Genomic DNA, 54,520 nt, shown 5'->3' with positions numbered 1-54,520 from the left:
GGCGTAGAGCGGTTTGTCGAGGGCGATCGCGAGAGCCTTCGCGGCGCCGACCCCCACCATGAGCGCTCCCGCGAGCCCCGGTCCGCTCGTCACGGCCACGGCGTCGAGGTCTGCGAGGTCGACGCGCGCCTCGGCGAGCGCCGAGGAGATCGTCGGGGCGAGCGCCTCGAGGTGGGCTCGAGCGGCGATCTCAGGAACCACTCCCCCGTAGCGAGCGTGCTCCTCCATCGATGAGGCGATGACGTTCGCCAGAAGGGTCGAGCCCCGCACGATGCCGATCCCCGTCTCGTCGCAACTCGTCTCAATGCCGAGCACGAGGGGCGCGGGGGCGTCGGCACTCATGTCGCGGGTCCGTTCGTCGGGTCGGTCGTCGTAGGGGGCGACGCGTCGATCGTGCTGCCGGTCGCCGGCACGGTCTCGGGCTCGATGAACACGAGCCGCATGACGACGGCGTCGACGTCGTCGGGTTGGTAGTACCGCGGTCGCACGGCGATCTCGACGAACCCGAGGTCGCGGTAGAGCGCTTGGGCCGACGGGTTGTCAGCCCGCACCTCGAGGAGGACCTCGTGAGCACCGCGCTCCCTCGCCTCGGCGAGCATCGCAAGCATGAGGACCCTGCCGAGACCTCGACGTCGAGCCGCGGGGGCGACGGCGATCGTGTTGACGTCGGCTTGAGGGGCCCGACGCGGGGCGAAGAGACCCGAATACCCGTCGACACGATCGGGCGACTCCGGGCGGAACGCGACGAGGTAGTAGCCCTGCGCGTTGGCGACCTCCGCCCGCATCGTGGCCCTCGACCACGCGTCGGTGGAGAAGATCCTCTCCTCGAGCAGCATGATCGCGTCGAGGTCACCCTCCCCGGCGCGGCGCAACTGCCACGTCACGACGTCACGCGCTTCGGGCCGCTCGACACCGTGACGTCGGGCGAACGGAGGTAGAGCGGAGCAGCCGACGCGAACTGCCGTTCCGCCGACCTCATGCGCGCGGCGAGAACACCGAGGGCGACTGCCGACACCGCCACGTCGTCGACCCTCGCGAAGCGCGAGAAGTCGGGGACCGCCGACTCGAGGTCGGCGGGGCGGCAGAGGCCTGCGGCATCCGCTCGCTCGGGGACCCCGTCGCTCGCGAGACCCGAGTATGTGGACCAGTAGACCTCGCGCCGACGCGCGTCGGTGACGACGAGAAGGGGGCGGTTCTCCGACGCGAGCTCGGAACTCGCGATGGCGTCGTGGCTCACGACCCGCAGAACGGGTACGGCTCGTCCGAGCCCGAAGGCCTCCGCCGCGGCGATGCCGACCCTGAGGCCCGTGAACGGTCCCGGCCCCATTCCGACCGCGACCGCGGTGACGTCCGATGCCCGAGCACGCGCATCGGCGAGGCACTCGACGATGAGACTGCCGACGACCTCGGCGTGCCGTCGGGAGTCGGATGACGATCGCTCCGCGACGGCGTTCGCCCCGTCGTCGACGAGACCGACGGTCGTGCCGCCCGACGTGTCGATCGCGAGAATCACCCGCCAAGCCTAGATGACCGGGGCGCGAGCGAACCCGTCTGTCACACCGGAGCGACGAAGGGTCGCCGGGCCCAGCGGTCACCGAGCGGTTCGATGCGCACGACTCTCGCCTCGATCGGCTCGTCGTCGGCGGTGTCGCCGTCGCTGTCGCTGTCGTTGTCGTTGCCGTTGTCGACAGGCTCGCCTCGCCCGGCCCCCGTCGGGCGCTCGATCGTGATGCGCAGCACCGAGTCGTCGAGGCCCGCGAGCATCCCGGCCGCCCACTCGACGACGACGATGGACTCGGCGAAGTCGATGTCGAGGTCGTCGAGCTCGGCGGCCGACCCGAGACGGTAGGCGTCGACGTGCACGAGCGGTGCGCCCCCCGCGGTTCGAGGATGCGTGCGCGCGAGCACGAAGGTGGGGCTCGAGACCGTGCCCCGCACGCCGAGCTCGCCCCCGAGCCCGCGGGTGAAGGTGGTCTTGCCCGCACCGAGCGGGCCGTCGAGCGCGACGATGTCGCCCGCTCGCAGCTGCCTCGCGACGTGGGCTCCGAGCGCGGCCATGCTCTCGGGCGTCGAGACCTCGATGTCGATGGGCACCGGCTCGCTCACGGAAGGTACGACCGCTCGATGCGCACGCCGAGGCGCGTGACGATCTCGTAATTGATGGTGCCGCACGCGGCAGCCCAGTCGTCGGCGCTCGGGAGGCCCTCCACGGGATCGCCGAAGAGCACCGCGCGATCGCCGACCGCGACGCGCGAGTCGCCGACGTCGACGACGAACTGGTCCATCGCCACGGTTCCGGCGATGGGGAAGACCGTTCCCCCGATCGAGACGACACCGCGACCCGACGCGGCACGCGGAACGCCGTCGGCGTATCCGAGCGGAACGAGCGCGAGCGTCGTCTCCGCGGTCGTGCGGTAGCGATAGCCGTACGACACCCCGTGACCGGCGGGAACGCGCTTGACGGAGACGATCGACGCACTGAGCTCGAGCGCCGGCGAGAGCCCGAGGTCGGCCGAGGCGACCTGCTCGAACGGCGAAAGGCCGTAGATGCCGATACCGAGTCGCACCATGTCGAATCGCGCGTCGGGAATCCGCAGTGCTCCCGCCGTCGACGCGAGATGACGGATCTCCGGCTCGAGCCCGGCCGCCGCGGCCGCCCCGATAGCGTCGTTGAACACCGCGACCTGGTCGGCGTCGGCGTCGGCCCCCGCGTTCGCGAGGTGGCTGAAGAGCCCGCGCACGACGATCTCGCCGCGTCGCTCGAGAGTCTCCGCGACATCCATGAGGCGCTCGACCTCGCTCACGGGCACTCCGCCGCGGCCGAGCCCCGTGTCGACCTTGAGGTGCACTCGCGCGGTTCCGTGCGCGCGCGCGGCGCTCTCGAGAGCGGCGATCGAGCCGATTCCGACATCGATCCCCGCGGCGACGGCGGGGGCGAAGTCGACGGCCGGGTCGTGCAGCCACGCGAGGATCGGCGTCTCGCTGATTCCGGATGCCCGCAACCGGAGCGCCTCGTCGATGTCGACGACGCCGAGCCAGTCCGCTCCGCCCTCCACGGCGGCTCGCGCGACCGGCGCTGCACCGTGACCGTATCCGTCGGCCTTGACGACGGCCATCGTGTGCGTCGTCGACGTCGCCCGCCGGAGCGCGTCGACATTGCGGCGGATGCGGTCGAGGCTCACGCGTGCCTCGCGCAGGGAACGCGGTGTCATGAGCGACTCCCCTCGGCGACGACGTAGGCGATCGCGACGCCCGCGTCGTGGCTCATCGACACGTGCACGCTCTCGACGCCTCGTGATTCGGCCACGGCGGCCGCGGCACCCGAGAGTTCGAATCCCGGGTTGCCGTGGCCGTCGGGGACGATACGCATGTCGTGCCAGCGCACTCCCGTCGAGTCACCGAGCGCCTTGATGAGCGCCTCCTTCGCCGCAAACCTCCCCGCGAGCGAACGCAGAGGCAGAACGCGCTCCCCGACCCGCCGTTCGCTCTCGGCGAACAACCGCGGGAGCAGGCCGGCAGTGCGCGACGCGGCCCGCTCGAACCGCGCGAGATCGACGATGTCGACCCCCACCCCGACGATCACCGCACTACTCGACCGTGACCGACTTCGCGAGGTTGCGCGGCTGGTCGACGTCGAGTCCCTTCGCCGAGGCGAGCTCCATCGCGAAGATCTGCAGTGGCGCGACCGCGAGGAGCGGCTCGAAGAGAGTGGAGGCGAGGGGGATCGGGATGACGACATCCGCGTAGGGCAGCACCGCGGCATCCCCCTGCTCGGCGATCGCGAGGATGCGGGCACCTCGCGCCCGGATCTCCTGGATGTTCGAGATGACCTTGGGGTGCAGGGAGTCGTGCGCGCGCGGGCTCGGAACGATCACGAAGACCGGTTGGCCCGGTTCGATGAGGGCGATGGGCCCGTGCTTGAGTTCCCCCGCGGCGAACCCCTCGGCGTGGATGTAGGCGAGCTCCTTGAGCTTGAGCGCTCCCTCGAGGGCCACGGGGAATCCCGCGTGCCTGCCGAGGAAGAGGACGGCGCGCGTGTCTGTCATCCACCCGGCGAGCTGGGCGATCGCATCGTGCTGCTCGAGCACGACCGAGAGCTGCTCGGGCAACGATTGAAGCTCGCCGAGCAGCTCGGCGATCTCGACCTTCGGAAGCGAGCCGCGCACGGTCGCGAGGTGCAGTCCGAAGAGGTAGAACGCCGCCACCTGGGCGACGAACGCCTTGGTCGACGCGACGGCGACCTCGGGGCCCGCGTGCGTGTAGATCACCGCGTCGGACTCGCGGGGAATGGTCGCACCCTGGGTGTTGCAGATCGAGAGGGTGCGGGCGCCCGCCGCGCTCGCGTACTTGACGGCCATGAGCGTGTCCATGGTCTCGCCGGACTGGCTCACCGAGATCACGAGGGTGCGCGCGTCGAGGATCGGGTCGCGGTAGCGGAACTCGTGCGAGAGCTCGACGTCGACGGGGATGCGGGCCCACTTCTCGATCGCGTACTTCGCGAGCATGCCGGAGTATGCCGCCGTGCCGCACCCGAGGATGACGATGCGGTCGACCTCGTCGAGGGGGAGCCCGTCGATCTCCTCGAGCCGCACCGCGCCGTCGACGACGCGACCGAGGAGGGTGTTCGCGATCGCGAGAGGCTCCTCGCTGATCTCCTTGGCCATGAAACTCGACCAGCCGCCCTTGTCTGCCGCCGTCGCGTCCCACGCGATCTCCTTCTCGACCGTCGGGCGGGGAGTGCCGTCGAAGTCGGTGACGGTCACACCGTCGGCGGTGATCGTGACGATCTGGTCTTGACCGATCTCGACGTAGCGCCTCGTGTGGTCGACGAACGCGGCGACATCCGACCCGAGGAAGTTCTCACCCTCGCCGAGCCCGATCACGAGGGGGGAGTTACGCCGCGCCCCGACGACGATGCCGGGCTGGTCGCGGTGCACGACGAGCAGGGTGAACGCGCCGTGCAGGCGCGGGACCACACCGCTCAGGGCCGAGACGAGGTCGCCCGTCTTCTGGTATTCGAGCCCCACGAGCAGAGCCGCGACCTCGGAGTCGGTCTCGCTCGTGAACACGGTCTCCGGGTGCGCTGCGAGCAGCTCGGCCTTGAGCTCCGCGAAATTCTCGATGATGCCGTTGTGGATGAGGGCGAGCTTGCCGTCGTCGCCGAGGTGGGGGTGGGCGTTCTCGTCGTTGGGCCCACCGTGGGTCGCCCACCGGGTGTGCCCGATGCCGGTCGCCCCGTTCTCGAGGGCGAGTTCCTCGAGGTCGTCGATGAGGATCTTGAGCTTGCCCGCGCGCTTGCGCGTGTGCATCTGGCCCTGGTCGTCGATGACCGCGATCCCGGCGGAGTCGTAGCCGCGGTACTCGAGCCTCCGGAGTCCCCCGACGAGAACCTCGATGCTCTTGTTGCTCCCGACATAACCCACGATTCCGCACATGAGGATGCATTTTACGCGGTGCCGGCTCCGTATCTGCGCAGGCTGTCGCGGGACTACGCTCGATCCCTATGGGTGAAGCCGCGCACGCGCACACGAACGGGCACGGAACACCCTTCGTCGAAATCGATCGGGCGACGTGGGCCGATCTGTCGCCGTCGACAGCGCTCCCCCTGAGCCCCACCGAGATCGTGGGGCTCCGCGGGCTCGGCGACGTGCTCGACATCCGCGAGGTCTCCGAGGTCTACCTCCCCCTCAGCAGACTCATCAACCTCTATGCCGCCGGCGCCAAGAATCTGCACAGGTCGACGAGCGAGTTCCTCGGACGCCGCACGCAGAGCACGCCGTTCGTCATCGGCGTCGCCGGCTCGGTCGCCGTCGGCAAATCGACGATCGCGCGTCTCCTCCGCGAACTCCTGGCCCGGTGGGACGACACGCCCCGAGTCGAACTCGTGACGACCGACGGCTTCCTCTACCCCAACCACGAGCTCGAGAGGCGCGGGCTCATGACCCGCAAAGGCTTTCCGGAGTCCTACGATCGGCGGGCGCTCCTCAGGTTCGTCAGCCAGATCAAGAGCGGCGCGACGGAGGTGCGCACGCCCTTCTACTCCCACCTGAGCTACGACATCGTCCCCGACGCGGAGATCGTCGTGCGGCAGCCCGACATCCTCATCGTCGAGGGGCTCAACGTTCTGCAGCCTCCCGTGTCGGGCCGCCTCGCGGTGAGCGACCTCTTCGATTTCTCGGTCTATGTCGACGCCCGCAGCGCCGACATCGCGTCGTGGTACGAAGATCGCTTCCTGCGACTGCAGGAGGGGGCGTTCGCGAACCCGAAGTCGTACTTCCACCGCTACTCGACGCTCTCCCCCGAGGAGGCGCGAGCGACGGCGCGGGACATCTGGAACCGGATCAACGGCCCCAACCTCGCGGAGAACATCCTCCCGACGCGGTCACGCGCGACGCTCGTCTTGCGCAAGAACGCCGACCACGCCGTCGATCACGTGCTGGTGCGCAAGATCTGACGCGCTACGTCGTCGAGACGTCGGCACCGGCCGAACACGCGGCTAACGGCGACGGGTCAGACGGCGATCTCGCGACGCACGAGGTCGGCGAGCTCGTGCGCGATGCGATCGGCCGTCGACTGGTCGGTCGCCTCGACCATCACGCGCACGAGCGGTTCCGTTCCCGAGGGGCGCAAGAGCACGCGCCCCGACTCGCCGAGCTCCGCCGTGTGCTGCGCGACCGCCGAGGCGATCGCGTCGTTTGCCGCGAGGCGTTCGCGGTCGACTCCCGTGACATTGACCATGATCTGCGGGTACACGGTCATGACGGATGCGAGCTCCGCGAGCGACCGCCCGGTGCGGGCCATCTCGCACATGAGCTGCAGTCCCGTGAGGATGCCGTCGCCCGTCGTCGCGAACTCGCTCATGATGACGTGGCCCGACTGCTCGCCGCCGAGACTCAGCCCGCGCTCGTTGAGAGCCTCGAGCACGTAGCGGTCGCCGACCTTCGTCTCGACGACCGAGATGTCATGCTCGGCCATCGCGACCTTGAGGCCGAGGTTGCTCATGACCGTCGCGACGAGTGTGTCGTCGGTCAGGGTGCCGTTCGCTTTCATCGCGAGGGCGATGATCGCCATGATCTGGTCGCCGTCGACGACGGTGCCGTCGGCGTCGACGGCGAGACACCGGTCGGCGTCACCGTCGTGGGCGATGCCGAGGTCGGCGCCGTGCTCACGGACCGCCGCGGCGACGGCCTCGAGGTGGGTCGAGCCGAACCCGTCGTTGATGTTCGTGCCGTCGGGGTCCGCACCGATGACCGTGACGCGGGCGCCCGCATCCGTGAAGACCTCGGGCGACACCGCCGCGGCGGCACCGTGCGCACAGTCGAGAACGACGTGGAGCCCGTCGAGGCGGGTTTTCACCGTTCCGAGCAAATGCACGACGTAGCGGTCTTCCGCATCCGCGAAACGTGTGATCCTCCCGGCTTCGATGCCGGTCGGGGCGAGTTTCGTGTCGGCGAGCGCTTGCTCGATGCGATCCTCGACGATGTCGGGCAGTTTCGCTCCGCCCTGCGCGAAGAACTTGATTCCGTTGTCTGCGGCCGGGTTGTGCGAGGCCGAGATCATGACGCCGAAATCGGCCCCCACATCGCCGATCAGGAACGCGGCAGCGGGGGTCGGGATGACCCCCGCGTCGAGCACGTCGACACCGGAACTCGCGAGTCCCGCAGACACCGCGGCGGCGATGAACTCACCGGAGACGCGCGGGTCGCGCGCGACCACCGCGACCGGTCGGCGCCCCGAAGCGCGCCGACCGTCGGCGATGCGTCCCTTGCCGAGCACCACCGCTGCTGCCTGAGCGAGACCGAGCGCGAGCTCGACAGTGATGTCGCGATTCGCGAGTCCCCGAACACCGTCGGTACCGAAAAGCCGTGGCATGTGATGCCAGTCAGCGGAGCGCGATTAGCGCTTCGAGAACTGGGGTGCCTTACGCGCCTTCTTGAGTCCGGCCTTCTTGCGCTCCTTGACGCGAGCGTCGCGGCTGAGGAAGCCCGCCTTCTTGAGCGTGGCGCGGTTGTTCTCTTCGTCGATGAGGTTGAGCGACCGAGCGATGCCGAGACGCAGGGCGCCGGCCTGGCCGGAGGGGCCACCGCCGGTGATGCGGGCGATCACGTCGTAGCTGCCCATGAGGTCGAGCACCTTGAAGGGGTCGTTGATGAGCTGCTGGTGGAGCTTGTTCGGGAAGTACTCGGCGAGCGTGCGGCCGTTGACGACGAACTCGCCGGAACCGGGGACGATGCGCACGCGAGCGATGGCCTGCTTGCGACGACCGACCGCGGCACCGGGAACGTTGAGAACCGCGCGCGGGGCGCGGGGAGCGTCGTCGGCCGGGGTCTCGGTCGAGTAGCTGTCGGGGGCAACCTCACCGAGGGTGCTGGAGTCGAGAGAGTCTGAGATCTTCGCCATGAGTGGGAATCCTTTGATTGCTTCTGGCGGCGCTACTGCGCGACCTGGGTGAGGGTGAAGGTCGTGGGCTGCTGCGCAGCGTGAGGGTGCTCGGCTCCGGCGTAGACCTTGAGCTTCGTGAGCTGAGCGCGACCGATCGAGTTCTTCGGGAGCATTCCGCGGACGGCCTTCTCGACGGCACGCGTCGGGTGCTTCTCGAGCATCTCCGCGTAGGTCGTCGCCGTCAGTCCGCCCGGGTAACCCGAGTGGCGGTAGGCCTTCTTCTGCGCGAGCTTCGACCCCGTGAGGGCCACCTTCTCGGCGTTGATGATGATGACGAAGTCTCCGGTGTCCATGTGGTTGGAGAAGATCGCCTTGTGCTTGCCGCGCAGGAGCGAGGCGGCGTGGGTCGCGAGACGACCCAAGACGATGTCGGTCGCGTCGATGATGAGCCAGTCGCGCTGGATGTCATCGGGCTTCGGGGAATAAGTGCGCGTCACGGTAGGACTGCTTTCTGTCGAAATGAGGTGTTCGTGAATCCCACTCCGTGGAACGTTCCCGACGGGAACCTTGCCGGTGGAGGGCTCAACTTCGGGTGTCGCACTGAGATAAGCGCAGGCACCAAGGGTCAACACTAGACCACGGTCGCGGCACGGTCAACCGACGGGCGATGCCTCCGGGGCATCGAGAGGGGGCCGGATGGCCCGGGTCTGCTCCGCCCGAGCAGCGAGCTCATGATCGGCCGGATACCCGACCTCCATGAGGGTGAGCCCCTTCGCTGGCACGACCTTGAACTCGCTCGTGCGTTCGAGCTGCTCCCTGATCTCGATCATGCGCTCGGGGGTCATCTGCCCCGCCCCCACCGCGAGCGACGCCCCCACGAGTGCGCGCACCATGCTGTGGCAGAACGCGTCGGCCTGCAGGCGCGCGACCACGACACCGTCGACCGCGCGGTGCCACGAGAAATCCTGCAGAGTGCGGATGCTCGTGCCGAAGTCTTTGGGCTTGCAGAAGGCCGCCCAATCGTGGAGACCCAGAAACCGCCCCGCGACGGTGTTCATGCTCTCCACGTCGAGCGCGCGCGGAATCCAGAGGGTGCGATTGCGCTCAAGGGGGTTCCTCGGCCCGCCCTCGTCGGAGACCCGGTATTCGTATCGCCTCCAGACGGCGCTGAAGCGAGCGTCGAAACCCGCCGGGGCGCGGCTCACGCGAGAGACGTAGACGTCGCTCGAGAGTCCGGCGATGCCGTTGAGTCGTCGGGCGAGCGCCGTCACGGGGTCGAGCTTCGCGCGGCCGGACGGCCCGCGATGGGGTCTCTCGAGGCTCGCGAGCTGCTCGCTCGTCAGATCGAGGTGGGCCACTTGCCCGAGCGCGTGCACGCCGGCATCCGTGCGCCCGGCGACCGTAAGTGTCGGCGCGTCACCGTGCCGCGAGAACACGGTCGCGAGGGAGGCTTCGAGCTCCCCCTGCACCGTCCGCAGGGAGGGCTGGCGGCTCCACCCGGTAAACTCTGTGCCGTCGTAAGCGATGTCGAGCCGCAGTCGCGTGAGCTCCGTTCCCGGCTCGCGAGCGGTCGCTTCAGTCGTCATTCCGACGATTCTAGGCGCGCCGAATCGAAGGGAGACCCGCCGTGTCCGTGGGCACTCCCCTCCCTCCCGATCCGACCGTCGTCCCTGCGCCGGGTGGGACTGCGTCGGCCGCCGCCCGGCCGCGCATCCCCGCGCTCGATGGCCTCCGCGCGATCGCGGTGATGGCCGTGGTCGTCTACCACGTGTCGCCGGGCGCTCTCGCGGGCGGATACATCGGGGTCGACGTGTTCTTCGTCGTGAGCGGTTTTCTCATCACGGTTCTGCTCGTGCGCGAGCACGCAGCGACCGGGCGGATCGCTCTGCGCCAGTTCTGGATGCGTCGCGCGCGTCGCCTCCTCCCCGCCCTCGCCGTCCTGGTCCTCGTGACGAGCTCGGCCGCCCTCGCCGTCGGCGGTGACGCTCTCGTCGGGCTCGGCAGGCAAGTGCTCGGCGCCGCGACGTTCAGCAGCAACTGGCTCGAACTCGCCTACGGCAACGACTATTTCGACAACACCTCGGCCGACCTCTTCCGCAACCTCTGGTCGCTCGCGGTCGAGGAGCAGTTCTACCTCGTGTGGCCCCTCGCGGTCCTCGCGCTCGCCTCCATGAGCAAGCGCTCGTGGCGCGTGGGCATCGTCGTCGCCATCGCCGCCGCGTCGGCACTCGCGATGGCGATGATCCACACCCCGGGCAGCGACGCCACTCGCGTCTACTTCGGCACGGATACCCACAGCTTCGGGCTCGCGATCGGGGCCGCCCTCGCCTTCGCCCTCGTCGGCCGCTCCCCCGCCCTCGACCCCGGCGCGGGGGCATCGACGGCCGCCGGTTCGCGCGTGCGGGCACGGTTCGCCGACGTGGCGGCCGGAGCACTCCTCGCCTCGGTGCTCTCGGCATTCGTCGCCCTCCCCGCCGACGACGACCTCGTCTACCGCGGTGGCCTCGTCGGAGTGGCCCTCGCCGTCGCCGGGATCATCGCCTGCGCCCTCGTGCGGGGCTCCGTCATCGCGCGCGCCCTCGATAATCGTCTGTTCCGATGGATCGGCGAGCGCTCGTACGGCATCTACCTCTGGCACTGGCCCGTCTTCTTCCTCGTCGTCGGCCTGCTCGACTCAGTCGACCGTTCCGGTGCGAGCGGGTGGGGTCTCGGCGGCATCGCGGCGGGTGTCTCGGTCGCGGCGGCCGCGCTCTCGTTCCGCTTCGTCGAGCGACCGATCCGGCGCCACGGTTTTCGCGGTGTCGTGCGCCTCGTGCGGCGTGCCGCCCCGACGACGCGGCCACGACTCGTGGCCGGGAGCATCGCGGTCATCGTGCTCGCATCCCTCATCGGCACCGCGACGGCCATCGCGGTGAGCCCCTCGACGAGCGACGCGCAAAGCGAGATCCAAGAGGGACTCGACGCTATCGCGACCGCACCTTCGGACGTGTCGCCCCCGGGAGAACAAGCGCGAGACGCTGCGGCGGATGCGGGACCGCCCCTCTCGAGCGACCCGATCACCGGCGACCAGATCACGGCGATCGGGGACTCCGTCATGCTCGCGTCGGCCCCCGAACTGCAAGCGGCGTTCCCCGGAATCGCGATCGACGCCGCGGTGTCACGCCAGCTGTCGGCGGCGCCCGCGATCATCGACGAGATGGTCGACGCCGACACGCTGCGCCCGATCGTCGTGCTCGGACTCGGGACGAACGGACCGATCGACGACGCCACGCTCGACGAACTCCGCGACCGGGTGGGGCCCTCACATCGGATCGTCGTCGTCTCCGTCTACGCCCCGCGCGGCTGGACCGACGGGGTCAATGCCACCCTCGACTCATTCGCTCGCGAATACCGCGACGTCGAACTGTCGGACTGGCGCACAGCGATCGCCTCGCAGACCTCGCTTCTCTCGAGCGACCAGGTGCACCCCGGAGCCGCCGGGGGCGAGGTCTACGCCGACGAGCTCCGCGCCGCGCTGCAGCGGCTCTCCGAAGTGCCCCCGCTCCTGCGCCCCAACGACTACGGCCTCGCACCGCGCCCCGAATAGCGACGGGCGGGTCAGCACAACGAAGAACGGCCCCGCTCGTGGAGCAGGGCCGTTCCGGTGAAGCGCGAGACTACTTGGCGTCAGCTGCCGCGGAATCGTCGGTGCTGTCGGTCGTGACGGTCTCGTCGGTGCTGTCGGCGCCATCGGTCGCGACGGTCTCGTCGGCGACGGTCTCATCAGCGACGGTCTCGTCAGCGACGGTCTCGTCCGTGCTGGCGTCGTCGACGGGCGCGGCGACCGGAGCGGCCTTCGTCGAGGCTTTCGCCTTCGGCTTGGCGTTGACGGGCTCGAGAACGAGCTCGAGCTGCACCATCGACGCGTTGTCGCCCTTGCGGAAGCCGAGCTTCGTGATGCGGGTGTATCCGCCCTCACGGTTCTCGACGAGTGGCGCGATCTGCGTGAACAGCTCGTGCACGACGGTCTTGTCGCCGATGACGCCGAGAACGCGACGGCGCGCATGCAGGTCGCCGCGCTTCGCGAACGTGATGAGACGCTCGGCGAGCGGACGCACGCGCTTGGCACGCATCTCGGTGGTCTTGATGCTCTTGTGGGTGAACAGCGCAGCGGCGAGGTTCGCGAGCATCAGGCGCTCGTGAGCAGGACCTCCGCCGAGGCGGGGACCCTTGGTTGGCTTAGGCATTGTGTGTTGTCTCCGGAATCTTCAGGTAGTGAGGGGCGTCGATGACGACGGCTCTAGTTGGTCTCTTCGACGTCGTCGTAGCCGCTGTAGAAGTGGGCTCCGTCGAAACCGGGAACCGTGTCCTTGAGCGAGAGGCCCATCTCGACGAGCTTGTCTTTGACCTCGTCCACCGACTTCTGTCCGAAGTTGCGGATGTTCATGAGCTGCGTCTCCGACAGCGCCACGAGCTCGCTGACGGTGTTGATGCCCTCGCGCTTGAGGCAGTTGTAGCTGCGCACCGAGAGGTCGAGGTCTTCGATCGGCATGCTGAGTTCCGACGACAGAACGGCGTCGACGGGAGCCGGGCCGATCTCGATGCCCTCGGCCGCGGTGTTGAGCTCGCGAGCGAGACCGAACAGCTCGGTGAGGGTGCGGCCGGCAGAGGCGATCGCGTCGCGCGGGGTGATCGCCGACTTGGTCTCGACGTCGACGACGAGGCGGTCGAAGTCGGTGCGCTCACCGGCACGAGTCGCCTCGACGCGGTAGGTCACCTTGAGCACGGGCGAGTAGAGCGAGTCGATCGGAATCTGACCCGCTTCGCTGAACTCGCTGCGGTTCTGCGTGGCCGAGACGTATCCACGACCGCGCTCGATCGTGAGTTCGAGCTCGAACTTGGCCTTGTCGTTGAGCGTCGCGATGACGAGCTCGGGGTTGTGGATCTCGACACCGGCGGGAGCGGAGATGTCGGCGGCCGTGACCTGGCCGGCACCCTGCTTGCGCAGGTACGCCGTGATCGGCTCGTCGTTCTCGCTCGAGACGACGAGTCCCTTGATGTTCAGGATGATCTCGGTGACGTCTTCCTTCACCCCGGCGATCGTGCTGAACTCATGCAGAACGCCGTCGAGACGGATGCTCGTGACTGCCGCGCCGGGAATCGACGAGAGCAGGGTGCGGCGGAGCGAGTTGCCGAGGGTGTAACCGAAGCCGGGTTCGAGGGGCTCGATGACGAACCGCGAACGGAACTCGGAGATGTTCTCTTCGGTAAGAGTTGGACGCTGTGCAATCAGCACTATTGATTCCTTTCGGCGAAGTGTCCGCTATTTGACACTTGGGAAATGTATTGAGTTGTCCTATGCGCCGATGTCACACCGGCCGCGAGGCGGCCGGTGTGACGAGGCGATCATGATCCGCGTGAGCGAGCTCCCGCGACGGGGTGCGTTAGACGCGGCGACGCTTGGGCGGGCGGCAACCGTTGTGCGCCTGCGGGGTGACGTCGTTGATCGAACCGACCTCGAGGCCGGCGGCCTGGAGCGAACGGATCGCGGTCTCGCGGCCCGAGCCCGGTCCCTTGACGAAGACGTCGACCTTCTTGACGCCGTGCTCCTGAGCCTGGCGCGCGGCCGACTCGGCGGAGAGCTGCGCGGCGAAGGGGGTCGACTTACGCGATCCCTTGAAGCCGACGGTTCCCGACGACGCCCAGCTCAGCACGGCCCCGGTGGGGTCGGTGATGGTGACGATCGTGTTGTTGAAGGTCGACTTGATGTGGGCCTGGCCCACGGCGACGTTCTTCTTCTCTTTGCGACGCGGCTTACGAGCGGCCGATTTTGGTGCTGCCATGATGTTCTCCTAAAACTGTTATGGCGATACGAGCAGTGCTCGCTATCGGGCCTTCTTCTTGCCGGCAACGGTGCGCTTCGGGCCCTTGCGGGTGCGAGCGTTGGTCTTGGTGCGCTGTCCGCGCACGGGCAGGCCGCGACGGTGACGGACACCCTCGTAGCTTCCGATCTCGACCTTGCGTCGGATGTCGGCAGCCACCTCACGGCGGAGGTCACCTTCGACCTTGTAGTTGCCTTCGATGTTGTCGCGCAGAGCGATGAGCTGGTCATCGGTCAGATCTTTGACGCGGATCTCTCCGCTGATCTCGGTCTCGGCGAGGACTTTGAGTGCCCTCGTGCGGCCGACACCGTAGATGTATGTCAGTGCGACTTCAACGCGCTTGTCGCGCGGGATGTCGACGCCGGCTAGACGTGCCATGGTGGCTTCTCCTGGTGTTTCGTGGAGGTCTGTAGCGATCCCTGTGCAGCGGCCTCCGCCCACTGGTGTCCCCGCGTAGCCCGGAGGGCATCGGCGGTTCTGGTATCGCTAGTTCTGTATTCAGTTGTGGTGCTGGTGCAGCTGGATCAGCCCTGGCGCTGTTTGTGGCGCGGGTTCTCGCAGATGACCATGACGTTGCCGTTGCGACGGATGACCTTGCACTTCTCGCAGATCGGCTTGACGCTGGGGTTGACCTTCATCGTGTTTTCCTTGTGTTCGCTGTCGTCGTGCCCTCGAAGAGTCGAGGGCCGTTACTTTCCAGCACGCGCTACTTGTAGCGGTAGACGATCCGGCCGCGGGTGAGGTCGTAGGGGCTCAGCTCGACGATCACGCGGTCCTCGGGGAGGATGCGGATGTAGTGCTGACGCATTTTGCCCGAAATGTGGGCGAGTACTTTGTGGCCGTTGGTCAGCTCGACGCGAAACATCGCGTTGGGCAGCGCTTCGACTACAGCACCTTCGATCTCGATGACACCGTCTTTTTTCGCCATATCCTCTTCGTCGCTAAAAGTTATTGTTTGCTGGTCGTGCGGTGGATGTGGCGTCTCTCGCGCTTGTGACAAGCGAGAACCGGGCACGACAGAATCGGGCCAAGACACCAACGATCGAGCTTAGGTGATTTCCGGGCGTTTCGCCACCTGCGCCGTATACTCCGCGCCGGTCGCCGATCAGAGGTCGGCTTGAACGGCCGAGACTCTCGTCGACACCGCCGCGAACAGTGGCGACCCGGAGTCGATTCCGGTGACTCTCTCCGTGACGGTGTCGGCATCCTCGGAACGCAGCAGCGCCTGCAGTTCGACACTCTCCCGGTCCTCCGGAACGTCGAACTGCACGGCTGCCCCCATCGCACGCACGAGCGCGTCGAACGATCCGCCGCGCTCCGCGATCTGGCGGGCGGGCGAGACGAAGCGCTCGTTGCGACCGAGTTTGCGCAGCGGCTCCCGGCCGACGCGCTCGGGGGTGTCGGGAAGGTCGGCGTTGGCGAAACGCACGAGAGTGCGCTCGACGTAGGCGTCGTGGTCGGCCTGATCGAGCAGGTGCTTTCGCACGAGGAGATCCGCCGTCTCGGCGAGGACGGCCTCGACTTCGGCTCGGACCGCGGGGATGGCGATGGCCTCGGCGAGCGTTGCGGCGCCCGCGAGGAAGCCGTGATAGGCCGTCGTCGCGTGCCCGGTGTTGACCGTGAAGAGCTTGCGCTCGATGTACGGCTCGAGGTCGGGAACGAAGTGGGCATCGGGGATGACGGGGACGTCGCCGTCGAACGACGATGTCTCGATGGCCCACTCGAAGAAGTCCTCGACGGTCACGTCGAGCGACTCGGGGTCTGCTTGCCCCGGGACGATGCGGTCGACGGCCGTGTTGGCGAACACCGCGCGCCCGTGCAACCATGCGGCGTCCCGATCGCCGAGAGCCTTCGCCACCTCCGCCGCGAGCAGATCGGTCGCGTTGATCGCGTTCTCGCAGGCCATGACCGTGAGCCGGCCGGCGTCGTCTGCTCGCTGCTCGAGGGCCTTCGCGATCACCGGCGCGATGAACCTCAGCACGTTCGGACCCACCGCGGTCGTGACGACCTCGGCAGTGGCGATCTCGGCGATCACTCCCGCCTCGTCGTCACGACTGTTGATGGCGCGATAGCCGTCGACGGTCCACGTGCGAGGCTCCGCGCCGACCTCGTGCACCTCGTAGCTCGAGCTCGCCGCGAGCTTCGCGATGAGCTCCGTCGCGACATCGGCGAAGACGATCTCGTACCCCGCGCGATGGAGGATGAGGCCGACGAAACCGCGACCGATGTTTCCGGCCCCGAAGTGAACGGCCTTCACGCGGCGTTGACGTCGCCGAGCGCGGAGAAGAGCTCGTCGGCCGAGCCCGCGTCGAGGAGCTTCTGCACCTCGTCCTCGTCGGAGAAGATGATCGCGATCTTCGACAGGATCTCGAGGTGCCCGTTCTCTTTGCCCGCGATACCGACGACGAACCGTACGTCGTTGCCGTCCCAGTCGATCGGGGAGTCGTACCGCACGAACGAGAGCGCAGACTTCAGGATCGTGTCCTTGCCCTCGTTCGTGCCGTGCGGGATGGCCAGGAGATTGCCCATGTACGTCGACGTGACCGCTTCGCGCGCGTGCATGAAGCCGAGGTAGTCCTCGGTCACCGCACCCGCCTTGACGAGGATGGCGTTCGCCTCCTCGATCGCGGCGTCCTTCGTCGTCGCTGATCCCGACGCGACGATCTGGTCTCGTTCGAGCACGTTCTCGCTCATGGTTCCTCTTCCTGTTCTGGCCGGTGTTACTGCTGCTGGTCCGCGACCCGCTCGACGACCTCGTCGTAGCGCGGGCTGTTCATGAAGTTGTCCACCGAGACATGCTCGGCGTTACCGTTCTTCTCGCGGGCCCGATCGGTCAACTCACGCTGCGTGATGATGAGGTCTTCGGAACCGTCGAGGTTCGCGATCGACTTGTTCGTCACCGTGATCCCGTCGATTCCGGCCTTCTTCATCTTGTTGCGCAAGACGCTCGCGCCCATGGCGCTCGAGCCCATACCAGCGTCGCACGCGAACACGATGTTCTGCACGCGCGCGGCCGTTCCGACAGAACCGGCGACACCGGCGGCAGCCGTCGTCGACGCTGCTTCGCCCTTGAGTCCGGTCGTGTAGTCGCTCTTCTTTCCCTTGAGCTCATCCATCTTCGCGGCGGCGGCGGCGAGGTCGTTCTCTCCCGCGGCTTCGGCCGCGAGGTCACGCTTACGCGTCGCCCGCAGGATGATCGACGCGATCACGAAGGTGACGGTCGCCGAGATGATGACCGAGAGCACGACACCGAGGTGGCTGCCGCGAGCCGTCTGCGCGAGGATCGCGAAGATGCTGCCGGGCGATGCGGGGCTCACGAGGCCCGACCGGAAGACCACGTTCGTTGCGATCCCACTTGCGCCACCTGCGATGAGTGCGAGGAGGAGGATCGGCTTGGCGAGCACGTAGGGGAAATAGATCTCGTGGATTCCACCGAAGAACTGGATGATGATCGCGCCGGGTGCGGTCGAGCGGGCGATGCCCACGCCGAACACCGAGATCGCAAGCAGGAGTCCGAGGCCGGGGCCGGCGTTCGCCTCGAGGAGGTAGAGGATCGACTGCCCGGTCTCGTCCGACTCGATAGTACCGAGCGGCGTCAGAACACCCTGGTTGATGGCGTTGTTGAGGAACAGCACCTTCGCGGGCTCGATGATGATCGAGGCGAGGGGCAGGAGCCCGGCTTCGGTGAGTCCGCGAACGCCGGCGCCCAGCACGTCGCTGACGGCCTTGAGCACGGGGGCGACGAAGAAGAACCCGGCGAGCGCCACGACGAACGCAACGAAACCGCCCACGTAGTTGTTGACGAGCATCTCGAACCCGGCGCGGATCTTGCCGTCCCAGATCGAGTCGACCTTCTTGAGGATGTACGCCGTGAGCGGTCCGAGGATGAGCGCGCCGAGGAACATCGGGGTTCCCGCGGCGCCGATGATGACACCCATGGTCGCTGCGGCACCGACGACTCCACCGCGCATGCCGTAGACCATGTGTCCACCGGTGTAGGCGATGAGGAGCGGCAGGAGGTACGTGATCATCGGCCCGACGAGGCCGATGTTCGGGTCACCGGCGGCGTTGGTTCCGAAACCGCCGAGTTCCGCAACGGGAACCCAACCGGTCTCGATGAAGAGGGCGGTGATGAGGCCCCACGCGATGAAGGCGGGGATGTTCGGCATGACCATGCCGGAGAGGAAGGCACCGAACTGCTGAATGCGAACGCGGACCCCCTTCTTCGTCGTGGTCTGAGGTGACGTCGTCGTCATGACTGTGCTCCGTTTTCGTGAGTGGTGGGTGGTGGCGTGGTGCGAGGTGCGGTGATGCGGGTGCTGCGGTGCTGTGGTGCGAGGGGTGGGTTCGAGGGGCGACCGATCATTCGGCGTCCATGTCTGTGGCGAGGAGCGCGACGAGCTCGGCGACGACGTCGTCGGCCGACTCGCCTTCGGCTCCCACGGTCACTTCGTCATCGTGGTCGATTCCGAGGGAGATCACTCCGAGGATGCTCGCGGCGTTCACGGACTTGCCGTTCTTCGCGATCGTCACGGGGATGCCCGCTCTGGCTGCCGCCTGGGTGAAGAGCGAGGCGGGCCGCGCGTGCAATCCGTGAGCGGATGCGACGACGACGTTCTGTTCAGGCATGGGTTTCTCCAGAGGGGGATGCGGGCGATGAGGCGCCGCGGACGAGACCGCGGTCGACAAGGGGGCCGAGGGCCGCGTAGGCCGCGCGAGCACCGGCGGAGTCGAAGCCGACGGGCTCGAGCAGAGCCGATGCGACACCCGCACGCACCGCGGAGTCTTCGAGAGCGGGATACACCGCGGCGAGGTGATGCCCGACGAGGAGCACGTCGACATCCTCGAGAGCCGTGTCGATGTCGTCGATCGACCCGGCATCGAACCGGATGTCGTCGGCGCGGGCGGTCGCTTCACGCCGGAGCCAGTGGACGAGGAATGAGCTGGATGCGCCCGCACCGCAGACGACGAGAACTCGCTGCATCGCACGCCTCCTTGCGCTCACAAACCTTGTTCGACCATCCTCCCTCCCGTGCCAAGCGGTGCGCCAGCAGGCTTGCTTCCGCACCCCCGGAAACGAAGGCCTAGGGTGGAGACGATGAGCGACAGACACGAACGGCTGCTCGCCTACCTCCGATCCGACGCCGGGTGGGTGACCGCGAGCGAGCTCGCCGACCACCTCGGGGTCACGACACGCAGCGTGCGCAGCTACGTCACCGCGGTGAAGGGCCTGGCCGCTCCGCTCGAGGTCATCGAGTCGTCGACGAACGGGTATCGGCTCGATCGTGAGGCCTACGCCTCCTTCCTCTCCGCGAAGCCGACCTCGCCGGGCGACACGGGGTCGCCGAGCGACCGGATCTACCACCTCGTGCGTCGACTCGGCGATGCGCCCGAGGGTCTCGACCTCTACGACCTCGCCGACGGGATGTTCGTGAGCGAGTCGACGATCGAGTCGGACCTGCGCAAACTCCGCCCCGAAGTGGAGTCGGCCGGACTGCGCCTTCTGCGTCGCGACAACCGTGTCGTCCTCGACGGCCCCGAGCACCGACTCCGTCGACTCATCAGCCGCATGTTCCGTGACGAGGGGGCGCAGGGTTTTCTCGAGATCGACAGCATCGAGAGGGAGTTCGCGTCGTCGGATCTGCGCGGGTTCAAGACCGATCTCATCGCCATGCTCGACGGCCACGGGTATTTCGTCAACGAGTACGGCATCAACAACGTGCTCCTGCACGTCGCCATAGCGGTCGATCGCGCCGCCAAACGGCAGTTGCCGTCGTCGGCGGAGATCGATGCGCGTCACGAATCCGTCGCGGGAGTCTCGACCGAGCTCGACGCGCTCATCGTCGCCCGATTCGGGGTCGCACTATCGCCGACGGACCTCTCCTACCTCGCATCTCTGCTGACGACGCGCGTCATCACGCGCGGATATACCGCGACGCAGACGGATGTCGCCTCGCTCGCGGTCGACCGTGAGCTCGCGCTCGTGCGCTCCATCGTCGAGCGCGTCGCCGAGGAGTATCTCGTCGATCTGCACAACGAGGAGTTCATCGTGCGGCTCTCGCTGCACGTCAGCAACCTCATCGCCCGCGCGCACGATCAGTCGTACTCGCGCAATCCGATGACGAGATCGATCAAGACGGCCTACCCCCTCATCTACGAGATCGCCGTCTTCATCGCGAGCGAGATCCAGCGCAGCGAGCACATCGCCATCAACGACGACGAGATCTCCTACATCGCTCTGCACGTCGGCTCGTATCTCGAGAGGCAATCCAAGCGCGAGGAACGCGTGACGTGCGCGATCGTGTGCCCGAACTACTACGACATGCACACGATCCTGCGCGAGCGACTCGAAGCGGCGCTCGGAGATCAGCTGCACGTCGAGATCGTCATCACCCGCACCGACATCGACTGGCACGCCCTCGCGACGGACATCGTCGTGACGACGCTGCCCGACGTGCGCACGACCGACGACACCGTCGTCATCCAGCCCTTCCTCACCGACGACGACGTCGACGCGGTCCGACGCGCCGTGCGGCGAGTGAGGCGGCAACGCCGCCGGTTGCGACTCAAAGACGACCTCCTGCTGTTCTTCGACGAGTCACTCTTCGTGCGCAACCTCGAGGTCGACGGCCGCGAGAACATCATCCGGGCGCTCGGTGAGCGCATGGTCGCCCTCGACATCATCGACACCGACTATGTCGCTCACGCGATCGACCGCGAACGCATGTCGTCGACCGCGTTCACCGACAGCCTCGCGGTGCCTCACGCGATCGGGATGACGGCCCAGCGCACCGCGATCTGCATCGCTGTCAACGAGTCGCCGATCGAGTGGGGCGACAACAGGGTCAACGTCGTCGCGCTCATCGCGTTCAGCGCGTCGGATCGAACGACCTTCCAGTCCCTCTTCGACCAGTTCGTGTCGGTCTTCGCCGAGCGCGACGATGTGCACCGCATCATCCGCGGATCCGCCGACTTCCCCTCGTTCATCGAAGAGCTCGTTCGGAGCATCGACAAGTAGGCACTCTCTCGCGGTGTGTCAGGCGAGCGGGGTCGGCACGATCCCGAAGGGCGCGAGTCCGGCACGACCGCCGTCGGGAGCCGTGAGCACCCAGACGCCGTGCGCGTGGACCGCGACCGAGTGCTCCCAGTGCGCGGCGTCGGAACCGTCGCTCGTCGCGACCGTCCACTCGTCGTCCCTCACAACGGTGTCCGACGACCCCGCGGTGACCATGGGCTCGATCGCGACGACGAGGCCGGGTTTGATCGCGGCGCCCCTCCCCCGCACGGCGTAGTTGAACACCGACGGCTCTTCGTGCATCGCGCGGCCGATCCCGTGACCGGCGTAGCCCTCGACGATCCCGTACTGTCCTCGAGCATCGACAGCCGCCTCGATCGCCTCGCCCACCGCGCCGAGGTGCTTGGCCGACGCGAGAGCGGCGATCCCCGCCCACAACGATCCCTCGGTGACCGCCGACAAGCGCGACCGCGACCGCACGCGGGACTCCTGACCGTCATCCGGAAGCACGACAGTGAACGCCGCGTCGCCGTTCCACCCTTCGAAGAGCGCCCCGCAGTCGATCGAGAGGATGTCGCCCGCCTCGAGAGGGCGATCAGTCGGGATCCCATGCACCACATCGTCGTTGACCGAAGCGCAGATCGTATGGCGGTATCCGGGCTCGAGGGCGAAATTCGGCTCGGCCCCGGCATCGCGGATGACCCGTTCCGCGATCGCGTCGAGTTCGAGGGTCGTGACACCGGGGCGGATCGCGTCCCGGACGGCAGACAGCGCGGCCGCCGTGATGCGTCCGGGTTCGAGCATCGCCCGCATCTCGGCCGGCGACTTGTAGATCGACCGGGAACGCACGGTTCTCAGCCCGCGGTGGGTGCCGACTCTTCGACCGGCACGGTGACACCGCGCTCGAGCAGAGCCGTGCTGATGCGCTGACCGACCTCGTCGATCGCGCCGAGCCCGTCGACCTCGACGAGGAGGCCACGCTCCGAGTAGCCGGCGACGATCGGCGCGGTCTCGCGAGCGAACACTTCTTGACGGTGACGGATGGCGTCTTCCGAATCGTCGAGCCTGCCCTGGTCGACGGCGCGGCGGCGCAGACGGGAGACGACCTCATCGGTGTCGGCGACGAGCTGCACGACGGCGTCGAGCGCCTGGTCCTTCGACGCGAGGAGCTCGTCGAGGAACGTCACCTGGTCGAGCGTGCGCGGGTAGCCGTCGAGGAGGAAACCGTCGAGGGCATCGGGTTCCGTGAGTCGCGCCGCGACGAGCTCGTTCGTGAGCTCGTCGGGAACGTAGTCCCCCGCGTCGACGATCGCCTGGACCTTCTGGCCGAGCTCCGTCCGGTTCTTGATGTTGTGACGGAAGATGTCGCCCGTCGCGATCGCCGGGATCCCGTAGGTCCGTGCGATCTGCGCGGCCTGCGTGCCCTTGCCCGCACCGGGCGGGCCGACGATGAGGAGCCGGGTCACCGGAGAAGTCCCTCGTAGTGCCGCTGCTGCAGTTGCGAGTCGATCTGTTTGACCGTCTCGAGACCGACGCCGACGATGATGAGGATGCTCGCGCCGCCGAACGGGAAGTTCGCGTTGGCACCCACGGTCGCGAGAGCGATGAGCGGGATGAGCGCGATGAATCCGAGGTAGAGCGAACCGGGCAGGGTGACCCTCGTGAGCACGTAGTCGAGGTACTCGGCCGTCGGACGTCCCGCGCGGATGCCGGGGATGAATCCGCCGTACTTCTTCATGTTGTCGGCGACCTCTTCGGGGTTGAAGGTGATCGCGACGTAGAAGTAGGTGAACCCGACGATGAGCAGGAAGTACATGAGCATGTACAGCGGGTTGTCGCCCGTGCGCAGGTTGTCGGTGATCCACGTCACCCACGGTGCGGGCGGGCTTCCGTCTGCAGGCTGGTTGAACTGCGCGATGAGCGACGGCAGATAGAGCAGCGACGATGCGAAGATCACGGGCACGACGCCGGCCATGTTGACCTTGATCGGGATGTAGGTGTTGTTTCCGCCGTAGGTGCGTCGCCCGACCATGCGCTTGGCGTACTGCACGGGGATGCGCCGCTGAGACTGCTCGACGAAGACGACCGCGCACATGATGACGAGGCCGACGGCGAGCACGAGGAGGAAGACCTCGAAGCTTTGCGCGAGGGCGATGCCCCAGAGGGCGCTCGGGAACGTCGCGGCGATCGAGGTGAAGATGAGGAGCGACATGCCGTTACCGACGCCGCGCTCGGTGATGAGCTCGCCGAGCCACATGATGAGGCCGGTGCCCGCGGTCATCGTGATGACCATGAGGAGCGTGGCGTACCACGACGGGTCGGTGATGAGGTTGCTGCAGGCGGGGACGCCGGTCGTCGACGGGAACAGCGCGCCACTCCGGGCCACGGTGATGAGAGTCGTCGACTGGAGGATCGCGAGCGCGATCGTCAGGTAGCGCGTGTACTGGGTGAGCTTCGCCTGCCCGGTCTGGCCCTCCTTGTGGAGGGTGTCGAAGTGCGGGATGACCACACGCAGGAGCTGCGTGATGATCGACGCCGTGATGTACGGCATGATCCCGAGCGCGAAGACCGAGAGTTGGAGCAGAGCGCCACCGCTGAAGAGGTTGACGAGCTCGTAGAGCCCCGTCGTTCCGTCATTCGAGGCGATGCACTCTTGGATGTTGCCGTAGTCGACGTACGGCGCCGGGATGAACGACCCCAGCCGGAAGATCGCCACGATGCCGAGCGTGAACCCGATCTTCCTGCGAAGGTCGGGCGTGCGGAAAATCCGCGCGACAGCTCTGAACACGAGGTCCTCCTGGTTGCTCTGAAACAGCCGAGCGGTGGCCCTTTCGGGCCACCGCGGCTGGATGGTGCTGGTTCGACCTGTTACTTGATCGAGCCGCCCGCGGCGACGATCTTCTGCTCTGCTGAGCCGGAGACCTTGTCGACCGCAACAGTCAGCTTAACCGCAATGTCACCATTGCCGAGAACCTTGACCTTCTCGTTCTTGCGAACGGCGCCCTTGAGCACGAGATCCTGCACCGTGACGTCTCCGCCCGACGGGTAGAGCTCGGCGAGCTTCTCGAGGTTGACGACCTGGTACTCGACGCGGAACGGGTTCTTGAACCCGCGCAGCTTCGGAGCACGCATGACGAAGTTGATGTTTCCACCCTCGAAACCGGGGCGCATCGAGTAACGGGCCTTGGTTCCCTTGGTTCCGCGACCCGCGGTCTTACCCTTCGAGCCCTCACCACGACCCACGCGCATGCGGTCCTTCTTGGCACCGGGCGCGGGGCGGAGGTGGTGCATCTTGAGCACCTGCGGACGCACGACGACGTCGGCCTGAGCGGCCTTCTTCGCCGGAGCGGACGTCGTCGACGATGCGGCGTCAGCCGAGGCATCCGCCGAACCGGGCTTCTTGGCTGCAGGCTTCTTCGCGGCGGGCTTCTTCGCGGTGGCGGGCTTGGTGTCCGCCTTCGCGTCGTCGGCCTTGGGCGCGTCTGCCTTCGCTGCGGGCTTCTTGGTCGCGGGCTTCTTCGCGGCCGACGTGGTGTCGGCAGCAGCCTTGGCCGGAGCCTTCTTGGTCTTCGCGGCGGTCTCGGCCTTGGGGGCCTTCTCCGCCGGAGTGGTGTCTTCAGCCATTAGTCAATCTCCTCGACCTTGACCAGGTGAGCGACGGTACGGACGTAGCCGCGGTTCTGCGAATTGTCTTCGCGAACCACGATGTCGCCGATGCGCTTGAGCCCGAGGCTCCGCAACGTGTCGCGCTGGTTCTGCTTCTCACTGATTTTCGATTTGATCTGGGTCACCTTCAGGCGCGCGGCCATCAGACACCTGCCTTCGCGTCAGCCTGGGCACGCAGGAGGCGAGCAGGCGCGACGTCCTCGACCGACAGACCCCGGCGTGCGGCGACCGCAGCGGGCTCCTCGAGCTGCTTGAGGGCAGCGACGGTGGCCTGGACGATGTTGATCGTGTTCGACGACCCGAGCGACTTGCTCAGGACGTCGTGGATGCCGGCGCACTCGAGCACGGCACGGACGGGACCACCGGCGATAACACCGGTACCCGCGGATGCGGGGCGCAGAAGCACGACGCCGGCGGCAGCTTCACCCTGCACGGGGTGCGGGATCGTCTGGGCGACGCGGGGAACGCGGAAGAAGTTCTTCTTCGCCTCTTCGACGCCCTTCGAGATCGCGGTCGGAACTTCGCGAGCCTTGCCGTATCCGACGCCCACGAGACCGTTACCGTCACCGACGACGACGAGAGCGGTGAAGCTGAAGCGACGACCACCCTTGACGACCTTCGACACGCGGTTGATCGTGACGACGCGCTCGAGGAACTGGCTCTTCTCGCTGTCGCGCGAGCCACGCTGCTGGTTCGGGTTGCGCTCACGGCCACCGCGACGCGCTTCGCGCGGCTCGGTCGTCGCGCTGTTGTCCGTACCGGCTGCCGTCTCGACGACAGCGGTCTGAACGACTGCCGTCTCCGTCGAGTCGGGCTCCACGGCCTTGGTCGGCTCCACGGTCTGCTCCTTGTTGGTTGTTGCGTCGCTCACAGGTCCAACCCGCCTTCCCTGGCTCCATCGGCGATCGCGGCGACGCGACCGGCGTAGCGGTTACCACCGCGGTCGAAGACGACGGCGTCGATACCGGCGGTCTTCGCGCGCTCGGCGATGAGTTCGCCGACGCGCTTGGCCTTCGCCGTCTTGTCACCGTCGAAGGTGCGCATGTCCGACTCGAGAGTCGACGCCGACGCGAGGGTGAAACCCTTGCTGTCGTCGACGACCTGCACGAAGACGTGACGCGCCGACCGGGTGACGACGAGGCGCGGACGCACCTCGGTTCCCACGACCTTCTTGCGAAGGCGGGTGTGTCGGCGGCCCTTGGCGGCCGACTTGCTCTTGCCTCTAGTTCCGAGAGCCATGATCACTTACCACTCTTTCCGGCCTTGCGGCGGACTACTTCGCCTGCGTAGCGCACACCCTTGCCCTTGTAGGGCTCGGGCTTGCGCAGCTTGCGGATGTTTGCGGCCACTTCACCGACGGCTTGCTTGTCGATTCCGTGGACGGTGAGCTTGTTGTTGCCCTCGACCGCGAACGAGATGCCTGCGGGCGGGGTGACGACGACGGGGTGCGAGAAACCGAGAGCGAACTCGAGCGTCTCGCCCTTGGCTGCGACGCGGTAACCGGTACCGACGATCTCGAGGCCCTTGGAGTAGCCGTTCGTGACGCCGATGATCTGGTTCGCGATGAGCGTGCGGGTCAGTCCGTGGAGCGACCGCGACTCGCGCTCGTCGTCGGGGCGGGTGACGAGCACCTGGCCGTCTTCGAGGGCGACCTGGATGGGGCTCGCGACGGTGAGCGAGAGCTCACCCTTCGGGCCTTTGACCGTGACCGCTGCGCCATCGACGGTGATGTCGACGCCGGCAGGCACGGGAATGGGAAGTCTTCCGATTCGTGACATGACGGGTTACCACACGTAGGCGAGGACTTCCCCACCCACGCCTTTCGAGGTTGCCTGGCGGTCCGTGAGGAGGCCAGAGGAGGTCGACAGGATTGCGACACCGAGACCGCCGAGAACGTTGGGGATCTCGGTCGACTTCGCGTAGACGCGGAGGCCGGGCTTCGACACGCGCTTGATGCCCGCAATCGAACGCTCACGGTTGGGGCCGTACTTCAGGTCGATCGTGAGGGTCTTGCCGACGCGAGCGTCTTCGACCTTCCATCCCGTGATGTAGCCCTCCTTCTGGAGGATCTCGGCGATGTGGGTCTTGAGGTTGCTGCTCGGAAGCGACACGGTCTCGTGAAAGGCCGAATTCGCGTTGCGCAGTCTGGTCAGCAGGTCTGCGACCGGATCTGTCATTGTCATGAGTTGATTCCTTTATCTCGTCTGGTTTCGGCATCCGTTACGCGGACATGCCGACCTGGTCGATCGGTGATGCGTGAGGTGTTACGGGGTGTTCTGGGCGTTGCGGAACGGGAAACCGAGCGCCTTGAGCAGCGCGCGACCCTCGTCGTCGTTCTTCGCGGTGGTGACGACGGTGATGTCGAAACCACGCACGCGGTCGATCTTGTCCTGGTCGATCTCGTGGAACATCGACTGCTCGGTGAGACCGAAGGTGTAGTTGCCGCGGCCGTCGAACTGCTTGTCGCTCAGTCCGCGGAAGTCACGGATACGCGGAAGCGCGAGCGACAGCAGACGGTCGAGGAACTCCCACGCGCGGTCACCACGGAGGGTGACGTGGGCGCCGATGGGCTGGCCCTCGCGCAGCTTGAACTGAGCGATCGACTTGCGCGCATTGGTGACGACGGGCTTCTGGCCTGTGATCGCCGTGAGGTCCTTGACGGCCCCGTCGATGATCTTGCCGTCGCGAGCGGCCTCGCCCACACCGGTGTTAACGACGATCTTCACGAGACCGGGCACCTGGTGCACGTTCGTGAAGCCGAAGTCCTTCAGCAGCTGGGCCGAGATCTCGGTCTTGTACTTCTGCTTGAGGCGCGGCTGCACCTTGACAGCCGTCGCGGCAGTAGTTGTGTCGGTCATTACAGGTCCTCACCTGACTTCTTGGCGTAGCGGACGCGGACGGTCTTGGTGACGCCGTCCTTCTCCACCTGCTCGTTGCGGAAACCGACGCGTGTCGGCTTCTTCGTTGTGGGGTCGACGAGGGCGACGTTCGAGACGTGGATGGGTGCCTCGTGGGTCTCGATGCCACCCGTCTTCGAGCCGCGCTGGGTCTGTCCTACGCGAACGTGCTTGGTGACGAAGTTGACACCCTCCACGACCACGCGGTTCTTCTCCTTGAGCACCTCGAGCACGCGACCCTGCTTGCCACGGTCACCGCCACGCTCTTGCTTGGCGCCGCTGATGACCTGCACGAGGTCACCCTTCTTGATGTTCGCCATGACTAAATAACCTCCGGGGCGAGCGAGATGATCTTCATGAACTTCTTGTCACGAAGCTCGCGGCCGACCGGTCCGAAGATGCGGGTACCGCGGGGGTCCCCGTCTGCCTTCAGGATGACGGCGGCGTTCTCGTCGAACTTGATGTATGAGCCGTCGGGACGACGGGTCTCCTTCTTGGTGCGAACGATGACGGCTTTGACGACGTCACCCTTCTTGACGTTGCCGCCCGGGATGGCGTCCTTGACGGTCGCGACGATGACATCGCCGAGACCGGCGTAGCGACGGCCTGAGCCGCCGAGGACGCGAATCGTGAGCAGCTCTTTGGCGCCGGTGTTGTCAGCGACCTTGACTCGTGATTCCTGCTGAAGCATCTGTATCTCCTACTGAAAGCAAGCGCGGACGCTTACTTGGCCTTTTCGAGGATCTCGACGAGGCGCCAGCGCTTCGTGGCACTGAGCGGACGGGTCTCGCTGATCATGACCAGGTCGCCGACGCCGGCGGAATTCGCCTCGTCGTGGACCTTGACCTTGGATGTGCGGCGGATGACCTTGCCGTAGAGGGGGTGCTTGACGCGGTCCTCGACCTCGACGGTGATCGTCTTGTCCATCTTGTCGCTCGTCACGTAGCCGCGACGGGACTTGCGGTAACCGCGAGCAGCCTCATCCTTGACGTCGTGAGCGGCGTGCACGGTGGTGTCGGACGCGGTCTTCGTGTCTTTCGTTGCCATTACTTCGCCTCCTCATTCTTCTCGGTGGATGAGTCCGCCGGAGCGGTCTCGTCGGTGGCAGTGTCTGCCTTGGCCTTCTTCTTGCTCGCCTTGGCGGGCTTCGACTCGACCTCGATCGGAGCGGGCGTGGCACGGATGCCGAGCTCGCGCTCACGGATCACGGTGTAGATACGAGCGATGTCGCGCTTGACCGCGCGCAGACGCCCGTGGCTCTCGAGCTGGCCGGTGGCCGACTGGAAGCGCAGGTTGAACAGCTCTTCCTTGGCCTTCTTGAGTTCGTCGACGAGCCTGTCGTCTTCGAAAGTGTCGAGCTCGTCAGGGGCGAGCTCCTTGGAACCGATCGCCATTATGCGTCGCCCTCCTCGCGCTTGATGATGCGTGCCTTGAGGGGCAGCTTGTGAATTGCACGAGTGAGAGCTTCGCGAGCGACGGTCTCCGAGACACCGCTGAGCTCGAAGAGCACGCGACCCGGCTTGACGTTCGCGATCCACCACTCGGGCGAACCCTTACCGGAACCCATGCGGGTCTCGGCGGGCTTCTTGGTGAGCGGGCGGTCGGGGTAGATGTTGATCCACACCTTTCCACCACGCTTGATGTGACGCGTCATCGCGATACGAGCTGCCTCGATCTGGCGGTTCGTCACATATGCGGGAGTCATGGCCTGGATGCCGTACTCACCGAACGAGACCGTCGTGCCACCGGTCGCCTGGCCACTACGGCCGGGGTGGTGCTGCTTACGGTGCTTGACCTTGCGGGGAATCAACATGATTACGCCTCTGCTCCTACTGCTGCCGGAGCAGCCTCGGTCCTCGGGGCTCCGCTCGCGGGTCCACGACGCGCTCCGCCGTCACGACGGTCGTCGCCGCGACGCTCGGGGCGCGACGACTTCGCGTTGGCCTGCTCGCGAGCGAGCTCCTTGTTGGTGATGTCGCCCTTGTAGATCCAGACCTTCACGCCGATGCGGCCGAACGTCGTCTTGGCCTCGTAGAAGCCGTAGTCGATGTTGGCGCGCAGGGTGTGCAGCGGAACGCGACCCTCGCGGTAGAACTCGGAACGGCTCATCTCAGCACCACCGAGACGACCGGAGACCTGGATGCGGACACCCTTGGCTCCGGCGCGCTGGGCGCCCTGGAGACCCTTGCGCATCGCACGACGGAACGCGACGCGAGCGCTGAGCTGCTCCGCGATTCCCTGTGCCACGAGCTGAGCCTCGGCCTCGGGGTTCTTGACCTCGAGGATGTTGAGCTGGATCTGCTTGCCCGAGAGCTTCTCGAGGTCGGCGCGGATGCGCTCGGCCTCGGCGCCACGACGACCGATCACGATGCCCGGACGGGCCGTGTGGATGTCGACGCGGACGCGGTCACGGGTGCGCTCGATCTCGATGCGTGCCACACCGGCACGGTCGAGGCTCGTCTTGAGCAGGTTGCGGATCTTGACGTCTTCAGCGACGTAGTCGCTGTAACGCTGGCCGGCCTTCGTGCTGTCGGAGAACCAACGCGACACGTGGTCGGTCGTGATTCCCAGACGGAAGCCGTAGGGGTTTACTTTCTGGCCCATTACTTCTTTCCTGCCTTCGTCGTTGTGGCTGAGCCCGTCGAGGCGGCATCCGCCTCGTCCGGCGTCGCCAAGACGATCGTGATGTGGCTCGTGCGCTTCAGGATCTGAAACGCGCGACCCTGTGCACGCGGCTGGAAACGCTTGAGCGTCGCGCCCTCGTCGACATAGGCCGACGAGATGAACAGGTCATCGTCGTTCAGGTAGCTGTTGCTGGCATCCGCCTTGACTCGCGCGTTGGCCATGGCCGACGCGACGAGCTTGAAGACGGGCTCGCTCGCACCCTGGGGGGCGAACTTCAGGATGGCCAAGGCCTCCGTCGCCTGCTTGCCGCGGATCATGTTGACGACACGACGAGCCTTCGTAGGGGTCACGCGGATGTGTCGCACACGTGCGATCGACTCCACCATTTCTCTCCTCCTTACGCCACCGCGTTAGCGGCGACGACCCTTCTTGTCGTCCTTCTCGTGTCCACGGAAGGTGCGGGTGGGGGCAAACTCACCGAGCTTGTGCCCAACCATCGTCTCGGTGACGAACACCGGGATGTGCTTGCGACCGTCGTGCACCGCGATGGTGTGACCCAGCATTGCCGGGACGATCATCGAGCGGCGCGACCAGGTCTTGATCACGTTCTTGCTGTTGGCCGCGTTAGCGCCGACGACCTTGCGAAGCAGGTGGTCGTCAACGAAGGGACCCTTCTTGAGACTGCGTGGCATCCTCTACAACTCCTACTTGCGCTTCTTGCCGGCGTTACGGCGGCGAACGATGAGCTGATCGCTCTCTTTGTTGGCGTGGCGGGTGCGGCCCTCTTTCTGGCCCCACGGGCTGACCGGGTGGCGTCCACCGGAGGTCTTGCCCTCACCACCACCGTGCGGGTGGTCGACGGGGTTCATGGCGACACCACGCACGGTCGGGCGGACGCCCTTCCAGCGCATGCGGCCGGCCTTACCCCAGTTGATGTTCGACTGTTCGGCGTTGCCGACCTCGCCGATCGTGGCACGGCAGCGCGCGTCGACGTTGCGGATCTCACCCGACGGCAGACGAAGCTGCGCGTAGGGACCGTCCTTGGCGACGAGACGAACCGAAGCACCGGCGGAGCGGGCCATCTTGGCGCCGCCGCCCGGCTTGAGCTCGATCGCGTGGATGACCGTACCGGTGGGGATGTTCTTGAGCGGGAGGTTGTTGCCCGGCTTGATGTCAGCCGATGCACCCGACTCCACGATGTCGCCCTGCTTGAGCTTGTTCGGCGCGATGATGTAGCGCTTCGAGCCGTCGAAGAAGTGCAGGAGCGCGATGCGTGCCGTGCGGTTGGGGTCGTACTCGATCTCGGCGACGCGAGCGTTCACGCCGTCCTTGTCATTGCGACGGAAGTCGATGACACGGTACTGGCGCTTGTGGCCACCACCGATGTGACGAGTCGTGATGCGACCGGCGTTGTTACGACCACCGGTCTTGGAGAGCGGACGAAGCAGCGACTTCTCCGGGGTCGAGCGGGTGATCTCGGCGAAATCTGCGACCGAGGATCCCCGACGACCAGGAGTCGTGGGCTTGTATTTGCGAATAGCCATGTGTATTCCTCTATGTCCCTTAGCCGACAGCCGTGAAGATGTCGATCGAACCGGACTTGAGCGTCACGATCGCGCGCTTGGTGTCTTTGCGCTTGCCGATCCCGAACTTGGTGCGACGGGTCTTGCCCTTTTTGTTCAGGGTGTTGACCGAGGCGACCTGCACGCCGAAGATCTTTTCGACGGCGAGCTTGATCTCGGTCTTGTTCGAACGGGGGTCCACGACGAACGTGTACTTGCCCTGGTCGATCAAGCCGTAGCTCTTCTCGGAGACGACGGGCGACAGGATGACGTCGCGCGGGTCTTTGTTGATTCCGGTCATGCTGAGACCTTCTCCTTCTCGGCGGCGGCACGCTCGGGGCTCACGCGCTTCTTGCTGGGCGCGCCGTCGACATCCGTCGACTTCGGCTGGGCCGCAGCGGGTCCGGCGACGAAGCCATCGAATGCCGCACGCGTGAAGACGATGTCGTCGGAGACGAGAACGTCGTAGGCGTTGAGCTGATCGAACGGCAGCACGTGCACCGACGGGATGTTGCGGACGCTCTTGGCGCTCAGTTCGTCGTCACGCGTGAGCACGATGAGAACGTGCTTGCTCGTGGCGATCGAGTCGAGCAGGGCGACGATCGTCTTGGTCGAGGGGACGTCTCCGACCGAGAGCGAGTCGATGACGTGGATGCGTCCACCGCGTGCGCGGTCGGAGAGCGCGCCGCGGAGGGCCGCAGCGATCATCTTCTTCGGGGTGCGCTGCGCGTAGTCGCGCGGCGTGGGCCCGTGGACGATTCCACCACCGGTCATCTGGGGAGCACGGATCGAGCCCTGGCGAGCGCGACCGGTTCCCTTCTGCTTGAACGGCTTGCGACCTGCGCCGGAAACCTCTCCGCGGCCCTTGGTCTTGTGCGTTCCCTGGCGCGCTGCTGCACGCTGGGCGACGACGACCTGGTGGATGAGCGGCACGTTGGTCTGCACGTCGAACGTCTCGGCGGGCAGCTCGACGGAGTCGACCTTGGCGCCCTTCGAGTCGATGACGTCGAGCGTGGCGTTGGCGTTGTCAACCATCGGTTACGCCCCCTTCACTGCGTTGCGAACGAATACGAGACGGCCACGAGCACCGGGAACGGCACCCTTGACCAGGATGAGACCCTTCTCGAGGTCGACTGCCTGGACCTTGAGGCTCATCGCGGTCACGCGCTCGCCACCCATACGACCGGCCATGCGCATGCCCTTGAAGACACGGCTGGGGGTCGACGAAGCACCGATGGAACCGGGCTTGCGGTGGTTGCGGTGTGCACCGTGCGATGCGCTGACGCCCTTGAAGTTGTGACGCTTCATGACACCGGCGAAGCCCTTGCCCTTGCTCGTGCCGACGACGTCGACCTTCTGGCCGGCTTCGAAGATGTCGACTGCGATCTCCTGGCCGAGCGTGTAGTCGGCGGCATCCGCAGTGCGGATCTCAGTCACGTGACGGCGCGGCGTGACGCCGGCCTTGTCGAAGTGACCCGACTTGGGCTTGTTGACCTTGCGAGGGTCGATCTGCCCGTAGGCGATCTGGACGGCCGTGTAGCCGTCGACCTCGGGGGTGCGCAGCTGCGTCACGACGTTGGGCGTGATCTCGATGACGGTCACGGGGATGAGCTTGTTGTTCTCGTCCCAGACCTGGGTCATCCCGAGCTTGGTGCCGAGAAGGCCCTTGCTCGTCTTGGTTGTCTGGCTCTGTGTAATAGGCATGCGGATTCCCGTTAGAGCTTGATCTCGATGTTGACGTCGGCGGGGAGGTCGAGGCGCATGAGCGAGTCGACCGCCTTCGGCGTCGGGTCAATGATGTCGATCAGGCGCTTGTGAGTGCGCTTCTCGAAGTGCTCGCGGCTGTCCTTGTACTTGTGAGGAGAGCGGATCACGACGACCACGTTCTTCTCCGTAGGAAGGGGCACCGGTCCGACGACGGTCGCGCCGGCACGGGTCACCGTGTCGACGATCTTGCGCGCCGAGCTGTCAATGACCTCGTGGTCATACGACTTAAGTCGAATGCGGATCTTCTGTCCCGCCATGTGTGACTCACTCTCTTTGTTCCCTTTGCGCGTCCTGTCGGACACACACGCTGCTCGAGCACTTCTGCTGTCGCACCACTGTTTTTCTGTCAAAAGCCTGTCGCGTCGTCCGACCCCCGCACTCGGGCGTGTCGCGTAGTTCGACATACCCGATGGTGCGCACGCCGATAGCGTGGGTTCTGATCGGATTTCTGCAGTTCTGCTACCCGCGGCCTAGACCCGGGCCCGTGGCCTCAGATCTATGCACTGCCTGGCAGTGATCCAGACGCATGGCCCGGAATGTTGAACTAGACGAGTTTGCCACACCCCGACACAGGCTGCAACCCGGGCGTGTCACGTTGGGCGTGTCGCGTTCCGGAGGCCGCGCGGGGGCGTGCGCCGTGCATCCCGCCCCCGAGAGTACGCAGTTTCCGCGAGCGTACGCCGGATCGGACTACCGCTCGCGGAAACTGCGTACTCTCGGGTGGGGTTTTGTGGCGAGACGGGCACGCGAGGCACGGATGCCCGCCCGCTCGAGCTTGCGGAAGAGCGGCTGTGCCTGCATCGCGTCGTCCCATCCCCAGCGAACGAAGCCTCGCACGCACGAGCGGATGGCATCCTCCCGCTCCTTCTCCTGTGCGAGAGCCTCCTCCGGCGTCCGCCCGCGCAGGAACACCGGATCGCGGTACTTGCCTCGGCCATCGGATTCGCCGACCACATCCTCGTGCTCGAAAAAGAAGTCCGCGAAGTAGACCGCCCCGTCGACCTCGAACCTGGCCTGCTGCGCCGGCAGCGGAAACCCGCCCTCCCAGAAGCGCACCATGCTGAGCGACTCGAACGGCGACTCCGAGAGCCCCGTCGCGAACTCGACGACTCGCGCCGCGCGGGTCGAATTGCGGAACGGACCGACGTGGCTCAACCTCTCGAGGAGGTCGCGGCGACGAACACCGTAGATCTCGGCTCGTGCCAGCACGTGGTCGAGCGACACGACGCCACTCGCGAAGTCCCGGCTCCCGAAGACATCGATCAGGGTGCGCAGCGGCGACGTGCAGAGAAAACCCTCCGTCTCGACCACGTCTCCCGCGAGGTCGCCTGTGTGCCAGATCACGGCGTTCGTGGTCCGACGGGGGCGAAGGAAATCGGATGTCGCGTGCGGACGCGAAGGCAACGCACCGAGCACCGGAATGCCGAGGAGTCCCGCTGCGGACTCGTGCGAGAAGACCATCGGACGCTTCGCGGCGGCCTGAGCGGCGACGACGAGAGCGTAATGCCTCTCCTCAGGTCGCGCAGCGAGCCAGTCGACAGTCTCGGCATACGCCCCCTGCCGCACGCGCGTGAGTTCGCCACGCTCCGAGGCCCGCTCGAGAGGATCGTTCGCGACGCCCGAGCGTCGGGCAGCCGCGGAGGTGATGAGGCGGGGGACGGAGTCTGCGGACATCCGGCCACTGTCGGGCAGCCCTGAATCGCAGGGGCGTGCCCTCACGAGTCGGTGGGTGGATGATGAAGCCGCGCCCCCGGGGAGGACGGGCTTTCGCGCCCGAGCCGCCGCCACTGTACGCAGTTTCCGCGAGGGTATGTCGGATCCGACGTACCCTCGCGGAAACTGCGTGTTCTGGGGCGGGCGGGCGGGCGGGCAAGCAGGCAGGGCTGGCAGCGCGGGGGCGGCGGGCGGCGCGGGTCAGGCGTAGAGCAGGGCGCGCAGCTCCGACTCGGCGGCGTGGAGGCGGTCGCGGGAGATGGTCCGGCCGTGCTGGTAGTGGTCGACGACCCGAGGGTCGACATAGCTCGTCTTCGCGATCGACGGGGTATTGCCGAGCACCTCGGCCGCGTCGCGCATCGCCTGCGCGAGCGCGCGAGACCGCGCCGACTTCTTCTCCTCCGGCCCGTGCTTCGCGAGACTCACCGCCGCGGCGATCGTGCCGTGCAGGGTGCGGAAGTCCTTCGCCGTGAACTCTCCCCCGGTCTGCTCCCGAACGTAGGTGTTGATGTCCTCAGGCTGCAGGGGGTGCCACCCGCGTTCGTCGCGATAACTCAGCAGACGGGCCGTGGGCCCCCGGCGCTTCAACGAACGCACCGACGTCGCGAGATCCGCGTCGCTGATCTCGCTCTCCCACTCCTGCCCGCTCTTCGCGGGGAACTTGAGGGCGACGGTGGAGCCCCGCACAGTCGCGTGTGAGCACAGCAGCGTCGACAGACCGTGGCTGCCGTTCGACTCCGCGTAACGCTCCGAGCCGATGCGCAACGAGCCCGTGTCGAGCATGCGGAACGCCGTGGCCAAAGCTCGCGTGTGCGTCGCCCCCTCGCTCCGCAGGTCGATCGTGACCCGCCGCCGCGCGGTCGGGAGCGACTCGGCGAGACGCAACGCGCGATCGAACTTGATGCGGTCCTTCTGTTCGCGCCACGTCGGGTGGTAGATGTACTGGCGGCGCCCCGCCGCGTCGACGCCCGTCGCCTGCACGTGCCCGTTCGGGTAGGGGGCGATCCAGACATCCGTCCAGGCCGGGGGGATCGCGAGGTGCTCGATGCGGGCCCGCAGATCGGGATCACGGATGGCGCGGCCGTCGGCGTCGCGGTAGGAGAACCCGCGACCGGAACGGACCCTCTTGAGACCGGCGCCCGACGAATCACTGCGGCGGAGACGAGGCATTGCCCTATCGCACCACACGCGGGAGCCCGACGACGCGACACGAGCGGATCTCACGGCAAAACGAAAGCGGGGCCGGCTCCGAAGAGCCGACCCCGCTAGCGGTGGAGCAGGTACTACTTGAGGATCTTGACGACCGTGCCAGCACCGACGGTGCGGCCACCCTCGCGGATAGCGAAGCGGAGGCCCTCCTCCATGGCGATCGGCTGGATCAAGTTGACCGTCATCTCGGTGGTGTCACCGGGCATGACCATCTCGGTGCCCTCGGGCAGCGTGATGACACCCGTGACGTCCGTGGTGCGGAAGTAGAACTGCGGACGGTAGTTCGCGTAGAACGGGTTGTGACGGCCACCCTCATCCTTCGAGAGGATGTAGGCGTTCGCCTCGAACTCGGTGTGCGGCGTGACCGAACCGGGCTTGACGACGACCTGACCGCGCTCGACGTCTTCACGCTTCGTTCCACGGAGCAGGAGACCGACGTTCTCTCCGGCGCGGGCGTCGTCGAGGGTCTTGCGGAACATCTCGATCGCGGTGACGGTCGTCTTCGACGACTTCTCCTTGATTCCGACGATCTCGACCTCGTCGTTCGGGTGGAGGATTCCACGCTCGACACGACCGGTGATGACGGTTCCACGACCGGTGATCGTGAAGACGTCCTCGACGGGCATGAGGAAGGGCTTCTCGGTCTCGCGGACGGGCTCGGGAACGAACTCGTCGACCTTGTCCATGAGGTCGGCGACGGTGTCCGCCCACTTGGCGTCACCCTCGAGGGCCTTGAGCGCCGAAACCTGAACGACGGGGGCGTTGTCGCCATCGAAGTCCTGGCTCGAGAGCAGCTCGCGAACCTCGATCTCGACGAGCTCGAGGATCTCCTCGTCGTCGACCATGTCGGTCTTGTTGAGAGCAACGACGATGTAGGGCACGCCGACCTGGCGAGCGAGCAGCACGTGCTCACGCGTCTGGGGCATAGGGCCGTCGGTCGCCGCAACCACGAGGATCGCGCCGTCCATCTGCGCAGCACCCGTGATCATGTTCTTGATGTAGTCCGCGTGGCCGGGGGCGTCGACGTGAGCGTAGTGACGCTTCTCCGTCTGGTACTCGACGTGCGAGATGTTGATCGTGATTCCACGCTGCTTCTCTTCGGGCGAGTTGTCGATCTGATCGAACGCCGAAGCAGTGTTGAGATTGGGGTACTTGTCATGCAGCACCTTGGTGATAGCCGCGGTCAACGTGGTCTTACCGTGGTCGACGTGACCAATGGTGCCGATGTTGACGTGCGGCTTAGTCCGCTCGAACTTTGCCTTCGCCAATGGGTCCTCCTCAGGACTTCGTTGTAAGAGCACACGACCGAAGGATTTCGATCGCTCGTCTTACGGGGATTTTGGGGTGATGTTCATGTTACTAGAAGTGCGTTTTTAGTTTGAATTGGGGGCTACCGGATCGTCTGTCCGGCGGCCTGCGAGCGGCTCGCATACCGCGTGCCGCTCGCAGCCGATCTTCGCGCCGGTGCAAGCACCGGAGCTTAGACCGCGAATAGCGAAGCTATTCGCCCTTGTTCTTCTGCACGATCTCGTCGGCGACCGCGCGCGGCACCTCCGAGTAGCTGTCGAAGCTCATCGAGTAGACGGCGCGACCAGAGGTCTTCGACCGGAGGTCTCCGACGTAGCCGAACATCTCCGACAGCGGGACGTTGGCCTTGACGACCTTGACGCCCGTGGCATCCTCCATCGACTGGATCTGTCCACGACGCGAGTTCAGGTCGCCGATGACGTCGCCCATGTATTCCTCGGGCGTGCGAACCTCGACGGCCATGAGCGGCTCGAGGAGCACGGGATCGGCCTTGCGGGCCGCTTCCTTGAACGCCATCGAACCAGCGATCTTGAACGCCATCTCCGAGGAGTCGACGTCGTGCGCAGCACCATCGAGCAGGATCGCCTTGACACCGACCATGGGGTATCCGGCGAGGATACCGACCTGGAGGGCGTCTTGGATTCCGGCGTCGACCGACGGGATGTACTCGCGAGGGATGCGGCCACCGGTGACCTTGTTGTCGAACTCGTAGATCGTGTCTGCCGTGACCTCGAGAGGCTCGAGCGAGATCTGGACCTTCGCGAACTGACCCGAACCACCGGTCTGCTTCTTGTGCGTGTAGTCGTGCTTCGCAACGATGCGGCGGATCGTCTCGCGGTAGGCCACCTGGGGCTTACCGACGTTGGCCTCGACGTTGAACTCGCGCTTCATGCGGTCGACGAGGATGTCGAGGTGGAGCTCGCCCATTCCCTTGATGACCGTCTGACCGGTGTCCTGGTTCTGCTCGGTGCGGAACGTGGGGTCCTCTTCAGCGAGCTTCTGGATGGCGACACCCAGCTTCTCCTGGTCGGCTTTCGTCTTCGGCTCGATCGCGACCTCGATGACGGGCTCGGGGAACGTCATCGACTCGAGAACGACCTGAGCCGACGAGTCGGAGAGGGTGTCTCCCGTGGTCGTGTCTTTGAGGCCGATGACCGCGTAGATGTGACCGGCGGTGACGCTCTCGACCGGGTTCTCCTTGTTGGCGTGCATCTGGAAGATCTTGCCGATGCGCTCCTTCTTGCCCTTCGTGGAGTTCATCACGCCCGATCCGCTCTCGATGGTGCCGGAGTAGACGCGGATGTAGGTGAGGCGACCGAAGAACGGGTGAACCGCGACCTTGAACGCGAGAGCCGCGAACGGGTCTTTCGGGTCGGGGTGACGTTCGATGACGACAGTCTCGTCGCGCACGTCGTGTCCTTCGACAGCGGGCACGTCGAGCGGGGTCGGAAGGTAGTCCACGACGGCGTCGAGCATCGGCTGCACGCCGCGGTTCTTGAACGCCGAACCGCAGAGCACGGGGTAGATCTGGCTCGAGATGGTGAGCTTGCGGATCGCAGCTTTGATCTCGGCGACCGTGAAGTCGGTGTCACCCTCCATGAAGCGCTCGAGGAGCGCGTCATCGGTTTCGGCGACGACCTCAATGAGCTGCGCGCGGTACTCGTTGGCCTTCTCGACGAGGTCGGCGGGGATCTCCTCGATCTCGTACTTCGCGCCGAGCGCGACGTCACCCTTCGAGTCGCCGCGCCACGTGAGGGCGCGCATCTCGACGAGGTCGACGATGCCCTCGAACGAGCTCTCGTATCCGATCGGAAGCTGGATGACGAGGGGCTTCGCGCCGAGGCGCTTCACGATCGTGTCGACCGTGTAGTAGAAGTCGGCTCCGAGCTTGTCCATCTTGTTGACGAAACAGATGCGGGGAACGTCGTACTTGTCGGCCTGGCGCCAGACGGTCTCGGACTGGGGCTCGACGCCCTCCTTGCCGTCGAACACGGCGACCGCACCGTCGAGCACGCGAAGCGAGCGCTCGACCTCGACCGTGAAGTCGACGTGGCCGGGGGTGTCGATGATGTTGATCTGGTTCTTGTTCCAGAAACAGGTCGTGGCGGCGGACGTGATGGTGATGCCGCGCTCTTGCTCTTGCGCCATCCAGTCCATCGTGGCTGCGCCGTCGTGGACTTCACCGATCTTGTGAGTGATACCCGTGTAGAACAGGATTCGCTCGGTGGTTGTGGTCTTACCGGCATCGATGTGAGCCATGATGCCGATGTTGCGGACCTTGTTCAGGTCGGTGAGCACGTCTTGTGCCACGGAGTTCCTCCGAAAAGTTGTGGATCTGGATGTCTGGACTGCCACACTTCCGCGCCGGTCGGCCCGAGTCACCTCGAAGCCGACCGACGCGGTGAGCGCGATAGTTACCAGCGGTAGTGCGCGAAGGCCTTGTTGGATTCGGCCATCTTGTGAGTGTCTTCACGACGCTTGACCGCGGCACCGAGGCCGTTGGACGCGTCGAGGATCTCGTTGGTGAGGCGCTCGGTCATCGTCTTCTCACGACGACCCTTCGCGTACGTGGTCAACCAGCGAAGCGCGAGAGTGTTCGCGCGGTGCGGCTTGACCTCGACGGGCACCTGATAGGTCGAGCCACCGACGCGGCGGCTCTTGACCTCGATGGTCGGACGGACGTTGTCGAGCGCCTTCTTGAGCGTGACGACGGCATCCGCACCGTTCTTCGAGGAGACTCCGGCGAGAGCGTCGTAGACGATCTTCTCGGCGAGGCCTTTCTTGCCGTCAAGAAGGATCTTGTTGACGAGCTGGCTGACGATGGGGGCTCCGTAGACCGGGTCCGCGATGACGGGACGCTTCGGTGCTGGTCCTTTACGAGGCATTACTTCTTGTCCATTTTCGCTCCGTAGCGGCTGCGAGCCTGCTTGCGGTTTTTGACTGCTTGGGTGTCGAGCGCGCCGCGCACGATCTTGTAGCGCACACCGGGGAGGTCTTTGACTCGACCGCCACGCACGAGCACCATCGAGTGCTCCTGGAGGTTGTGGCCCTCACCGGGGATGTAGGCGGTGACCTCGGTGCCGTTGCTGAGCTTGACTCGGGCGACCTTGCGCAGAGCCGAGTTCGGCTTCTTCGGGGTGGTCGTGTAGACGCGGGTGCACACGCCGCGCTGCTGGGGGTTGGCCTTGAGGGCGGGCGCCTTGGTCTTGACGACCTTGGGGCTGCGGCCCTTCCGGACCAACTGCTGAATAGTTGGCACTGATTACTCCTTGTGATGACTGCACGGTGACAGGTGTTGCTTGCATTCGACCGTGCCCGTCACCGGGTGAGTCGAGTTCAGATGGACCCACCTCGCTCTCGGCACCTTCTCTCGCGAGAGGGTCGAGCGGCGTGAATGGTGGGTATGCCGTGGGGGCTCCTGCTCCTCGTGGAGCAGCGGGCCCAACATCGATCAGTGGATCCCGTGCGCTTCTCCGTCTTTCGACGGTGCGGGCGCACGACAGAACACACCTCGGACAACTGTAGCCCGTCGACTCGGGACGGTCAAATGTCGGCGGTGTCTCGAGCCTCGTCAGCGACGGGCGTCGAGGTGGCCCGCGACGAGGACGACGAGGCCGGCGACGACACCCGACGACAGCACGAATGGACTCACGACGTAGTTGGCGAAGAACACCGGAATGACGGCGATCTGGGTGCGCACGAGCGAGTAGACGATCGCTCCGACGGCGGGTCCGATGAGCACGGCCGCGACTCCCGCGCCGATCGCGCGGGTTCGGATCGACTGTGCGCGCGGTGCGCCGACGGCGCGTGCCACGACGGCGAGCACCGCGACGAACATGAGTGGCCCGGTGAGCGTGCCCGCATCCGCCTGGGTGATCACGTCGCGATCGAAGATCAGACTCTCGAAGCCGTAGACGAACACGAGGAGTGCGGCGGTGAGCACGACCGCCATGACGGTGAGGATCGGGCGGGCGGGGATCGGGGATTCCGGGCCGCCCGGCCGACGGTCGTCAGGCGGAGGCGTAGCCGCGCTCATACTCCGCCCGGTGCTGGGCGGCGGCACGCTCGTATTCGTTGCGCGCCTCGATGTTCTTGGCCTTGACGCGGCGTCCGCGCGAGCTGATGGCCGCACCGATCCACATCGAGACCTCGCGAGCGACGAGCCCCGCGGCGATCACATAGGGGTTGACGGCGTAGCCGACGAACCGAGCGGATGCCTGCGCCGGAGTGTCTTCGAGCACGTTGTCGAGCAGCAGCTGAACCCCGATGGTGCCGAAGTAGACGAGGGCGCCGACGAAGAGGCTGCCGAGCACGAAAGCCCACCAGCTCGCGCGGTTGACGAGGAGAACGACGATGACGAACCCGACCACGAAGAAGAGAACGGGAACGTAGAACAGAGGCTCGACGAGGAAGAGCGTGAGCGCCTCGGTGACCGACTGCTGCGGTGCGGTCACGGCGACGATGAGCATCGTGACAGCCACGTAGATGGCCGCGAAGATCACGACCGAGAGCACCGCAATGAGCGAACCGAGGCCACGGTTGCCCTTCTTCTTTGGCTCGACGGGCGGTGGGGTGAACGAGCGCTGCGGCGGCTGCTGCTGCTGCTGCTGAGCGTAGGGGTTCGGCTGCTGCGCAGCGGCGGGCTGAGCGGAGTAGTCGGGCTGCTGATCGCGCGCGACCGGTGCGGGCGCGCTGGCCGCGACGGGCACGGCGACGGGCGGTGGCGTCGCCGCAGACACCGGCGTGGCCTCAGAGACCGGCGTGGCCTCGGGGGCGGATGCCGTGGCCGCGGTCGTCGCCGACTCGTCGTATGCCGTGGTGTCGTAGGCGGCCGTCTCGGTCACCGCGGCCTCGTTCGCGGCGGTCTGGTTGACGGCACTGTCGTGTGCGGCCGCATCGGTCGCCGCGGCATCCTGCGCGGCGCTGTCGTCTGCGGTCGTGTCGCGTGCGGGGGCGTCATCTGTGGCAGGCGCCGGGGTGTCTCCCGGCTCGACGAAGAGCGGCGTGTCGCTGCTCGCGGGGGTGGCGTTGGTCGACGTCGTGTCGTTGGTGGTCGCGGTGCTGTCGTTCGACCGCACGGGCGGCGGCACGAGCGGGGGTGGGCCGTCTTCGGGGCGCTTGTCGTCGAATTCACTCACGGGGGCACTCCTCAGGAAAAGTCTCGGCGGCTGGTCCGTCGCCGACTTCACCCTAGCAACGGGCACCCGTTTGGGCCGTGGCTGCGCTAGGCGAGTCCGACGAGAGCGAGATATCCGGATGCGAGCGGTCTGCCGAAGAAGATTCCGAGGAACGCTCCCAGGATCATCCAGGGGCCGAACGGGATTCCCGACTTGCGGCCGGCGCGCCCGCTCGCGAGGAGCCCGAGCGAGAAGAGGCCGCCGAGGAGGAAGGCGCCGAAGGCCCCGACCGCGAGGGCGTCCCACCCGATCCACGCGAGGTGGAGGCCGATGACGAACGCGAGTTTGACGTCGCCGAGACCCATGCCTCGAGGCACGGCGAGCGCGAGAACGAGGTAGAAGACGAAGAGCGCCGCCGCGCCGATGAGGGAGCGGATGAGGGCATCCCACTCCCCCGCGAGCGCACTCGCGCCGCCCAGCAGCACGACACCCACGACCCACGACGGCAGCACGATGACGTTGGGCAGGCGACGGGTGTCGAGGTCGATGAGCGCGAGCGCCACCGAGACGGCCGCGAAGTAGAGGTAGGCGGGGAGAGCGAGAACACCGGGCGTCTCGAGCCCGAACCGCAGGGCCACGAGAACGAAGAGCACACCTGTGGCCGCCTCGACGACCGGGTAACGCACCGAGATCGGTTCGCCGCAGTCGCGACACCGGCCACGCAACAGCACCCATCCGAGAACCGGGATGTTGTCGTGCCAGCGGATGCGGTGACCGCACCGGGGGCACGCGCTCGGCGGGCGGCTGAGCGATTCGCCGCGGGGAACACGCCAGATGACGACGTTGAGGAAGGAGCCGATCGCGAGCCCGAGGAGCCCGATGACGACGAGGAGGTATGCGGCGAGCACGGGTCGTCAGTCGGCGGGCGCGGCGTCGGCCGGGGTTTCGCTGGCGACGTCCTCGTCGATCGCCGTCGCGCCCGCCGAACCACGCACAACGAAGAGGTGTCCGGTGACGGTGCCTGCCGCCCCGTCCCCGCTCGAGAACGTGACGTTCGTCACGAGGGTGAGCCGCGTCGACTCCTGCACGGCGGCGGTGAAGTCGAGGATCTGCTGCGGGGAGCCTTCGAGGCTGATGGTGATGGGGATCGTGAACGTGCCGGTCGCGGCCACCGTGGGGTCCGCGGGCGCGGCGTCCCCCTCTGCTTCGCTCGCGTAGGCGAGCGCTTCGGAGGCCGTGAAGCCCGTCAGCGCCACGCCTGCGTCACTCGCGAGGCCCACGATGTCGTCGAGGAACACATCGAAGTCTTGACGAGGCGGGATCTGCGATTCGAGTTCGGAGAGCTGATCTTCGAGCACGTCCATGTTCTCGAACTGGTCGCGCAGCTGGATGAGCGCGATCTCTTGAGCAGCGTTCTGCTGCTCGACCCCCTCTTTCTCGGCCCTCGCATCATCCGCGGCCGTGACCTGGGGCGAGATTCCGAGCAGCCACCCGAGTGCGACGATCGCAACGATGAGAAGTGACGCGCCGATGAGCCAAATGCGTTCGGTCATTCGCCGTCCTCGCTTTCGGCCGCGGGCTCGACAGCGCCCTCGACAGGTGCATCCGCGCCGTCAGACGTGGCATCGTCGGGCTCCCCGCCTTCGGAATCCGCGCCGTCAGACGTGGCATCGTCGGGCTCCCCGCCTTCGGAATCCGCGCCGAAGCGGCCAGACAGGGCGTCGGCGTCGACGGTCACGGCGATGGTCGTCGAGTAGACACCGTCGGCGTAGGTGAGGATGTCGGGGGTCGCGTCGGTGAAGCCGGTGAGCGCCGACATCCGCCTCACGAGGTCGGTGACGTCGATGACCGAGGCGCTTTCGAAGACGATGCTCATTCGGGCGACGTGCGCGTAGCGCAGCGGGCCGGCGGGCACGAGTTCTGCCTCCCACGGCGCTCTCGAGGTGAGGGTTCCTGACGACAGCGTCACGCCGTCGGGCAGGTAGCTCACGATCTGGTCGGTGACGTCTCCCCACAGCACCTCGGTCGAGACGGCCAGGGTGCGAGCGTCGCTCACGGTCGACACGAGTCCCGCGATCGTCGTCGCGTCGGCGTAGAGCAGTTGCTCGGCGAGCAGCTGGGCGGTGCGCTCCTGTTCTGCGGCGAGCTCCATCTGGGCCGAAGCCGTTCGCAGGGTCGCGGCGGCATAGGTTCCCCCGACCGCGGCGAGCGCCGAGACGACGGCGATCGCGAGCATCTGCCTCGTGCGCCGTGACTTCGCGCGAGCGTGCACTTCGGGAGGGAGGAGGTCTGCGCGCGGCACTCCCCCGAGCACGAGGGCGGTGTTCGTCTTCTTGCTCATGCTGTTCCCCCCGCGGCCAGGCTGTATGCCGTGAGCATGCCGTCTCCGCTGTTCGCCGCACCGCGGTCGGTGCGTGCACCGGCGAGCGCGTCGGGACGCTCGACCGGCACCGAGGCGAGCTCGGTGAGCGCGTCGCCGAGACCGAGCATCTGCGCACCTCCGCCCGACAGCAGGATGCGCTGCAGGGGGTTGCCGGGTTTGGTGTTCGTATAGAAGGTGAGCGTGTTGCGGATGCTCGTGAGCAGTTCTCCGACCGTCTCGTAGACGATCTCGAGAGCGAGTCGGCGCTCGGGCGGCACCACGCCGGCGCCGAGGCCCATCTCGCGTTTGATCGCTTCGGCTTCCGGGGCGCTGATCTCGAGTCGACTCGCGAGCGCCCGTGTCGTGTCGTCGCTTCCTGCGGCGATGATTCGCACGAACTGCGGCACGCCGTCGAGCACGATGATGACGTTGGTCGTGTTGGCGCCGATGCTCACGGCCGCGGAGAGGCCGGACACGGTCGCGGGTGCGAGACTGCGGGCGAGCGCGAACGGGATGAGGTCGACTCCGACGGGGGTGAGCCCCGCTCCCGTGACCGCGGAGATGTTGGAGGTGACCGCCTCTTTGATCGCAGCGACGAGCAGGCCCTTCACAACGGGTCCGTTCTCGTCCTGCGCCTCGGAGATGGGGTAGAAGTCGAGCAGCGTCTCTTCGACGGGCACGGGCAGCATGTCTTGCACGTGGAAGGGCAGCGCCTCGCGGATCTGCGCGAGCGGGGTGCGGGGCATCTGCAGGTCGCGACTGAGAACACGCGGCCCACCCATGCCGATCACGACGTTCTTGCTCGAGAATTTGCCCGTCGACCAGAGTCGCTTGATCGACTCGGTGACGGCGGATGCCTCGATCACCTCGCCGCGCCTCACCGACCCCTCGGGGAGCGGCATCTCGTGCTGTCGCACAATCGTCGGCTTCGCTTTTCCGGCCTTCTTCACTTCGACGGCGCGCACGCTCGTCGCTCCGATGTCGATGCCGACGACGTTCGCGGTCATTCTGTGTACCTTCCGGTCGACTTCGCGAGCGACACAACTCGAGTGCTCATGGGGATACATCTCGCATCGAGTAGAGCTCTCCCAGCACAGAAACGCTCGGCGACGGCGCCCCGGGCACCGCGCCTCCAAGGTCGACCCCGGGCAAACCGATCGGGGTGTAAACCAGGCCTGAGTTGCTGTTGAACTGCACATTCCCACCAAACAGCTGCCCCCGCCAGTTGACGGTGGAGTTCTTGATTTCGCACGGGGTGTATATGAGGGCAGCAACGGGTGCCTCGATGCGCACGTAACTGTTGATGTCGACGCCACCGCTCACGCAGGTCGGGATGCCATTGACAGCCGTGTCTGGAACAACGAAGCGCAATTCGCGATGAACGCCGTCAGAAGACCTCGCCGTGAAATTCTCGATGTTAAAGGCCCTGGACACGAAAGTGACATCAGTTTTCAGCTGCAGAGTCAGAGCGGCGGACGAGGACAGAGTGAGCTTGGAGCAGTTGCGAGCATCGATGACAGTGGGTTTCGTGTAGCTACTCAGCGCCGTCGCGTGGGCCATGTTCTTGGTCCGATTGTCAATCGTGCAATGGTCTGAGTTGTTGGGCCACGTGACGACGGTGTACCCGGCATCAGTCCATTGACTCAGGACGAATCCGAAGTCGATCCAGTCCGGGACGAGCGGGGCGACGGGCGCCGCGGATCCGGTCATCATTGTGCTGACCGACGTCGCCCCCGACGATTGTCGGGCCGCGCACGCATTACCCGCGTTGTCCCAGGTGTTGGGCGATGCACAGCGTGGAGACCATGCGTCGAGAGATCCCCTGAGCGCAACAGCGCCGCCGATCCGGGCATCCGGGCTGATCAACGACTTGCCAGTGGAGGCGCTTGATACACTTCCCCCGATTTTGCCGTAGATGTTGACGACGCCTCCAGCGACGACGCTCCCGTTGACTCGGCAAGGTGTCTGAATGGAAACACTGCCGGACTGTGCGCGCACATCTCCCTGGACTTCGCTCGCCTCGGTGCAATCGACGTTCCCGTTTCGGATGCTGATCGACGCCGGCCTTGAGCCGTCAGAGAGGATCTTCGCCTGATTGAGAGGTCCCGAGCTATAGGTGTAAACCGCCGATCCCGTTGCGGGTATGCCCGTTGGAATTGAGGAATAGGCGTATATGGCTTCGACCGAACTTTCGTCACCTCGAGTGTTGCCTGCGACTCCAGTCGCGTCAGCCACACCCTTCGAGACGATCTTGACGAACGTCGCGGCCGGCGCCGGGCACTGCCCAACCCAACTCAGCCCGGGAGCATCGAGGGTCGAGCTCGTCGTGTAGCTGATAGTCGCGGTGTACGCCGGCGCCGTATCGCTAGTCATCACTCGGGCACAGGGGGCATCTGACGACAGCTTCGCGGCCGCCACCGCGATTCCGGACTCCGCAGCGGCTTGAGATTGAACACCGGCTCGAGTCGCGGACGTGTAGCCGAGACCGCCGACGACCGTGGACATGATGAGCGCGCTCAAGACGAGCCCAACGGCCATAACGCCGATAACCGCGGCGAGCGCAGAGCCCCTATCGTCGCTTCGCGCGATACGGATGAGTCGTGTCACGAACATGTGAGATCTCCCGGTCCGCTCGCGCGGCTCGCAACCGTGCTTGTGACTTCTACGGGCGGGTTTTCCCCCGCCGTTACGTCGAATCTCATGCGCAACGAACCCGCACCCACGGTTTCGAAGGTCGAATCCTCCTCCGGTGCGGCAACCCCCGCGACCAACAGAGTCCACGCTCCGAGGTTCGAAACGGTCGGAATGCCGACAGCAGTGTCCTGCTGGCGGAAGTGAATGCTCCCGCCGTCGGCCGCTGAGAAGTACCACGCCGAGCACACCCATTCGAGAGTGGCTCCGCTCCGCGCTGTCTGCGCAACGAGCATTTGATCGTCCGACCCCGGGATGTCGCGAATCGTGAAATCCGATGAATTACGGATGCCGGTCTGGATCGAGTCGACGATGAGTTGCGACGCCCGCGTCGCCTCCGTCACCGACCGCACCGTGCCCTCGGTCCGCGTCGTACTGAGGAACAGCCCTCCCACGATGGTCAACACGACGAGGAGAAGTGCGGAATACACGACGAGCTCGATGAGCGTGAACCCGGACTCAGACTCGGGCCGGATCTCAGGGACACGGTCGTAGGTCGCCTCGACGGGAACGGTCATGAGCCGGTCACTCTCCGTCAACGAGGATGAGAGTCGACGCCGACGAGAGAACCGCGGTACCGCCGTCGCGATCGATGCTGACGCTCGCCGTGAACTTGATTGTCCCGGGGAGGTCTTCTGGGCACACTCCCGCTTCCCGCGCGCCGCGCAACTGCACCCCGCGGGGGTCGGTCGTCTCAGCGACCGGTTGGTCGGCGAATGCTTGGATTGCGGCGCAGCTCGCACTTTGTGCGCGCGCCTCCGTCAATTGATCTTCGACAATGCGCGTTGCGGCGGCGAGGGTCGTCGTCGCCGCCGACTGCTTGATGCCTTCGATGAGCACCGGCAGAAAAGCGATTGCAATGATCGCGAGAACGAACATCGACACCACGATCTCGATGAGACCGATGCCGTCATCGTCTCGTGCGGCAGTCACGGTCGCTGCAGTGTTGGTCATGCGATCGAGCCCCCTCGGATCGGATGTCGGGTGGTGGAACGTGAAGTGGAGCGCCGCGTCCGCGGCGCCCCACTGGAAGTGCATTAGACGGCTGGAGCCTTAGCTACCGCAGGCGCCCTCTTCAACGCCGCCATCGTGGTTGATGTGGAAGGGGTTACCCGCGCCCGAAGTGGCCTGGAGGCAGAACTCGGCACCGCCGGTCGCTACCGAGACATCGGCATCCAAATCATCTGAAGCAACATAGCCATAGTCAGCAAGCGCGGTTGAAGTTGCGGCTGCGTCGCTCGTCGCCAGGTACTCGCCATTGTTGTCGGTCGCATAAGAAACCATGGCGACCTTCGCGTTACCGAGATCTGAACGCGCGGCTCCGTCGCGCGCCTGGTCCTGCTGCCCAAGGAACGCGGGGATCGCGATGGCCGCGAGGATGCCGATGATGAGCACGACGACGAGGAGCTCGATGAGGGTGAATCCCTTGTCTTCGTTCTTGAGTGCGTCGCGCTTGGCTGCCATCGACTTGTGGATTGCTGTGATCATGATGCGTGTTTTCCTGTCCGTCCAAAGTGAGTGGAGAGGAGGTCCCCCGTGTCGTTTCGACCCCCGCAGACCATGTTTCGCTACGGCCGCCATCCTGGGAATCACCCGAACGGGGGGACTTGGCCGAAAACGCACCCCCATTGCGAGGGGTACAGAAGTTGCCAGAAGGGGTACGCCCCGGCGACACGCGCGGGAGGGTCAGCCGACCTGCTCGAAGATGGAGAACACGGGCATGTAGAGCGCCACGATCATGCCGCCGATCACCACACCGATGACCCCGATCATGAGCGGCTCGATGAGCGCCGTGAGTTGCTCGGTCGTCGACTGCACCTCGTCGTCGTAGAAGTCGGCGATCTTGTGCAGCATCTGTTCGAGCGCGCCCGAATCCTCGCCGACGGCGATCATCTGCGTGACCATCGACGGGAACATCGGCTCCTCGGCGAGCGGTTCGGCGATCGTCCTGCCCGAACGCACCGACTCGGCGACGTTCTGCAGGGCCTTCTCGATGACCCAGTTGCCCGACGTGTCGCCGACGATCGCGAGCGACTGCAGCACGGGCACACCCGACCCCGTCATGGTCGCGAAGTTGCGCGTGAACCGGGCGATCGCCACCTTGCTGAAGAGGTCGCCGAAGACGGGCATCTTGAGGCGCCACGGGTCGACGATGCTGCGCACCCGATCGGTGTTCTTGTTCTTGCGCCACCAGAAGACGAACGCGACGATGAGCACGACGAGCAGCGGGCCGAGCCACACCATCGCCTTCGAGAGCACGACGAGAACCTGGGTCGGCAACGGCAGCTCGCCACCGAGGTCGGCGAACATCTGCTCGAACACGGGCACGATGAAGATGAGCATGCCGATGACCGCCACGACGGCCATCATGAGCACGACCACGGGATACGTGAGCGCCGACTTGATGGTCGCGCGGAGTTTGACGTCGGACTCGAATGTCGCGGCGACCGACTCGAGCGCCTGATCGAGGAAACCGCCGGTCTCCCCCGCCTTGACGAGGTGCACCATGAGCGGCGGGAAGACCTGCTTGTGTTTGCCGAGCGACTCGGAGAGCGACGACCCGCCCTCCACCTGCCCGCGCACCGCCACGAGGGTTTTGGCGAGAGTCTTGTTCTCGGTCTGCGCGGCGAGGATGGAGATGGCACGCAGGAGCGAGAGTCCCGCCGACATCATCGTCGCGAGTTGACGACTCATGACCGCGAGGTCTTTGAGCCCCACTTGCTTCTCGAAGGCGCCGAGGGAGATCTCCCGGTTGAGGCCCGTGCCGGCCTCGTCGATCGACACCGGCGTGAGGCCCATCGTGCGCAGTCGCGAGACCACGACGCTCTCGCTCGCGGCATCGATTTTGCCTTTCACGAGCTTGCCGCTCGCATCCCGACCCTTGTAGCTGAACGACTGGACGGTGACCGTCATCAGTAGCCCGCCCCGAGGTCGTGGTTGAACCCTGCGGAGCCGAGCGACGAGCCGCCCATGCCGCCGCCCGCACCGCCGCCCGACGGCGACCGTCTCACGAGCTGGGCGAAACTCGCGGTGTCGCTCACCTTCTCGATCGCAGCCTCGTGGGTCACCTCTCCCGAGTTGACGAGGTCGGCGAGGTGGTTGTCCATGGTCTGCATGCCGATGCTGCGCCCGGCCTGAAGCGCCGAAGGGATCTGGAAGGTCTTGCCCTCGCGGATGAGGTTCGCGATCGCGGGTGTCGACACCATGATCTCGGTCGCCACGACACGGCCCTTGCCGCTCGCCTTCTTCACGAGCGTCTGGCAGATGACCCCCTGCAGCGTCGCGGAGAGCTGCGTGCGCACTTGCCCCTGCTGGTGGGGAGGGAACACGTCGATGACGCGGTCGATCGTCTGCGACGCCGATTGCGTGTGCAGGGTCGCGAACACGAGGTGGCCGGTCTCGGCGGCTGTGAGCGCCACCGAGATGGTCTCGAGGTCGCGGAGCTCGCCGATGAGGATGACGTCGGGGTCTTGCCGCAACACGTGCTTGAGCGCGTTCGCGAAACTGTGGGTGTCGTTGCCGACCTCGCGCTGGTTGACGACCGACTTGTGGTTCTGGTGCAAGAACTCGATCGGATCTTCGACCGTCATGATGTGGTCGGCTCGCGTGCGGTTGACGAGGTCGACGAGCCCCGCGAGCGTCGTCGACTTGCCCGACCCGGTCGGGCCCGTCACGAGCACGAGCCCGCGTGGCAGCTCGGCGAACTGGGCGACGGCATCCGGAACACCCAGATCTTTGAGCTGCTTGATCTCGGTGGGGATGAGACGGAACGCGGCACCCATCGCGTCGCGCTGCTGGTAGAAGTTCACGCGGAATCGCGCGTTGACCGAGAGGGTGAACGCGAAGTCGAGCTCGAGCTCCTCGTCAAAGGTCGCCGCTTGCGCCGGGGTCAGGATGCTGCGGAGAGCCGACGTGACCTTCTCGCGGGTCCACACCGGGGCGTCGGGGAGAGGCGTGAGCCCGCCGTCGACGCGGAGCATGGGCGGCGCTTTGACCGTCACGTGGAGGTCCGACGCCTTGAGTCGCAGCACCTCTTCGAGCGCGAACAGCAGGTCGGGGTCGGGAGTCGAACTCGAGCCGCGGGGGCGTCGGGGCGCATCGACGCCCGGGTCGATCGTCGACGGTGTCGTCGGGCGGTCGTAGTCGGGATCGAGCCGAGGAGCCGGCGCCGGTGCCGCCGCGCCGCGCGGTGCTTCGGCGAACGAGCCGGGGGCGGGCACCGTGGGCGCACCGCGCTCGACCGTCGACTGCTCGGCAGCCCTCGCCGCCTGCTGCGACACCTCCCACAGGTCGCCCTGGCCCCCGCCGGTGACCGGAATCTCGTAGATCGGATTCGTCATTCGTGCTCCCCCCGCGTGGTCACGCCACGACCCTCAGAATCTCTTCGATCGATGTGTGCCCGAGCTTGGCCTTGGCCCAGCCGTCTTCGCGGAGCGTCAGCATCCCCTGTGACCGCGCGACCGCGCCGATCTCGGCACTCGACGCCCTCGCGACGGCGAGGCGCTCGATGTCTTCGGTCACGAGCATGACCTCGTGGATGGCGATGCGCCCGCGGTAGCCCGTGTTGGAGCAGTGCGTGCATCCGACCGGTCGGTAGAGCACGGGCGGAGGCGCCGCGGGGTCGAACCCGACCCGGAGGTTGAGCAACTCGCCGGCATCGTGCTGGTAGGCACCCTTGCAGCGACTGCACAAGCGTCGCGCGAGTCGCTGCGCGACGACACAGTCGAGGGCCGAGCCGACGAGAAACGGCTCGATGTTCATCTCGGTGAGTCGCGTCACAGCGCTCGGGGCGTCGTTGGTGTGCAGGGTCGAGAGCACGAGGTGGCCCGTGAGGGACGCCTCGATGGCGATCTGCGCGGTCTCGTGGTCGCGGATCTCACCGAGCAGCACGACGTCGGGGTCGGACCGCAGGATCGACCTCAGCGCGCTCGCGAAGGTGAGCCCCGCTTTGGGGTTCACCTGCACCTGGTTGATGCCCGGCATCCGGTATTCCACCGGGTCTTCGACCGTGATGACGTTGATCTCGGGGCGGGAGACGGTGTGGAGCGTCGTGTAGAGCGTGGTCGACTTGCCCGACCCTGTCGGGCCCGTGACGAGGATCATGCCGTAGGGCTTCGTGTACGAGCTCCGGAACGCTTCGGCGTTGTAGTCGAGCAGACCGAGGTCGCTGAGCTTCATGTCCGACTCGGCGTTGTCGAGGATGCGCATGACGATCTTCTCGCCCCACACCGTCGGCAGGGTCGCGACCCTTAGGTCGATCGTGCGGCTCGCGTGACGGATCGACATCCGACCGTCTTGGGGGCGCCGGCGCTCCGAGATGTCGATGTCGCTCATGATCTTGAGCCTCGAGATCACACCGTTCTGAATCGATTTGGGTGCGCGCTGCATCTCGTGCAGCACGCCGTCGATGCGATAGCGCACGCGCAGGTCGTGCTCGCTCGGTTCGATGTGGATGTCTGAAGCCCGGTCTTGGATCGCCTGACTCACGATCAGGTTCACGAACCGCACGATCGGGGCGTCGTCGTCTGCGGTCTCCCCCATCGAGAGTTCCGTCTCGGCCGGAGTCGAGTCCTCTTCGATCGCCGAGGTGAGGTCGCTCAGCTCGCCGTCGGCGCGGTGGAAGCGGTCGATCGCGGCGAGGAGGTCGCAGCGTTCGGCGACCACGGGAGTGATGTTCATGCGTGCCGCCGAGCGCACGTCGTCGAGAGCGAAGACGTTGCCGGGGTCGACCATCGCGAGGGTCAGGCGGTCGGATTCGATCGCGATCGGGAGCACCCCGTAGCGACGGCAGACGGCGGCGGGCACGAGCGAGATCGCCATGCGATCGACGGCGTACTCCGTCAATTCGACGAACGGCAACCGGAGCTTCTCCGCGAGGGCAGACGCGAACTGGAGTTCGGTGACAACCCCGCTGTCGACGAGAGCGCGCACGGCGGCCATCTCGTCTTCGTCGCGACGAAGCGTGTCGAGGTGTTCGATCGGCAGGACGCCGCGCACGATGAGAATGTCGGTCAGATTGGCCACGGAACCCCCCTCCGGGCACATCGGGCGGCACGCAGCTTGACGATGCGGCACGGCAGTAGGCCGACCCCGTCCCCGGCCAGCGTGCTCAGTCAATCCCATCGAGCATGGCCCGACCAGTCCCCCGTGCGGGGGCTGCTCTGCCGCACGCACCTGTGGGGAGAATGGGAGCACCGGCGTCTGGCCTGGTCTGCGGATGGGGACTTCTCCCCATGGTGTGTGGTGTGGTGCGACCGTAGGGTCATCGTGGAGGTGGTGCGACCGTGGGAATGATGTTGCCGAACGAGCTCGTCTGGGTCATGGAAAAACTCGGATTCGAGTGGC

67 protein-coding genes (1 of these 67 cut by a window edge) are annotated in these 54,520 nt (G+C 66.3%); 3 read left to right on the top strand and 64 right to left on the bottom strand.

Going from position 1 to position 54,520, the window contains the following annotated elements:
- The 7 genes in view from tsaD to glmS are tightly spaced (at most 41 nt apart) and all read right to left on the bottom strand, a layout consistent with a single transcriptional unit that may run on beyond the window.
- Window positions 1-342: the beginning of a tRNA (adenosine(37)-N6)-threonylcarbamoyltransferase complex transferase subunit TsaD gene (tsaD, locus tag ACLHIH_RS13435; protein WP_411317353.1), read on the bottom strand. 720 nt of this gene lie to the left of the window's left edge; 342 of the gene's 1,062 nt are visible here — the first part of the coding sequence; its start codon is at window positions 340-342; its stop codon lies beyond the left edge, outside the window.
- On the bottom strand, window positions 339-884 hold the full coding sequence (gene rimI / locus ACLHIH_RS13430) for a ribosomal protein S18-alanine N-acetyltransferase (RefSeq protein ID WP_411317352.1): 546 nt from the start codon (window positions 882-884) through the stop codon (window positions 339-341). The genes tsaD and rimI overlap by 4 nt, the downstream gene beginning before the upstream one ends.
- Window positions 881-1,513 (bottom strand): tRNA (adenosine(37)-N6)-threonylcarbamoyltransferase complex dimerization subunit type 1 TsaB, encoded by a 633-nt coding sequence (gene tsaB, locus ACLHIH_RS13425; protein WP_411317351.1) that lies wholly within the window; start codon window positions 1,511-1,513, stop codon window positions 881-883. Before tsaB ends, rimI begins: the two co-directional genes overlap by 4 nt.
- A gap of 41 nt (window positions 1,514-1,554) precedes the next feature.
- Complete coding sequence (tsaE, locus tag ACLHIH_RS13420) at window positions 1,555-2,094, bottom strand: tRNA (adenosine(37)-N6)-threonylcarbamoyltransferase complex ATPase subunit type 1 TsaE (RefSeq protein WP_411317350.1); 540 nt, start codon at window positions 2,092-2,094, stop codon at window positions 1,555-1,557.
- An 8-nt stretch (window positions 2,095-2,102) separates the two neighbouring features.
- On the bottom strand, window positions 2,103-3,212 hold the full coding sequence (gene alr, locus ACLHIH_RS13415) for an alanine racemase (protein ID WP_411317349.1): 1,110 nt from the start codon (window positions 3,210-3,212) through the stop codon (window positions 2,103-2,105).
- Window positions 3,209-3,583 carry a holo-ACP synthase gene (locus tag ACLHIH_RS13410; RefSeq protein WP_411317348.1) on the bottom strand — a complete coding sequence of 125 codons (375 nt, stop codon included), beginning with the start codon at window positions 3,581-3,583 and terminating at the stop codon, window positions 3,209-3,211. The genes alr and ACLHIH_RS13410 overlap by 4 nt, the downstream gene beginning before the upstream one ends.
- 4 nt (window positions 3,584-3,587) lie before the next feature.
- Complete coding sequence (gene glmS, locus ACLHIH_RS13405; protein WP_411317347.1) at window positions 3,588-5,435, bottom strand: glutamine--fructose-6-phosphate transaminase (isomerizing); 1,848 nt, start codon at window positions 5,433-5,435, stop codon at window positions 3,588-3,590.
- A gap of 68 nt (window positions 5,436-5,503) precedes the next feature.
- Between glmS and coaA the strand changes: the two genes are divergently transcribed.
- Window positions 5,504-6,454 (top strand): type I pantothenate kinase, encoded by a 951-nt coding sequence (coaA, locus tag ACLHIH_RS13400; protein WP_411317346.1) that lies wholly within the window; start codon window positions 5,504-5,506, stop codon window positions 6,452-6,454.
- A gap of 56 nt (window positions 6,455-6,510) precedes the next feature.
- Here coaA and glmM read toward each other — a convergent pair whose 3' ends face one another.
- From glmM to truA, 4 genes are all read right to left on the bottom strand, one after another.
- Window positions 6,511-7,872 carry a phosphoglucosamine mutase gene (glmM, locus tag ACLHIH_RS13395; protein WP_411317345.1) on the bottom strand — a complete coding sequence of 454 codons (1,362 nt, stop codon included), beginning with the start codon at window positions 7,870-7,872 and terminating at the stop codon, window positions 6,511-6,513.
- A gap of 24 nt (window positions 7,873-7,896) precedes the next feature.
- A complete protein-coding gene (gene rpsI / locus ACLHIH_RS13390; RefSeq protein WP_411317344.1) occupies window positions 7,897-8,400 on the bottom strand; it encodes a 30S ribosomal protein S9 in 504 nt (167 codons plus the stop codon).
- 32 nt (window positions 8,401-8,432) lie between these two features.
- Window positions 8,433-8,879, bottom strand: coding sequence for a 50S ribosomal protein L13 (gene rplM / locus ACLHIH_RS13385; protein WP_411317343.1), 447 nt, complete (start codon window positions 8,877-8,879; stop codon window positions 8,433-8,435).
- Window positions 8,880-9,035: 156 nt separating this feature from the next.
- A complete protein-coding gene (truA, locus tag ACLHIH_RS13380) occupies window positions 9,036-9,968 on the bottom strand; it encodes a tRNA pseudouridine(38-40) synthase TruA (protein ID WP_411317342.1) in 933 nt (310 codons plus the stop codon).
- A gap of 41 nt (window positions 9,969-10,009) precedes the next feature.
- On the opposite strand from truA, the gene ACLHIH_RS13375 reads away from it, so the two are divergent.
- Window positions 10,010-11,968: an acyltransferase family protein gene (locus tag ACLHIH_RS13375; RefSeq protein ID WP_411317341.1), complete on the top strand. Its 1,959-nt coding sequence runs from the start codon at window positions 10,010-10,012 to the stop codon at window positions 11,966-11,968.
- 70 nt (window positions 11,969-12,038) lie between these two features.
- Here the strand turns inward: ACLHIH_RS13375 and rplQ are convergent, their stop codons facing one another.
- The 11 genes from rplQ to ACLHIH_RS13320 form a co-directional block, all read right to left on the bottom strand.
- Entirely contained in the window at window positions 12,039-12,608 is a 570-nt protein-coding gene (gene rplQ, locus ACLHIH_RS13370; RefSeq protein WP_411317340.1) for a 50S ribosomal protein L17, read from the bottom strand.
- 53 nt (window positions 12,609-12,661) lie between these two features.
- Entirely contained in the window at window positions 12,662-13,657 is a 996-nt protein-coding gene (locus ACLHIH_RS13365) for a DNA-directed RNA polymerase subunit alpha (RefSeq protein ID WP_411317339.1), read from the bottom strand.
- Window positions 13,658-13,805: 148 nt separating this feature from the next.
- Window positions 13,806-14,204, bottom strand: coding sequence for a 30S ribosomal protein S11 (gene rpsK, locus ACLHIH_RS13360; protein WP_161885428.1), 399 nt, complete (start codon window positions 14,202-14,204; stop codon window positions 13,806-13,808).
- A gap of 42 nt (window positions 14,205-14,246) precedes the next feature.
- Window positions 14,247-14,621, bottom strand: a complete 375-nt coding sequence (gene rpsM / locus ACLHIH_RS13355) for a 30S ribosomal protein S13 (protein WP_411317338.1) — start codon at window positions 14,619-14,621, stop codon at window positions 14,247-14,249.
- 146 nt (window positions 14,622-14,767) lie between these two features.
- Window positions 14,768-14,881: a 50S ribosomal protein L36 gene (gene rpmJ / locus ACLHIH_RS13350; protein ID WP_354474636.1), complete on the bottom strand. Its 114-nt coding sequence runs from the start codon at window positions 14,879-14,881 to the stop codon at window positions 14,768-14,770.
- A gap of 68 nt (window positions 14,882-14,949) precedes the next feature.
- Window positions 14,950-15,171, bottom strand: a complete 222-nt coding sequence (infA, locus tag ACLHIH_RS13345; protein WP_022883252.1) for a translation initiation factor IF-1 — start codon at window positions 15,169-15,171, stop codon at window positions 14,950-14,952.
- Window positions 15,172-15,348: 177 nt separating this feature from the next.
- Window positions 15,349-16,500, bottom strand: coding sequence for a mannitol-1-phosphate 5-dehydrogenase (locus tag ACLHIH_RS13340; protein ID WP_411317337.1), 1,152 nt, complete (start codon window positions 16,498-16,500; stop codon window positions 15,349-15,351).
- Window positions 16,497-16,937: a PTS sugar transporter subunit IIA gene (locus ACLHIH_RS13335; RefSeq protein WP_411317336.1), complete on the bottom strand. Its 441-nt coding sequence runs from the start codon at window positions 16,935-16,937 to the stop codon at window positions 16,497-16,499. The genes ACLHIH_RS13340 and ACLHIH_RS13335 overlap by 4 nt, the downstream gene beginning before the upstream one ends.
- A 26-nt stretch (window positions 16,938-16,963) precedes the next feature.
- Window positions 16,964-18,499, bottom strand: a complete 1,536-nt coding sequence (locus tag ACLHIH_RS13330) for a PTS mannitol transporter subunit IICB (protein WP_411317335.1) — start codon at window positions 18,497-18,499, stop codon at window positions 16,964-16,966.
- Between the two features lie 106 nt (window positions 18,500-18,605).
- Complete coding sequence (locus tag ACLHIH_RS13325) at window positions 18,606-18,872, bottom strand: HPr family phosphocarrier protein (protein ID WP_411317334.1); 267 nt, start codon at window positions 18,870-18,872, stop codon at window positions 18,606-18,608.
- Complete coding sequence (locus tag ACLHIH_RS13320; protein ID WP_411317333.1) at window positions 18,865-19,227, bottom strand: PTS sugar transporter subunit IIB; 363 nt, start codon at window positions 19,225-19,227, stop codon at window positions 18,865-18,867. The genes ACLHIH_RS13325 and ACLHIH_RS13320 overlap by 8 nt, the downstream gene beginning before the upstream one ends.
- Window positions 19,228-19,341: 114 nt before the next feature.
- Between ACLHIH_RS13320 and ACLHIH_RS13315 the strand changes: the two genes are divergently transcribed.
- Entirely contained in the window at window positions 19,342-21,261 is a 1,920-nt protein-coding gene (locus ACLHIH_RS13315) for a BglG family transcription antiterminator (protein ID WP_411317332.1), read from the top strand.
- A gap of 18 nt (window positions 21,262-21,279) precedes the next feature.
- Here ACLHIH_RS13315 and map read toward each other — a convergent pair whose 3' ends face one another.
- From map to ACLHIH_RS13105, 42 genes are all read right to left on the bottom strand, one after another.
- Window positions 21,280-22,107, bottom strand: a complete 828-nt coding sequence (map, locus tag ACLHIH_RS13310; protein ID WP_411317331.1) for a type I methionyl aminopeptidase — start codon at window positions 22,105-22,107, stop codon at window positions 21,280-21,282.
- A gap of 5 nt (window positions 22,108-22,112) precedes the next feature.
- A complete protein-coding gene (locus ACLHIH_RS13305) occupies window positions 22,113-22,724 on the bottom strand; it encodes an adenylate kinase (protein WP_411317330.1) in 612 nt (203 codons plus the stop codon).
- Window positions 22,721-24,046, bottom strand: a complete 1,326-nt coding sequence (secY, locus tag ACLHIH_RS13300; protein WP_411317329.1) for a preprotein translocase subunit SecY — start codon at window positions 24,044-24,046, stop codon at window positions 22,721-22,723. Before secY ends, ACLHIH_RS13305 begins: the two co-directional genes overlap by 4 nt.
- Before the next feature lie 80 nt (window positions 24,047-24,126).
- The gene (gene rplO / locus ACLHIH_RS13295; protein ID WP_411317328.1) at window positions 24,127-24,882 is read right to left on the bottom strand and encodes a 50S ribosomal protein L15; all 756 of its coding nucleotides are present in this window, start codon (window positions 24,880-24,882) and stop codon (window positions 24,127-24,129) included.
- Window positions 24,882-25,067: a 50S ribosomal protein L30 gene (rpmD, locus tag ACLHIH_RS13290; protein ID WP_411317327.1), complete on the bottom strand. Its 186-nt coding sequence runs from the start codon at window positions 25,065-25,067 to the stop codon at window positions 24,882-24,884. Before rpmD ends, rplO begins: the two co-directional genes overlap by 1 nt.
- Window positions 25,067-25,744 carry a 30S ribosomal protein S5 gene (gene rpsE, locus ACLHIH_RS13285; protein ID WP_411317484.1) on the bottom strand — a complete coding sequence of 226 codons (678 nt, stop codon included), beginning with the start codon at window positions 25,742-25,744 and terminating at the stop codon, window positions 25,067-25,069. Before rpsE ends, rpmD begins: the two co-directional genes overlap by 1 nt.
- Window positions 25,745-25,791: 47 nt before the next feature.
- Window positions 25,792-26,163, bottom strand: a complete 372-nt coding sequence (gene rplR, locus ACLHIH_RS13280; RefSeq protein ID WP_411317326.1) for a 50S ribosomal protein L18 — start codon at window positions 26,161-26,163, stop codon at window positions 25,792-25,794.
- Window positions 26,164-26,165: 2 nt separating this feature from the next.
- Window positions 26,166-26,702 (bottom strand): 50S ribosomal protein L6, encoded by a 537-nt coding sequence (gene rplF, locus ACLHIH_RS13275; protein WP_411317325.1) that lies wholly within the window; start codon window positions 26,700-26,702, stop codon window positions 26,166-26,168.
- Between the two features lie 6 nt (window positions 26,703-26,708).
- Window positions 26,709-27,107 carry a 30S ribosomal protein S8 gene (gene rpsH, locus ACLHIH_RS13270; protein ID WP_411317324.1) on the bottom strand — a complete coding sequence of 133 codons (399 nt, stop codon included), beginning with the start codon at window positions 27,105-27,107 and terminating at the stop codon, window positions 26,709-26,711.
- An 81-nt stretch (window positions 27,108-27,188) separates the two neighbouring features.
- Complete coding sequence (gene rplE, locus ACLHIH_RS13265) at window positions 27,189-27,782, bottom strand: 50S ribosomal protein L5 (protein WP_411317323.1); 594 nt, start codon at window positions 27,780-27,782, stop codon at window positions 27,189-27,191.
- A complete protein-coding gene (gene rplX / locus ACLHIH_RS13260; RefSeq protein WP_411317322.1) occupies window positions 27,782-28,141 on the bottom strand; it encodes a 50S ribosomal protein L24 in 360 nt (119 codons plus the stop codon). The genes rplE and rplX overlap by 1 nt, the downstream gene beginning before the upstream one ends.
- Before the next feature lie 2 nt (window positions 28,142-28,143).
- Window positions 28,144-28,512: a 50S ribosomal protein L14 gene (gene rplN, locus ACLHIH_RS13255; protein ID WP_411317321.1), complete on the bottom strand. Its 369-nt coding sequence runs from the start codon at window positions 28,510-28,512 to the stop codon at window positions 28,144-28,146.
- A gap of 32 nt (window positions 28,513-28,544) precedes the next feature.
- A complete protein-coding gene (rpsQ, locus tag ACLHIH_RS13250) occupies window positions 28,545-28,868 on the bottom strand; it encodes a 30S ribosomal protein S17 (protein ID WP_411317320.1) in 324 nt (107 codons plus the stop codon).
- The gene (rpmC, locus tag ACLHIH_RS13245; RefSeq protein WP_411317319.1) at window positions 28,868-29,215 is read right to left on the bottom strand and encodes a 50S ribosomal protein L29; all 348 of its coding nucleotides are present in this window, start codon (window positions 29,213-29,215) and stop codon (window positions 28,868-28,870) included. Before rpmC ends, rpsQ begins: the two co-directional genes overlap by 1 nt.
- Window positions 29,215-29,634, bottom strand: coding sequence for a 50S ribosomal protein L16 (rplP, locus tag ACLHIH_RS13240; protein WP_411317318.1), 420 nt, complete (start codon window positions 29,632-29,634; stop codon window positions 29,215-29,217). The genes rpmC and rplP overlap by 1 nt, the downstream gene beginning before the upstream one ends.
- Before the next feature lie 2 nt (window positions 29,635-29,636).
- Window positions 29,637-30,425: a 30S ribosomal protein S3 gene (gene rpsC, locus ACLHIH_RS13235; protein ID WP_411317317.1), complete on the bottom strand. Its 789-nt coding sequence runs from the start codon at window positions 30,423-30,425 to the stop codon at window positions 29,637-29,639.
- Entirely contained in the window at window positions 30,425-30,832 is a 408-nt protein-coding gene (rplV, locus tag ACLHIH_RS13230; protein ID WP_411317316.1) for a 50S ribosomal protein L22, read from the bottom strand. Before rplV ends, rpsC begins: the two co-directional genes overlap by 1 nt.
- Before the next feature lie 24 nt (window positions 30,833-30,856).
- Complete coding sequence (gene rpsS, locus ACLHIH_RS13225; protein WP_411317315.1) at window positions 30,857-31,138, bottom strand: 30S ribosomal protein S19; 282 nt, start codon at window positions 31,136-31,138, stop codon at window positions 30,857-30,859.
- Between the two features lie 12 nt (window positions 31,139-31,150).
- A complete protein-coding gene (rplB, locus tag ACLHIH_RS13220) occupies window positions 31,151-31,990 on the bottom strand; it encodes a 50S ribosomal protein L2 (RefSeq protein WP_411317314.1) in 840 nt (279 codons plus the stop codon).
- 19 nt (window positions 31,991-32,009) lie between these two features.
- Window positions 32,010-32,309, bottom strand: coding sequence for a 50S ribosomal protein L23 (gene rplW, locus ACLHIH_RS13215; RefSeq protein ID WP_411317313.1), 300 nt, complete (start codon window positions 32,307-32,309; stop codon window positions 32,010-32,012).
- Window positions 32,306-33,043, bottom strand: coding sequence for a 50S ribosomal protein L4 (rplD, locus tag ACLHIH_RS13210; protein ID WP_411317312.1), 738 nt, complete (start codon window positions 33,041-33,043; stop codon window positions 32,306-32,308). Before rplD ends, rplW begins: the two co-directional genes overlap by 4 nt.
- 3 nt (window positions 33,044-33,046) lie before the next feature.
- Complete coding sequence (gene rplC / locus ACLHIH_RS13205) at window positions 33,047-33,712, bottom strand: 50S ribosomal protein L3 (RefSeq protein ID WP_411317311.1); 666 nt, start codon at window positions 33,710-33,712, stop codon at window positions 33,047-33,049.
- Window positions 33,713-33,723: 11 nt separating this feature from the next.
- A complete protein-coding gene (gene rpsJ, locus ACLHIH_RS13200; protein WP_021010896.1) occupies window positions 33,724-34,032 on the bottom strand; it encodes a 30S ribosomal protein S10 in 309 nt (102 codons plus the stop codon).
- A 433-nt stretch (window positions 34,033-34,465) separates the two neighbouring features.
- Window positions 34,466-35,449, bottom strand: coding sequence for a hypothetical protein (locus tag ACLHIH_RS13195; RefSeq protein ID WP_411317310.1), 984 nt, complete (start codon window positions 35,447-35,449; stop codon window positions 34,466-34,468).
- A gap of 240 nt (window positions 35,450-35,689) precedes the next feature.
- Window positions 35,690-36,658: a DNA topoisomerase IB gene (locus ACLHIH_RS13190; RefSeq protein WP_411317309.1), complete on the bottom strand. Its 969-nt coding sequence runs from the start codon at window positions 36,656-36,658 to the stop codon at window positions 35,690-35,692.
- Window positions 36,659-36,771: 113 nt separating this feature from the next.
- Entirely contained in the window at window positions 36,772-37,965 is a 1,194-nt protein-coding gene (gene tuf / locus ACLHIH_RS13185; protein WP_411317308.1) for an elongation factor Tu, read from the bottom strand.
- 232 nt (window positions 37,966-38,197) lie between these two features.
- The gene (fusA, locus tag ACLHIH_RS13180; RefSeq protein WP_411317307.1) at window positions 38,198-40,315 is read right to left on the bottom strand and encodes an elongation factor G; all 2,118 of its coding nucleotides are present in this window, start codon (window positions 40,313-40,315) and stop codon (window positions 38,198-38,200) included.
- Window positions 40,316-40,419: 104 nt separating this feature from the next.
- Window positions 40,420-40,890 (bottom strand): 30S ribosomal protein S7, encoded by a 471-nt coding sequence (gene rpsG, locus ACLHIH_RS13175; protein ID WP_411317306.1) that lies wholly within the window; start codon window positions 40,888-40,890, stop codon window positions 40,420-40,422.
- Window positions 40,890-41,264 (bottom strand): 30S ribosomal protein S12, encoded by a 375-nt coding sequence (rpsL, locus tag ACLHIH_RS13170; protein ID WP_325517316.1) that lies wholly within the window; start codon window positions 41,262-41,264, stop codon window positions 40,890-40,892. The genes rpsG and rpsL overlap by 1 nt, the downstream gene beginning before the upstream one ends.
- A 312-nt stretch (window positions 41,265-41,576) precedes the next feature.
- Window positions 41,577-42,041 (bottom strand): DUF6121 family protein, encoded by a 465-nt coding sequence (locus ACLHIH_RS13165; RefSeq protein ID WP_411317305.1) that lies wholly within the window; start codon window positions 42,039-42,041, stop codon window positions 41,577-41,579.
- Window positions 42,016-43,143, bottom strand: a complete 1,128-nt coding sequence (locus ACLHIH_RS13160; protein WP_411317304.1) for a hypothetical protein — start codon at window positions 43,141-43,143, stop codon at window positions 42,016-42,018. Before ACLHIH_RS13160 ends, ACLHIH_RS13165 begins: the two co-directional genes overlap by 26 nt.
- An 86-nt stretch (window positions 43,144-43,229) precedes the next feature.
- The gene (locus ACLHIH_RS13155; protein ID WP_411317303.1) at window positions 43,230-44,030 is read right to left on the bottom strand and encodes a prepilin peptidase; all 801 of its coding nucleotides are present in this window, start codon (window positions 44,028-44,030) and stop codon (window positions 43,230-43,232) included.
- 6 nt (window positions 44,031-44,036) lie between these two features.
- On the bottom strand, window positions 44,037-44,675 hold the full coding sequence (locus ACLHIH_RS13150) for a type 4a pilus biogenesis protein PilO (RefSeq protein ID WP_411317302.1): 639 nt from the start codon (window positions 44,673-44,675) through the stop codon (window positions 44,037-44,039).
- The gene (locus ACLHIH_RS13145) at window positions 44,672-45,463 is read right to left on the bottom strand and encodes a hypothetical protein (protein WP_411317301.1); all 792 of its coding nucleotides are present in this window, start codon (window positions 45,461-45,463) and stop codon (window positions 44,672-44,674) included. The genes ACLHIH_RS13150 and ACLHIH_RS13145 overlap by 4 nt, the downstream gene beginning before the upstream one ends.
- Window positions 45,460-46,491, bottom strand: a complete 1,032-nt coding sequence (pilM, locus tag ACLHIH_RS13140) for a type IV pilus assembly protein PilM (RefSeq protein ID WP_411317300.1) — start codon at window positions 46,489-46,491, stop codon at window positions 45,460-45,462. Before pilM ends, ACLHIH_RS13145 begins: the two co-directional genes overlap by 4 nt.
- Window positions 46,492-46,537: 46 nt before the next feature.
- Entirely contained in the window at window positions 46,538-48,004 is a 1,467-nt protein-coding gene (locus tag ACLHIH_RS13135) for a hypothetical protein (protein ID WP_411317299.1), read from the bottom strand.
- Between the two features lie 83 nt (window positions 48,005-48,087).
- Complete coding sequence (locus ACLHIH_RS13130) at window positions 48,088-48,693, bottom strand: PilW family protein (RefSeq protein ID WP_411317298.1); 606 nt, start codon at window positions 48,691-48,693, stop codon at window positions 48,088-48,090.
- 7 nt (window positions 48,694-48,700) lie between these two features.
- Window positions 48,701-49,213 carry a hypothetical protein gene (locus ACLHIH_RS13125; RefSeq protein WP_411317297.1) on the bottom strand — a complete coding sequence of 171 codons (513 nt, stop codon included), beginning with the start codon at window positions 49,211-49,213 and terminating at the stop codon, window positions 48,701-48,703.
- Window positions 49,214-49,228: 15 nt separating this feature from the next.
- On the bottom strand, window positions 49,229-49,663 hold the full coding sequence (locus tag ACLHIH_RS13120; RefSeq protein ID WP_411317296.1) for a type IV pilin protein: 435 nt from the start codon (window positions 49,661-49,663) through the stop codon (window positions 49,229-49,231).
- 198 nt (window positions 49,664-49,861) lie between these two features.
- Window positions 49,862-51,088 carry a type II secretion system F family protein gene (locus tag ACLHIH_RS13115; RefSeq protein WP_411317295.1) on the bottom strand — a complete coding sequence of 409 codons (1,227 nt, stop codon included), beginning with the start codon at window positions 51,086-51,088 and terminating at the stop codon, window positions 49,862-49,864.
- Window positions 51,088-52,515, bottom strand: a complete 1,428-nt coding sequence (locus ACLHIH_RS13110; RefSeq protein ID WP_411317294.1) for a type IV pilus twitching motility protein PilT — start codon at window positions 52,513-52,515, stop codon at window positions 51,088-51,090. Before ACLHIH_RS13110 ends, ACLHIH_RS13115 begins: the two co-directional genes overlap by 1 nt.
- 19 nt (window positions 52,516-52,534) lie before the next feature.
- Window positions 52,535-54,199, bottom strand: a complete 1,665-nt coding sequence (locus ACLHIH_RS13105) for a GspE/PulE family protein (protein ID WP_411317293.1) — start codon at window positions 54,197-54,199, stop codon at window positions 52,535-52,537.
- Between the last annotated feature and the right edge of the window lie 321 nt (window positions 54,200-54,520).

It is taken from the genome of Marisediminicola sp. LYQ134, assembly GCF_046599635.1.
Lineage (GTDB): Bacteria > Actinomycetota > Actinomycetes > Actinomycetales > Microbacteriaceae > Marisediminicola.
The sequence above is the reverse complement of the archived record's forward strand: the minus strand, read 5'-3'. Positions and strand labels throughout refer to the sequence as shown.

Bases quoted from the DNA above. Each gene is read 5' to 3' on its own strand.
- alr (WP_411317349.1), bottom strand. From the start codon at position 3,212: ATGACACCGCGTTCCCTGCGCGAGGCACGCGTGAGCCTCGACCGCATC.
- glmS (WP_411317347.1), bottom strand. From the start codon at position 5,435: ATGTGCGGAATCGTGGGTTATGTCGGGAGCAACAAGAGCATCGAGGTT.
- coaA (WP_411317346.1), top strand. From the start codon at position 5,504: ATGGGTGAAGCCGCGCACGCGCACACGAACGGGCACGGAACACCCTTC.
- glmM (WP_411317345.1), bottom strand. From the start codon at position 7,872: ATGCCACGGCTTTTCGGTACCGACGGTGTTCGGGGACTCGCGAATCGC.
- rpsI (WP_411317344.1), bottom strand. From the start codon at position 8,400: ATGGCGAAGATCTCAGACTCTCTCGACTCCAGCACCCTCGGTGAGGTT.
- truA (WP_411317342.1), bottom strand. From the start codon at position 9,968: ATGACGACTGAAGCGACCGCTCGCGAGCCGGGAACGGAGCTCACGCGA.
- rplQ (WP_411317340.1), bottom strand. From the start codon at position 12,608: ATGCCTAAGCCAACCAAGGGTCCCCGCCTCGGCGGAGGTCCTGCTCAC.
- rpsK (WP_161885428.1), bottom strand. From the start codon at position 14,204: ATGGCAGCACCAAAATCGGCCGCTCGTAAGCCGCGTCGCAAAGAGAAG.
- rpsM (WP_411317338.1), bottom strand. From the start codon at position 14,621: ATGGCACGTCTAGCCGGCGTCGACATCCCGCGCGACAAGCGCGTTGAA.
- rpmJ (WP_354474636.1), bottom strand. From the start codon at position 14,881: ATGAAGGTCAACCCCAGCGTCAAGCCGATCTGCGAGAAGTGCAAGGTC.
- infA (WP_022883252.1), bottom strand. From the start codon at position 15,171: ATGGCGAAAAAAGACGGTGTCATCGAGATCGAAGGTGCTGTAGTCGAA.
- ACLHIH_RS13335 (WP_411317336.1), bottom strand. From the start codon at position 16,937: ATGAGCGAGAACGTGCTCGAACGAGACCAGATCGTCGCGTCGGGATCA.
- ACLHIH_RS13330 (WP_411317335.1), bottom strand. From the start codon at position 18,499: ATGACGACGACGTCACCTCAGACCACGACGAAGAAGGGGGTCCGCGTT.
- ACLHIH_RS13325 (WP_411317334.1), bottom strand. From the start codon at position 18,872: ATGCCTGAACAGAACGTCGTCGTCGCATCCGCTCACGGATTGCACGCG.
- ACLHIH_RS13320 (WP_411317333.1), bottom strand. From the start codon at position 19,227: ATGCAGCGAGTTCTCGTCGTCTGCGGTGCGGGCGCATCCAGCTCATTC.
- ACLHIH_RS13315 (WP_411317332.1), top strand. From the start codon at position 19,342: ATGAGCGACAGACACGAACGGCTGCTCGCCTACCTCCGATCCGACGCC.
- rplO (WP_411317328.1), bottom strand. From the start codon at position 24,882: ATGGCTGAAGACACCACTCCGGCGGAGAAGGCCCCCAAGGCCGAGACC.
- rpmD (WP_411317327.1), bottom strand. From the start codon at position 25,067: ATGGCCGCGCGCCTGAAGGTGACCCAGATCAAATCGAAAATCAGTGAG.
- rplR (WP_411317326.1), bottom strand. From the start codon at position 26,163: ATGGCTCTCGGAACTAGAGGCAAGAGCAAGTCGGCCGCCAAGGGCCGC.
- rplF (WP_411317325.1), bottom strand. From the start codon at position 26,702: ATGTCACGAATCGGAAGACTTCCCATTCCCGTGCCTGCCGGCGTCGAC.
- rpsH (WP_411317324.1), bottom strand. From the start codon at position 27,107: ATGACAATGACAGATCCGGTCGCAGACCTGCTGACCAGACTGCGCAAC.
- rplE (WP_411317323.1), bottom strand. From the start codon at position 27,782: ATGACCGACACAACTACTGCCGCGACGGCTGTCAAGGTGCAGCCGCGC.
- rplX (WP_411317322.1), bottom strand. From the start codon at position 28,141: ATGGCGAACATCAAGAAGGGTGACCTCGTGCAGGTCATCAGCGGCGCC.
- rplN (WP_411317321.1), bottom strand. From the start codon at position 28,512: ATGCTTCAGCAGGAATCACGAGTCAAGGTCGCTGACAACACCGGCGCC.
- rpsQ (WP_411317320.1), bottom strand. From the start codon at position 28,868: ATGGCAACGAAAGACACGAAGACCGCGTCCGACACCACCGTGCACGCC.
- rpmC (WP_411317319.1), bottom strand. From the start codon at position 29,215: ATGGCGATCGGTTCCAAGGAGCTCGCCCCTGACGAGCTCGACACTTTC.
- rplP (WP_411317318.1), bottom strand. From the start codon at position 29,634: ATGTTGATTCCCCGCAAGGTCAAGCACCGTAAGCAGCACCACCCCGGC.
- rpsC (WP_411317317.1), bottom strand. From the start codon at position 30,425: ATGGGCCAGAAAGTAAACCCCTACGGCTTCCGTCTGGGAATCACGACC.
- rplV (WP_411317316.1), bottom strand. From the start codon at position 30,832: ATGGTGGAGTCGATCGCACGTGTGCGACACATCCGCGTGACCCCTACG.
- rpsS (WP_411317315.1), bottom strand. From the start codon at position 31,138: ATGCCACGCAGTCTCAAGAAGGGTCCCTTCGTTGACGACCACCTGCTT.
- rplB (WP_411317314.1), bottom strand. From the start codon at position 31,990: ATGGCTATTCGCAAATACAAGCCCACGACTCCTGGTCGTCGGGGATCC.
- rplW (WP_411317313.1), bottom strand. From the start codon at position 32,309: ATGACCGGAATCAACAAAGACCCGCGCGACGTCATCCTGTCGCCCGTC.
- rplD (WP_411317312.1), bottom strand. From the start codon at position 33,043: ATGGTTGACAACGCCAACGCCACGCTCGACGTCATCGACTCGAAGGGC.
- rplC (WP_411317311.1), bottom strand. From the start codon at position 33,712: ATGCCTATTACACAGAGCCAGACAACCAAGACGAGCAAGGGCCTTCTC.
- rpsJ (WP_021010896.1), bottom strand. From the start codon at position 34,032: ATGGCGGGACAGAAGATCCGCATTCGACTTAAGTCGTATGACCACGAG.
- ACLHIH_RS13195 (WP_411317310.1), bottom strand. From the start codon at position 35,449: ATGTCCGCAGACTCCGTCCCCCGCCTCATCACCTCCGCGGCTGCCCGA.
- ACLHIH_RS13190 (WP_411317309.1), bottom strand. From the start codon at position 36,658: ATGCCTCGTCTCCGCCGCAGTGATTCGTCGGGCGCCGGTCTCAAGAGG.
- rpsG (WP_411317306.1), bottom strand. From the start codon at position 40,890: ATGCCTCGTAAAGGACCAGCACCGAAGCGTCCCGTCATCGCGGACCCG.
- ACLHIH_RS13165 (WP_411317305.1), bottom strand. From the start codon at position 42,041: ATGAGCGCGGCTACGCCTCCGCCTGACGACCGTCGGCCGGGCGGCCCG.
- ACLHIH_RS13150 (WP_411317302.1), bottom strand. From the start codon at position 44,675: ATGACCGAACGCATTTGGCTCATCGGCGCGTCACTTCTCATCGTTGCG.
- ACLHIH_RS13145 (WP_411317301.1), bottom strand. From the start codon at position 45,463: ATGAGCAAGAAGACGAACACCGCCCTCGTGCTCGGGGGAGTGCCGCGC.
- pilM (WP_411317300.1), bottom strand. From the start codon at position 46,491: ATGACCGCGAACGTCGTCGGCATCGACATCGGAGCGACGAGCGTGCGC.
- ACLHIH_RS13130 (WP_411317298.1), bottom strand. From the start codon at position 48,693: ATGACCGTTCCCGTCGAGGCGACCTACGACCGTGTCCCTGAGATCCGG.
- ACLHIH_RS13125 (WP_411317297.1), bottom strand. From the start codon at position 49,213: ATGCACTTCCAGTGGGGCGCCGCGGACGCGGCGCTCCACTTCACGTTC.
- ACLHIH_RS13120 (WP_411317296.1), bottom strand. From the start codon at position 49,663: ATGATCACAGCAATCCACAAGTCGATGGCAGCCAAGCGCGACGCACTC.
- ACLHIH_RS13115 (WP_411317295.1), bottom strand. From the start codon at position 51,088: ATGACGGTCACCGTCCAGTCGTTCAGCTACAAGGGTCGGGATGCGAGC.
- ACLHIH_RS13110 (WP_411317294.1), bottom strand. From the start codon at position 52,515: ATGACGAATCCGATCTACGAGATTCCGGTCACCGGCGGGGGCCAGGGC.